Raw genomic sequence first — 55,727 nt, 5'->3', positions numbered from 1 at the left:
GAGGCCCTGCCCGCTACATGCGCGTGGCCGAGACCGGCGGCACGATCGGGTTCATCACCCCGCTGAGCCATAATTTCTGCGAAAGCTGCAATCGGGTGCGCCTGACCTGCACCGGCCAGCTCTACATGTGCCTGGGTCAGGATGATCGCGTCGATCTGCGGCGGGCCCTGCGCGAAGGCGGCGTTACGGCGCTCGATGCGGCGCTCGACGCGGCGATGATCGCCAAGCCCAAGGGCCATGACTTCGTGGTGGATCGTCAGGCGCTGGCGCCGGCCGTGGCGCGGCACATGTCGGTGACCGGCGGCTGACCGGACCTATTTCTCGTCGACCAGCGCGTATTCGAGCGGCAGGGCCGTGGTGTACTTGATCTGCTCCATGGCGAACGACGAGCTCACATCGGTGAGCGCGATTCGCGAGATCAGCTTTTTGTAAAAGACATCATAGGCCTGGATCGAGGGCACCACGACGCGCAGGAGGTAATCGACCTCCCCGCTCATGCGATAGAACTCGACCACTTCGGTGAATTCCTCGACCGCGGCAGCGAATTTGCGGAGCCACGCATCGTTGTGCTCATTGGTGCGCACAGCGACGAAAACGGTGACGCCGGCATTGACCTTGGCGGGATCGAGAACCGCAACACGGCGCTTGATGATCCCCTCTTCTTCCATTTTCTGGATTCGGCGCCAACAGGGCGTGGTCGACAGCCCCACCTTCCGGCCGATCTCCGCCACCGGCATGGTGGCATCCTTCTGCAACAGCTGGAGTATCTTGCGATCGAGCTTGTCGAGCGCCATGCTTGGCCCCTTGAAATAGTATTTCCATGTGCGGTCTGATTTACGCGCCCATTGGAAAATTGTCCGCCTCGGAGCCGTATTTGATTGTCAGGCCGGGCCGATGTCAAGACGATCGCGCAAAATGGGCACGCTTCGCATTTGAAGCAAATCCGTTCGGCGACGGGCCGAGGGCATGTTTTGCCCGACCGCCCGTGCAACCGCCTGTTAACCACAAAGCCGCTAGCGTTGAGCCGGGTCGAAGGACTGCGCGTACCCCTGCAGTCCAGTTGAGTATCGTAGTAGCGTATCGAGTAGAGTAATGGCAGCCAGCCCGGCGAGTGATCGTCATCAGGCCAGTCGAGGCGTGCACGAGCCACGCAGGAACATGTCGCGCACGCTGCGCGATGCACGCCAGCGCCTGACGTCGAGCTCCGGCACCCGGGTGGATTTCGACTACGACCTTCTCGACGACTATGCCGGGGCCCGGCTGAGCGGGTTCCTGCCCATGCTCCTGGTCGTGGGGACACTCGCCTTTTTCGCCACGCTCTGGGTTCCGGTGCAATTCGCCGCCGGCTGGGCTGGGGTCGTCCTGCTGGCCAATGGCTCGGTGGCCCTCGTTTGCCGGCAGTTCCGCCGCACGGCGGCCAGCAATTTCAATGCGCGCCGGTGGACCGCGACGTTCGTGGCGGGCGAAACCATACACGGGCTCGCCTGGGCCATGCTCCCGGTCCTCAGCCTCGTGAGCAATTCCCCCGATATCCTCGTCATCATCTTTGCCATGCTTCTGGTCGGCATGGCGGCCAATGCCGTGGCCACCCGCACCCTGCCCCGGACAACGCTGTTTGCGAACCTGCCCGCCTGCCTTTCGGTCTCGATCACGCTGGGGGTGACTGGGGGCACGCTCAACTATGCGATGGCGGCGGTCGCGATCGGGGCTTTCTTCTTTTTCCTGTTTCTTGCGCACCAGTTGCACACCTCCCAGCTCGGCAATCTCGAGCACCAGCTCGAGAAGGACGGACTGATCCTCGAGCTCGAGGAGGCCCGCAACATGTCCGACGAAGCGCGCCGGCATGCCGAGCAGGCCAACATCGCCAAGTCGCGCTTTCTGGCGACCATGAGCCACGAGCTGCGCACGCCGCTCAACGCCATCATCGGCTTTTCCGAGGTGCTGAAATCTGAACTGCTCGGCCCGCACACGGTGCCTCAATACAAGGAATATGCAGGGGACATTCACGCCAGCGGGCAGCACCTTTTGACCCTGATAAACGAATTGCTCGACCTCTCGCGCATCGAAGCGGGCAAGTATGATCTGAGCGAGGACGCGGTGAACCTCGAGGACATCGCCGGCGACTGCAAGCGCATGCTCGACATCCGGGCGCGGGCCAAGAGCATCGAGTTCGTGTTTGCCATTGAATCCGGCCCGCTGCCCAAGCTCTGGGGCGACGAACGGGCGATCCGGCAGGTGGTGCTGAACCTTCTGTCCAACGCCATCAAGTTCACGCCCCAGTCGGGCAAGGTCACGCTCAAGGTCGGCCGGAACCGGGAGGGCGGTCAGTTCATCTCGGTGACCGACAATGGCCCGGGAATCCCCGAGAACGAGATCGAGACCGTGTTGTCCTCGTTCGGACAGGGCTCTCTGGCGCAAAAGACCGCCGAACAGGGTGCCGGGCTTGGCCTGCCCATCGTCCAGAAGATCATGGACCTGCATCAGGGACGGTTCGACCTCTTCTCCAAGCTGCGCTTCGGCACCGAAGCGATCGCGACCTTCCCGCGCGCACGCGTCATGGAGGGCATTGCTCCGATCAGGGAAGCCGAGCGTCTCCAGATCTATTCGGAAGCCGGCTAGAACAGGCTCCGCCGCGTCCGTCAGACGGCCCGCAGATCCTCGATCAGCGTTCCCACTTCGGGGATTTCCGCGTCATGGGGTTCGTCGCGGATCGTTTCCGCCACGCCCTCGGCATACCATTGTTGCATGGCCGGATGCCCGAGCAGACGGCTGGCGTAATCCATGGCGGCGCGGCCGAGCTCCAGCCCATAGGTCTGGAGGCGGAAAACAACGGGCGCAAAGAACGCGTCGGCAACCGAAAAGGTCGGGCCGGCCAGCCAAGGGCCGTTGAACTGGTGGAGCCCATCGCTCCAGAGTTCGTCGAGCCGGTCGAGGTCACGCTGCACGGCGTCCGAGACCGTGTGGAGCAGCACGCGGACACCCACATTCATGCCGCAGACCGACCGCAGCGCGCCAAAGCCCGAATGCATCTCGGCGCTGGCAGAGCGTGCCCAGGCCCTTGCCGCACGGTCTGCGGGCCAGACCTGGGGGTGATCCTCGGCGACATATTCGCAGATGGCCAGGGAGTCCCAGACGGTGGTCGATCCGTCCACGAGGCAGGGCACCAGCCCGGTGGGCGAGAACTGGCGGAACGTCTCGTAGCTCGAGCCTTCCAGGAAGGGCACGAACTTTTCCTCGAACGCGATGTCGTGGGCCCGCAGCAGAACCCAGGGCCGCAGCGACCAGGACGAGTAATTCTTGTTGGCGATATAAAGGTCGTACATGGCGCCTCAGCTCCTGTTCGATACGCGGGCCTGGTCGAATGTGGACATGTTGGCATGGACGTGAACCGCCGTCTTGCACAGGACCGCGGCCAGCGCCGCGCCGGTCCCCTCCCCCAGCCGCATGCCCAGATCGAGCAGCGCGGGCCGCTCCATGGCCGCCAGGGCCCTCTTATGGCCGGTCTCGGCCGAGACATGGCCAAACAGGCAATGGTCGATGGCGTTGGGCGATACCGCCTGGGCGATGGCCGCAGCGCTGGTGGCGACGAAGCCGTCGATGATGACGGGGATTTTCTGGTGGCGCGTGGCGATGATGGCGCCGACCATGGCTGCGATCTCGCGCCCACCCAGATTGGCGAGAATATCGAACGGGTCCGAGATGCGGCCCGCATGGCGGGCGAGCGCCCGGTCCACCGCCCCGGCCTTGCGGCCGAGCCCTTCGGCATCCACCCCGGTGCCCGGGCCGACCCAGTCGGCGCCCGTGCCGCCAAAGAGCGCGGCATAGATGGCGGCGGCCACCGTGGTGTTGCCGATGCCCATCTCGCCGATGCACAGCAGGTCGGGCTCGCCCGCGATCGCTTCCATGCCATAGGCGATGGTTGCCGCGCAGGTGCGCTCGTCCATGGCGGGCACGACGGTGATATCCCCGGTCGGGACCTCCAGCGCCAGCTCGAACACCCGCAGATTGAGCTCGTGCTGGGCGCAGATCTGGGAGATGGCGGCACCGCCTGAGGTGAAATTGGACACCATCTGGCGGGTCACCTCGCGGGGGAAGGCCGAGACGTTCTGATCGGTGACCCCGTGATTGGCGGCAAAAATCGCAACCATCGGATTGGTGATCGCGGGCTCGGCTTTTCCCTGCCAGCGGGCGATGAACGCAACCAGCTCCTCCATCCGCCCCAGCGACCCGGCAGGCTTGGTCAACTGGGCGTCACGCGCGCGAACGGCGGCAACCGCGGCCTCGTCCCCCTCGGGTCCCAACATAAGGAGATCGCGAAAATCGGCAAAGGCTTGGGCAGACATGGCGGCTCCGGAACGGGGGTGCTAGAACAGGGCACACTTGTCCGCGATTCAAGAGGCCAGCGCAATGCGGGAGGAGATGGGAGGGCCACCGCCCCCCCACAATGAGAACCGGCCGGTCCGCGGCGGGCTGGTGGCCGATATGGTCATGGCCATCCGCTTCTATTCCCGGCTGCCCATCCCCGGGGGCAACCACGAGGCCCCGGACCTTTCGCGCATCGGCATGGCCGTGCCCTTTGCGGGACTGGTTATCGGTGCCGGCCCTGCTCTGCTGCTGCTGGCGGGCGGGCTCGCGGGCCTGCCGTCGCTCTTTGTCGCGCTCGCTGCCCTGGTTGCCTGGGTCATGGTCACGGGCGCCATGAGCGAGGACGCGCTGGCCGACGCGGCGGACGGGTTGTTCGGCGGTTCGACGCCCGAGCGACGGCTGGAAATCCTCAAGGACAGCCGGCACGGCACCTATGGCGTGCTGGCGCTCGTCCTCGCCGTGGGGCTCAAGGCGGCTGCGCTCGCGCACATGGCCACGGTCTCCCCGCTCGCGGCAGCGCTGGCCTGGCTGGCCGCATCGACCATCGCGCGCGCCGCATCGCTCTATCTGGCGCTGGCGCTCAGGCCGGCGCGCGCGCAGGGAGCTGCGGCGACGGCCGGGCGCATTTCGCGGAACGCTTTTCTGGTGGGGATCGTTTTTGCCTGCGCGATCGGCTTTCTGCTGGTCGCTCCTTTCGTTGGCGTCCTCGGCGTCGTGTTGTCCTACGGCCTTGCCGCGCTTGTGGTGGTGTGGTGGACACGGCTTTGTGACCGCCTGGTGGCCGGGATGACCGGTGATTTGATTGGCGCGCTCCAGGGGCTGGTTGAAATTGTGCTGCTGGCTTCCCTAATGGGACTGGTCACGCCATAGACGAGGATGACGGGATGCTGTTCGTTGCCTTTGCCATGCTTATCGCTGTCGGAATCGGCCTTGCGATCAGTGCCGACGCTGGCACCGTGGTGGGGCTGACGCAGGCAGAAACCGCGCGTCTGATACCGCTGCTGCTCATTTTGACGCTTGTCGCCAGCGCGGTGATCGGGCGGCGGCACAGGCTGGGCGAAATCCTGAGCAATTTCACGATCTGGATCGCGATCGGCGCGGTGCTGATGGTGGGCTATACCTATCGCGACGAGTTGGCGGGCGTCGGCCAGCGGGTGATGGGCGAGCTCAATCCGGGCGCGGCGATCATCAACGAGCAGACCGGCAATGTGCGCATCAACCGCGGCATGGCGGGCAATTTCCGGGTCGAGACTGCCGTGAACGGCGCGCGTATCCCCATGATCTTCGATACCGGAGCCTCTGCGGTCGTGCTGACCAATGCGGACGCGCGCGCGGCGGGGATCGACACCTCGGTGCTGGGTTATTCCGTGCCTGTCCAGACCGCCAACGGCACCGGGTATGCGGCCGCGACGACGCTCTCGCGGCTGGAAGTTGGCAATATCGCTCGCGATAATGTCCGGGCGTTCGTCGTCCAGGAAGGAGCGCTCGAGACCAGCCTTCTGGGCATGACCTTCCTTGAGACCCTGACCCGGTTCTCGGTGACGCGCAACGCGCTGGAAATGACCGACTAGGGCATATGCTGTTCTGATTGAATCAGAACAGGAGCGCTAAGTCTTTGATGTGTCGCGTTTCCGAACCGGAAAAGTTCTTCCACTTTTCCTGAAAACGCTCTGGAGCAGAGACCGGGTGCGCTTCGCCTAGCCGGCCAGCGCCATCTGCGTGTCGAGGACCGCGAAGGCCTCTGCGATGACTTCGGGCCCGGCGCCCGGGCGACACGCTTCCACGCTCAGAATCTGCCTGAATTTGCGCGCCCCCGGGAGCCCGTTGGCCAGCCCCAGCATGTGCCGGGTGATCCGGTTGACGCGGATCTCGCCGCTGGCCATCTGCCCCTCGGCATAAACGATCATGGCGTCCCGAACCTGATCGAGCGTAGGCCCGTCCCGGTCGTCCCCGTAAAGGCGGCGGTCGATCCGGGCCAAGAGCATGGGATCGTGATAGGCGGCCCGCCCCAGCATGACGCCGTCGAGAACCGCGAGGTGGTCCTCGCACGCCTCGAGCGTTTCGATCCCGCCATTGATCGAGACCGGGAACGCCCCCAGACGCGCCTTGAGCCTGTGGACCCGGTCGTAGTCGAGCGGAGGGCGGGTCCGGTTCTCCTTCGGCGAGAGCCCCTGGAGCCAGGCCTTGCGGGCGTGGACGTAAAGGTGGTCCATACCCGCGGGCAGGACCGTGTCCACGAAGCGGTCCAGCCCGGTCTCGGGATCCTGGTCGTCGATGCCGATGCGGCATTTCACGGTGACCGGGCGGTCGGTGGCGTCGCGCATGGCGCGCACGCACTCGGCGACAAGCTCGGGCTCGGCCATCAGGCATGCGCCGAACCGGCCCGCCTTCACGCGGTCCGAAGGGCAGCCGACGTTGAGGTTGATCTCGTCATAGTCAAAGGGCTCCGCCACGCGCACCGCCTCGGCCAACTCCCGGGGATCGGAGCCCCCGAGCTGCAGCGCGACCGGATGCTCGGTATCGCCATAGGCGAGAAGCTGCCCGGGATCACCATGCACGAGCGCGGCGCTGGTCACCATTTCGGTGAAGAGCAGGGCCCGGCGCGACAACAGCCTGTGCAGATACCGGCAATGGGTATCGGTCCAGTCCATCATGGGCGCCACGGCGAAGCGGCGGGAGGAATTCAAGTCTTGCATCGTCTCATCGAACATTGGCAGCGGTCGGCGGTTTGTGCGCCGGGATCAGCGCCCTATACACCCATCGGCGCTAAGGGGCAAAATCGGGGCTTTTACCGCGCGGCGAGCGCTGCCGCTGCGTCCAGCAGCAGGCGGACGAAGCCCGGGTCGGCAAATCGGATGCTGCCATCGGGAAGCCCGAGGATGCGGTCTGCGGCAAAGCCCTGTGCGACCAGCCGCTGTTCGGCTTTGACCGCTGCAGCCTCGGCCTCGGGGGTTCCGGCGGCGGCGAGCAATGCCGCAAGCGGTTCGTAGCTCGCCGTGCCCACCGCGAACATGATCTCGGCGGTCGTCTCGGCATCTCCAACGATCATGAACGTGCCGTCCTCGGCACCCTCGGCGATGACCTGGGCGAAGGCGGGGGCAATCCGCTCTCCGATCGCCCTGTTGATCCGGCTGTACAAGGCGAGGTTTTCCGGAGCGAACAGCGGCCCGAACACGCCGATGATGTCGGGCAGCGTTTCGGCCCGGGCCTGCCGCATGGTGGTCAGCATGTCGTTGAGCCGCTCATAGGGCGAAAGCACTTCGGATTTCAGGATCGGCTCGATCTCCTCGAGCAGCGATTCCGCCAGTTCCACGCAGAACGCCTCGAGCGCGTCCTCCTTGGTGGCGAAGTGGTGGTAAAAGCCACCCTTGGACACCCCGGCCCGCGCGAGGATGTCGCTCACGGTCGTGGCTTCATAGCCCTTTTCGAGGAACAGCGCCGACGCCGCGCCGATGATCGCATCGCGCCGGGCCCCCGGATCACGCCTCTGCCTTGGAACAAACATCACGCACTTTCTTTCCGACCGACTGGCGGTCGGAACCTCCGCCATCACGACCATTCTGTCAACGGCGTGATGACCGGCAGGTGCGTTCGCTGCGCGCGCACCCGTCAGGAGACCAGCCGGTAAGTCCCGAACCCGGCAAGAGCCATTCCCAGCACGACAAAGGTCCAACGCGGTCCGCTCCCGCCACCCAGTTCGGCGAACCGGGCGTCGAGCCAGTCCACCCATCTCGCGATCGCGCCCACGCGGCCGGCCTTGAGCGGGGCAAGGACCAGCGCCGGGGCCACCATGGCGAGGCTGTAGACGGCCATTGTCGCGGTGCGCGCCGAGTTTCCCATATCCGCGGCCCCGATGAGGGCAATCGCGCCCAGGTAGGGAAGCATCGTCGCGAACTCGAGCGTGACTGTGGTAACGGCCAGCGCTGCGAGACCGCGCGCGCCCCCCGGACCTCCGGCCCGCTCGCGCCACGCGGCTTTCCGCCGCTGCCGGACACAGAAGCCGAAGGCCATCAGCAACATCCCTGCCCCGACCATCGCCCAGCTCGCAGCCCGGCTCGCTATCGCCCCGCCAAGCACATCCACCAGAGATTCCGCGCCAGCCAGAACCGCCAGCCCGACCGCGAAGTAGCAGGCCGCCACGCAGGCGAGATAGAACAGCACGCCCCGGGTCGCGACGCCGCGAGCCATCAGCCAGATGGGGATATAGAGCGTCCCGATGGACGTACTGTCGAGGGCCGCGAGGCCTAAAAGGGCGAACACGAGGCCTGGTGACATGCCTACCGGACGCTCCTGTATCCGCCGGGCACGCCATTGGGCGAATAGACGACCTGCCAGAGATGGACCCACCGCGCCCGGAAGGCCGCCGCGCAGCACAGGAGGTAGTAGCGCCACATGCGATGGAAGCGCGCGCCATACCGGTCTGCGATCTCGGGCCAGGCCGCTTCGAAGCGCGCGTGCCAGGCCATCAGCGTGCGGTCGTAATCGGCGCCGAAATTGTGCCAGTCCTCCATGACCAGCCGGCGCTCGGCGGCCCGGGTCAACTGTCGGGGCGAGGGCAGCATGCCATTGGGGAAAATGTATTTCTCGATCCAGGGTTCGCCGCTCCTGCGGCTGAGGGATCCGCCGATGGTGTGCAGCAGGAACAGCCCGTCCGGCGAGAGCAGCGAGCGGATTTTTGCGAGATAACGGCGATAATTCTTGTAGCCCACATGCTCGAACATGCCGATCGAGACGATCTGGTCGAATGAACCGTCGAGATCCATGTAATCCATCAGCCGGGTCTCGATGGGCAGATCGCCGCGCGTGTCGTTGGCGTAGGCGTATTGCTCTTTCGACACCGTGATGCCGATGCCTCTGGCGCCGTATTTCTCGGCCGCGAATTTGAGAAAGCCGCCCCAGCCCGAGCCGACGTCGAGAACGGTCTGGCCCTCCCTGAGCCCGATCTTGCGGCAGATGAGGTCGAGCTTGGCTTCCTGCGCGGCATCGAGCGTGTCGGCTTCCCGCCAATACGCGCAGGAATAGATCATGCGTGTGTCGAGCATGCGCCGGTAGAGATCGTTTCCGATGTCGTAGTGCTTTTCGCCGACTTCGGTCGCGCGCCAGCGCTGGGTGTTCAGCACCATGCCTTTGAGCGTCGCAGCCGCGAGCGCGAAGTCGAACCGGATGCGCGAGCCGATATCGGCGGTCATCAGCCGATAGAGGAACTGGTCCACAGCCTCGGCGTCCCACCAGCCGTCCATATAGGCCTCGCCCAGCCCAAGCGAGCCCTGGGTCATCACACGGCCATAGAGCCTCTCGTCATGGACCTGGACGTCCCACGGCCGACTGCCCCCGACCACGACGTCGCACTCGGCCAGAAGGTCAGTTATAAAGCGCTTGAACCTCGCTGACATGTCGAAGCATCCGCAATTGCAGAGTCAAATTCCGAACTCAACATGTCCATTGAATTGAACTTTTCCTTCTTTGTCCAGAAGCGGTTCGGAGCCGTTCACGGGTGCTCGTCGTCTGGCGTTTGCAGGATTTCGATCAGTCGCGCGACCCGGCCCGAGGGCATGGGTCGGCCCGCGTTGAACATGGCCTCATCGGCGTTGAGCCAAGCGAATGCTTCGGCCAGTTCCTGCTCATTGGCTCCGATCCCGGCGATTTCGGCAGCGAGCTGGTTGTCGACCGGCCCGATGATATCCTCGAGATCCTTGCGATCCATGACCCACCTCCTGGTTCATCCGTTGCCGATGAGGCCCAAACGCGCGAGTACACCCACGGTTTCACCCCTTCCCGCAGCCAGCGCGCCGGAGCATAATTTATGGGACCGATGTCGGAATACCCCAACGAGGATCGTCCTCGCCCCATAAGGAGCTCACTGATGCTGTATGCCATTCTCTGCTACAATGACGAGACCGTCGTCGGGACCTGGAGCGAGGCCGAGGACAGGAAGGTCATGGACGATCTGATGGCCGTCCAGAAGCCACTCGCCGAAGCGGGCAAGCTGGGCCCGGTCGCGCGTCTGCTGCCGACCACCGCGGCCACCACCCTGCGCAAGACCGCAGGCGAGCCGCTGGTGCTCGACGGCCCCTTTGCCGAAACCAAGGAACAATTCCTCGGCTTTTACGTCGTGGATTGCGAAACCCTCGATGAGGTTGTGACGATCGTTCGGGATCTGGCCAGAGCCAACCCCGGCACGGGCTCCTACGAGATTCGCCCGGTCTCGTTCTTCAACCCCGGTTCTGCCACACCATGACAGGAGACCACGACTGGATCGGCCTGGCGCTCAACGGCGCGCGTCCCCGCGCGGTCGCTGCGCTCTACCGCTATTTCCGGGATGTCGATCTGGCCGAGGAGGCGTTCCAGGAGGCCTGCCTGCGAGCGCTCCGCACATGGCCGGACAAGGGTCCGCCGCGCGATCCGGTCGCATGGCTGATCCTGGTGGGCCGGAACACCGGGGTCGATACCCTGCGCAAGCGCTCGCGCCTGGTTCCGCTGCCCTCCGAGGATCTGCTTTCCGATACCGAGGACGCCGAGACCGATGTGGTCGAACGGCTCGACACCAGCCATTTCCGGGACGATATCCTGCGGCTGCTGTTCACCTGCTGCCACCCCGACCTGCCCGCCACCCAGCAGATCGCGGTGGCGCTTCGGGTCGTCTCGGGGCTGAGCGTGCCCCAGATCGCGCGTGCGTTTCTGGTCAGCGAAGCGGCACTCGAGCAGCGGATCACCCGCGCCAAGGCCAGAATCGCGAAATCGGGCGCTTCGTTCGAGCCCCCCGACGCGATCGAGCGCGCCGAACGACTGGGCGCGGTGATGGTAATGATCTACCTGGTGTTCAATGAAGGCTATTCCGCCGGCCAGCGGGCCCATGGCGCGGCGCTCTGCGTCGAGGCGATCCGGCTCGGACGGCTGCTGCTGGGTCTGTTTCCGTCCGAGCCCGAGCTCATGGGCCTTCTGGCGCTGATGGTCCTCCAGCATTCTCGCCGCGATGCCCGGTTCGACGCCGAGGGCGCCCCGGTGCTGCTTGACGATCAGGATCGCAAACTCTGGGACAGGGTGGCGATTGCCGAAGGGCTGGCGATGATGGACAAGGCCATGCGCCACGGGCGGCCCGGCCCCTATCAGGTTCAGGCCGCGATCGCCGCACTCCACGCGCGCGCCGGCGCACCGGAGGCCACCGACTGGGGGCAGATCGACCTGCTCTATGGCACGCTCGAGCGCATGCAGCCCTCCCCGGTCGTCACCCTCAACCGCGCGGTCGCCGTGTCCAAGACCCGAGGCGCCATCGCCGCGCTCGAGCTGATCGAGCCGCTTGCCGGGCCGCTCGCCAATTATTTCTACTTCCACGGGCTGCGCGGACTTCTGCTCACGGAAACCGACCGTCGCGACGAGGCGCGCGAGGCGCTGGGCCGCGCGATCGCCCTTGCGGGCACGCCGGCCGAGGCGGCCCATATCCGCAAGCACCTCGACGCGCTCGATGCCGAGGCGCGCTCGCGCCGATTTCGCTATCCGTGATTGTTTTATCGCTCCCTGATGTCGGATGCCCCCCATCCCCGCCCGTCATTGTTTCATAGCAACACCAAGAGAGACCCCGAGATGCACCGTCAGCCAGAACACAGCCTTTCGATCACACGGCTCATCCCTGTTCCCCGCCCCGTGCTCTACCGGGCCTGGACCGAGCATCTGGGCGAGTGGTGGGCGCCCCGGCCCTACACCACGCCCGAAGTCGAGCTGGACCTGCGTCCCGGCGGCGTTTTCCGCACCCAGATGGTCGACGGCGATGGCAATTTGCATCCGGAAGGCGATCCCGGCGTCGTGCTCGAGGCGATCCCCAATGAGCGCATCGCGTTCACGGACGCCTTCCTGCCGGGCTGGGTGCCGTCCGCGGCGCCGTTCATGGTCGGTGTCTTCACCTTCGCGGACGAGGATGGCGGCACCCGCTACACCGCGTCGGCCTGGCACTGGAAGGTCGAGGATCGCAAGGCCCATGAGGAGATGGGGTTCGAGGTCGGCTGGGGCATCGCTGCCGACCAGCTCGAAGAAGTCGCCAAACGCATTGCGAGCTGACTTCACGTCCTGATTCCGCGACTTGCCGGATTGAATCCGGGTGTAGCGGCAACCGACTGATGTCTCATTGTTTCTTCAGGGAGAGAAAGAAATGAAGATCATTCCCTATCTGTCTTTTTCCGGCGATTGCCGCGAGGCCTTTGCCTTTTACGAGCGGGTGCTGGACGGCACCATTCTGGACATGATCACCCATGGCGACACGCCCGAGGGAGAAGGGGCCGGCGCGCATTGGTCCGACAAGATCATGAATGCTCATATGCGAGCGGGCGAGTATGAGCTTATGGGCGCCGATACGCCTCCCGAATATGCCCAGCCCGGTGGCGGGTTCTCGCTTTCGCTCCATTTCGAGGATCCGGCCAGGGCCCGGTCAGTCTATGACGCCCTGTCAGAGGGCGGAGAGCAGACCATGCCGTTCGCGTCGACGTCATGGTCCCCCGGCTTTGGCATGACGAGAGACCGGTTCGGCGTCCATTGGATGGTCAACGTCGTGCCTCAGGCCTGACAGAAATCGCCCGGCGGACCGATGGCCCGCCGGGGCATTTCTGAAGCGCTGGTATTGTGGGGCTCACACGTCGAACTGATAGGTCGCCGGCACGTAGCGGAAGCCGTCGCCGAATTCTTCGACATAGCCCAGCGCCGGGAACGGCATGTGATAGCCGATAAAGGGGATGCGATCGGCTGCGATCATGCCGAACACTTGCCGGCGGGTTTGCGCCGCCGCTTCCTTGTCGGCGTCGAAGGCCACATGCCAGTCGGGGCGCTGCAGCGAGGCGACGTAATGGTTGGCGGTGTCGGCGGTCAGGGCCAGGCGCTCGCCATCGCTCTCGATGTGGAAGATCATGTGGCCAGGCGTGTGACCGAACGCGGCCATGCCGGTGATGCCGGACACCACGTCCTCCCCATCGCCGATAAAGCGGGTGCGCTCGGCGAGCGGGCCAACGGCGTTCATGACGTTCTCGGCACCCTCGGCGGACCAGTGATCGTACTCGGCCTGCCCGATCACGTAGTCGGCCTCGGGGAACGCCGGCTCCTCGCCTTCCCACAGCCCGCCGATATGGTCCGGATGAAGGTGGGTGAGCACGACAGTATCGATGCTGTCAGGTGCATAGCCTGCCTGCTCGAGGAGACCGCGCAGCCGGCCCATGCCATTGGCGCGGCCATTCGCACCCATGCCGGTGTCGAAAAGGATCACCTCATTGCCAGTGTCGATCAGCGTCGGGGTGAATCCGTTTACGAACCGGGTCTCGGGCAGGAAGTTCTCGGCCATCAGCTCCGCGACAGCTTCCGGGTCCTGATCTTCCCCGAAGGTGGGGTGCGGGCCATCTCCCGGGCGCATGCCGTCCGATACGGTCAGGATGGTGAAGCCGCCAAGCCCGATGCGGCGGACGAGCCCCTGATCGGGCATATCGCTCGCCTCGGCTTCCTGGGCGCTGGCGGTCGCCATGGTGGAGGCGGGCAGCACGAGCGAGCTGGCGGCGAGCCCGGCGCCGGCGAAAAAGCCGCGACGGCTGGTGGTGAATCTGGACATGCTGAGGGTCTCCCTGGAGCTGTTGCAGGTATCCTGCTACGCCTCGGGGACCCCTCCGGTTCCTCTGCCCGCGCTCACCAAACCGTGAACGTCAGCCGCCGTCCTTCCAGCGCACGCGATAGAGGTCGAACCGCCGATCGCGCAGATTGCGCACGGCGCCCTGGGACCGCGCCCATTGCAGGGTCGAGACGTTGAGGTCGGCGACCACCACCATTTCCACGTTCTCGCTGGCCTCCGCCGCGATGCCGTCGCGGGCGAACGGCATGTCCGAGGGGGTCAGGATCGCGGAATGGGCGTAGTTGATGTCGAGGTTGTCGACATTGGCGAGATTGCCCGTGATCCCCGAGGTGACGACGTAGCACTGGTTCTCGATGGTGCGCGCCTGGCTGCAGTAGCGCACCCGCAGGTGCCCCTGGCGGGTGTCGGTGCAGTAGGGCACGAACATGATGCGGGCGCCCTGGTCGGCGAGGCGCCGGGCGACTTCGGGGAATTCGCTGTCATAGCAGATCATCACCCCGATCGGCCCGCAATCGGTGTCGATGACGTCCACGGTGTCGCCGCCCACGATGCCCCAGTAGTCGCGCTCGTCGGGCGTGGGGTGCATCTTTTCCTGGGCGTGGACGGTGCCGTCGCGCAGGAACACGTAGCACACGTTCTGGATGTCCTCGTCTTCAGTGATGGTGGGATGGCTGCCCCCGATGATGTTGATGTTCCAGCCCAGCGCCATCTTCTGCATGCGGTCGATGAATTCGGGCGTGAACTCGGTCATGCGCACGATTGCCTCATGGGGCGGCCGCTCGGGCTCGCTCGAGAGCAGGATGAGCGTGAAGAGCTCGGGGAACACCACGAAATCCGAGCCGTAATCAGCCGCGACTTCCACGAAATACTGGACCTGCTCGAAGAATTCCTCGGCGCTGGAAACCTTCTTGGCTTCCATCTGCACTGTTGTGACGCGCACGGTCTCGCGGCTGCGCCGATGGGCCGGGCGCTGCTCGTCTTCCGGGTCGTAACGCGGATTGCGCCAGACCATGAGCGCGGCGTGCCCGCCCGAGGCGTTGTCCTCGGGGTGGTAGTTACGCAGGAGCATTTCGGGCTCGAAGCCGAGCTTCATCTGGAAGGAGGCGACCGGATCGCGCACCTCGCGCTCCTTGACCGCATTGAAATAGTCGCGGATGCGGGGATAGTCCTTCTTGTTGCGCCGATAGCCCGGCAGGCGGCCGCCGAAGGCGATGCCCTTGAGCCAGAGTTCCTCGCACAGCCGCTGGCGCGCTTCGTAGAGCCGCTTGCCGATCCGTGCCCGGCGCCGGCCAGGGTCGACGCAAACTTCCACGCCGTAGAGCCACTCGCCCTTGGCGCTGTGCCGGCTGCCATACCCCGCGCCGGTTATCGCCTCCCAGGTGTGCTGGCGAAACACCTGCTGCTCGCCGAGCTGGAGCGTGGCGGCATAGCCCACGATCTCGCCGTCGAACACGGCGACGAACTGGCCTTCGGGGAAGGCGTTGATCTGGCCGCGGATCGTGCCCGACTGGTAGGGCCCTTCTTCGGGATAGACGCGTGCTGCCAGCTTGATGATGTCGGGGACATCGGCAACGGTGGCGTTGCGCACTTCAAGAATGGGCTTTGAGGCAAGCTTGGCCAACTCGGTCCCTCGCGATCTGTGAGATGAATGGACGGTGTCCGGGGGATGCCGGTCCGCTCAGGCCGGGGTAAACGGAATCGAAGCCGAAAGGCAATAGCCCTGCGCTCTTTCGACGTCGATCTTACCGGACCACTTGCTCTCGATCAGCGCCACCATCAGCCTGCTGCCAAAGCCGCGCCGGGGGATGGAGGGGTCGGGCTCGGTGTTGATGGGGTCCCGCCAGGTCAGCGTGAAGGTCGCGAGTTCGGACCCTGACCGCTCCACATTCCAGTTCAGCTCGACCCGGCCATCATCGCCGGCCAGGGACCCGTACCGAGACGAATTGGCGGCCAGTTCATGGGCGATGAGCCCGAGGTCGAAGCACAGGTCGGGCGGCAGCAGCACGTCCCTGCCCTGCATCGAGATACGGTCGGCGAAGGGTTTGAGCGTGTCGCCGAAAAGCGTCCGCACGCGCGTCGAGGTCCAGCCCCCATGGGCGACGATGTAATTGGCGCGCGACAGAGAGCCCAGGCGCTCTGAAAACGAGCTGTGCGCTTCCTCGGGGCTGCGCGCGCTCGAGAAGGTCTGGCTGGCAATGGTCGAGACCAGTTGTAGCATGTTGCCCGCCCGGTGGGACATCTCGCGCACCAGAAGCTGTCGATGGTCGAGTGCCTCGCGATTGCGCGCCGCATTGGCCACGATGGTGGCCAGCGAAAGCAGGAACTCGGCATCCGTGTCGGCGAATTGGCGCAACCGCGTGTCATGAATGCCGAAAACCCCGAAAGGGCGCGTGGACGACCCCGGGATCAACACGCTGATCCCCGACCGCACGCCGTGCTCGTGAAGGAGTTCGGGGCCCGAGAACCGGGTCTCGGTGCGCAGATCCTCGACGATCACCGGCGATTTGGCGACCAGAGTATAGCCGGCCTGGGATTGAAGTTCGGTGCCCACTGTGGCGTTGCCCACGAGGCCATCGTGCCAGCCGCGACCGGATGCCAGACGGAGATGATCGGCAGTGCCGGCAAAAAGCAATATCTTGGTGAGCGGCACGTCAAGCACGTCTGCTGCAACATCGACCGCGCGGTCGAGCACTTTCTGGATGCGGCCTTCTCCGAATGCAAAGGTGCCGAAATCGGCGATCGCCTTCTGCTGGGCGAGGCGGGTTTCCAGCTCCCGCTCTGCCGCGCGCCGGGCGGTGACGTCCATGCAAACGCCGGTCAGGTAGCGCACGCCTTCGGGGTCGGTCACGATCGAGCCGGAGGCCTCAATCCACACCGGATCCGTACTCAGGGAGGGATTGGTCCGGTACACCGAGGTGTAAGGATCGCCGGTCTCGAGCGTGGACTGAATGGCCTGCCAGACGTCGCTGGTATCGCTGGGGTGGATATCATTGCGGAAGCTCGAAAGCGTACCGTCGAAGGTCCCGGCTTCGAGTCCGTGCAGGGATTCGAGGTTCTCGCTCCACTCCAGCTGGTCGGTATCGACGCGCCAGCGCCATACCCCCACCTTGCCGGCAAGCAATCCCTTGTTGAGCGTATCGGCGTCCAAGATTATTCCGCCAGTGGCATTCCGTGCCTGTTGATGCATTGACTTTCCTTGGGCTGAACAGGCTGCCTGTTTCAGGCACTCCGCTTCCAGCCGCATCCATGAACGCGCGAACCTGAGTGTTCGATCCGCTCAGGGGATCACATGATTGTCACTTTCGATCGCGACCAGATCGCGGGCCCGTTCAAGCAGCTCACGACCGTCCAGACCCTGCGCGCCGGCCTCTTGGACCCAACGGTCGATGGTGGCCTCTGCGGCCTGGCGCCAGCGCGCTGTTTCTGCTTCATCGAGCCGGACGATCGTGTTGCCGCGGTCGAGTGCCGACTGGCGCGCCACGAGATCGTCCGCGTCATTGGCAGCCCCGAACCGGCCGGCCCACTCCACGCCCGAATTGGCATCGATCACCGCCCTGAGATCCTCGGGGAGGCGCTCATAGCTCTGCCGATTCATCACGAAGGCAAAGGTCTGGGTGTAGAGTCCGCGCGGCCCGGCGAACTCGGTGTGGCTGGACACGATCTCGCTTGTGCGCAGGGCCAGTGTCACCTGCCAGGGTATCGTCGCCCCATCGATCACGCCGCCCACGAGCGCGACCGGCACGTCGGGCACCGGCATGCTCACCGCATCGGCGCCCAGATCGTCGAGCATCGCGCTGATCACCCGCGAGCCGCCCCTGATGCTCATGCCGTCGAGACCTTCAAGAGCGGCCACGGGCGTCCGGGTGTGCAGAATGCCCGGACCATGGGTGTGGACGGCAATCAGCTTGACGTCACGAAATTCGTCCTCGGCGTATTCCTCGACGAATGCCTGGAAGGCGCGCGAGGTGGCTTCCGCGTTCGAGACCATGAACGGCATCTCGAAGACTTCGGACTTCGGGAAGCGGCCGGGCGTGTAACCCAGCACCGTCCAGACGAGGTCGACAACACCATCACGCGCCTGATCGAACAGCGAGGCGGGCGAGCCACCCAGTTGCATGGACGGATAATATTCGACCTTGATCCGACCGCCCGATTGCCGCTCGACCGTTTCGGCCCAGGGAATCAGCCCCTCGCGGGGCACGCTGTCGGTCATGGGAAGAAACTGGTGCAGCCGCAGCACATGGTCCTGCGCCTTTGCCGCATGAAAAGGGGCCACGCTCATGAGCGCAGCCACCAAAACGGTCTTGAGTAACATGGCGATCCCCCGCCCTGCGCGGAACCAGCAAGGATGCCTCTCATCCTGTGCGAGTTCGATTCCGCTCCGGAGCGCGGTATCGCCCCGGGTGCCGGTTCCCCCGGCACCCGACGGTTCTAGCTAAGGGTCAGTCTGCACTCAACCGCAGAATCTGGCCCTCGAAGTCATCGACCAGCAGATACAGCGCTCCGTCGGGCCCTTCGGTCACATCACGAATGCGCATCTGGAAATCGTCTCCGAAGAGGAATTCGTCGCCCTGCACATCCTCACCGTCCAGATCGACCCGGATCAGATTGGTGCCGGCAAGCGCGCCCATGAACGCATCTCCCTGCCAATCGGGGAACATGTCGCCCGAATAAAAGGCCAGTCCCGAGGGCGCGGGCGAAGGCACCCAGGTCCGCTCGGCTTCCACGAGGTCCTCGGGCAGCTCTTCGGGCGGATCGATGGGATCGCCCGAATACTCGGTGCCGTCGGTCAGCAGCGGCCAGCCGAAGTTTCCGCCTTCCTGGATGCGATTGAGCTCGTCACCGCCGCGGGGACCGTGCTCGGCCACCCAGAGCTCGCCGGTCTCGGGATGCAGGTCTGCGCCCTGCATGTTCCGGTGGCCATAGCTCCAGATTTCGTCGAGCGCGTCCTCGTCATCGACGAACGGATTGTCCTCGGGCACCGAGCCATCGGCATTGATTCGGATAACCTTGCCCAGGTGGGAGTCGAGATCCTGGGCCTGGTCGCGGAACTCCGCGTCCGAGCGCTCGCCGGTGGTGATGAAGAGATAGCCGTCTTCATCGAAGGTCACCCGCGAACCATAGTGGAGCGTGGAGGGCAGCTTGGGCTGCTGGGAGAAGATCACTTCGACGTCCGAAAGCTCGGAGCGGTCGTCCGAAAGGGCGCCACGAGCAACCGCGGTCGAGTTGGTCTCGTCCTCGCCGGGCTCGGCGAAGCTGAAATAGACCATGCGGTTGGACTCGAAGTCCGGGTCGAGCGTCACGTCGAGCAGACCGCCCTGACCGCGGGAATCCACTTCCGGGATGCCCGCAATGGGATCGGATAATTCGCCGTTCTCGTCGATATAGCGCAGCGTCCCCTCACGTTCGGTCACCAGCATCCCGCCATCGGGCAGGAACACCATGCCCCACGGGAACTCTACGCCCTCGACATAGGTTTCGAGGTGGACCGAGCCAGCCTCGGTCTCGAACGTCTGGTCCACGGCCATTGCGGGCATTGCAAGAGCGCTGGCGCAAAGGGCGATGGAAAGCGTGCGAAGGGACATGAAGGGTCTCCATTGGTTGTGGTACTCCCCAACCCAATGGCCTCACTTCACCGACGTTCCTCCGCTCGCGCGGTAAACAGGCAAACGCAGTGTTCACCATTCAGCAACACAGGGCTCAATAGCCCGAGCCACCGCCGGTTCCGAACCATTTCGGATAGTCGGACACGAGAAGGTGAACAGGATCCTCGTTCTCCTCGATGTCAGAGAACCGCCCGATGGGCTCGAGAAAGGTGTTGTCGGTCCGGTCATCGTTTACGGTCGAGACCTCGCCGATCAGCACATCGCCACCCTCGCCCCAGAACTTGTGCCAGTTCCCCGGCAGCAGGGTAACGCTCTCGCCCGGTTCGAGCTCGAGGATTCCGCCCGCCGGCAGCACGCGCCTTATGCCATCGGTGTGGACGACGACGTCCGACGTCTCATCGATACTCTCATTGGTCCCATCATCATTGTAGAGCTGGAGCGCGAGCTTCGCCCCGCCCCGGTTGATGATATCCTCGGCCTTGATGGTATGGCGATGCATGGGCGATATCTGGTCGTGCCGCGAGATCATGATCTTTTCGGCATAGAGCATGCCCCGCCCCTTATCGAGATCGGCGGCGTCCCCGTTGCGGACCGTGAACAGGAACAGGCCGAGCTTTTCGAAGTCTCCCTGACCGTAATCGGTGACGTCCCAGCCCATGCCCGACCGGATGATGTTGCCGATATCGGCCTTCCGGTCTTTCATCTGGGATGGAGACCAGTAGGCAAAGGGGGGCATGACATAGCCGAACGAGCGAATGAACGCGTCGGCCTGTCTGATGATCTCGTTGACCTGGGACCGTTTCATGGTCGACTTCCTCCCGAAGTGATTCAAGGCAAGGGCACAACCCCATGATCGGGAATCGCTTTGCGCCGCTCACCCATGGCCTGAACACGTTCATATCCCGATTCATGTCCGGGCGGCACGGGGGTCGTGTCGATCTCCATACGATCCTTGTGGTATTGCCAAAAGTTCTGGATTTTCGCCTACCGCCTGTTGCAGATTTCCCGGAAAGGGAGGAGCGCCCAATGAGCACTAGCCGGTCCGGAGATACCCCCGGCATCGCGGTCCTGCCGCCGATTTACCCCGCAGTGGCGCTGATTGCGGCGATCGCTCTGGAGCGGGTCTTGCCGCTCGCCTTCCTGCCCGTCCCGCACATCGCGAGCTGGCCGAGTTGGCTCGGCGTGGTGATGGTGCTGACGGGCCTTGCCTTCGCGCTATCCGCCGTTTCGGCCTTCAACGATGCCGGAACCCCGCCCGAGCCCCACAAGATGTCCGTCGCGCTGGTGACCGCGCCGCCCTTCACCATGACGCGCAATCCGATCTATCTGGGCTTCATTCTGATGGTGGCCGGGATTTCCCTCGCCTTTGCTCTCGAATGGGGGCTGATCAGCATTCCCCTTCTCTGGCTGGCGCTCGACCGGTTCGTGGTGGCCCGGGAGGAAGTTTATCTGCGCGGCCGGTTCGGCGAGGCCTATGAGGCCTATTGCAAGAGCACCCGGCGCTGGCTCTGACGCAACTTCTATTGCGCGGCCTCGTCCTCGAGGTCCAGAAAGCCGCCTGACTGGCGCTCCCACAAGCGGGCATAGTGACCGTCCCGCGCCAGAAGCTCGCCATGGGTGCCTGCTTCCACGATCCGCCCCCGATCCATGACCACGAGCCGGTCCATGGCGGCGATGGTGGAGAGCCGATGGGCGATCGCGATCACCGTCTTGCCCGCCATCAGGCCTTCGAGCTGGCTCTGGATGGCGGCTTCCACTTCCGAATCCAGCGCCGACGTGGCTTCGTCGAGCACCAGGATCGGCGCGTTCTTGAGCAGCACCCGCGCGATCGCCACCCGCTGGCGCTGGCCACCCGAGAGCTTGACCCCGCGCTCGCCCACATGAGCGTCATAGCCCGTGCGCCGGCGCTGGTCCTCGAGCTCGAGGATGAAATCGTGGGCCTCGGCGCGCCGGGCTGCGGCGATCAGCTCGTCTTCGGTGGCATCGGCCTTGCCGAACATGATGTTGTCGCGGACCGAGCGATGGAGCAGCGCCGTGTCCTGGCTCACCACTCCGATATTGGCGCGCAGGGATTCCTGGGTGACCTTCGAAACGTCCTGCCCGTCGATCAGGATCCGCCCGCTTTCGAGGTCGTAGAACCGAAGCAGGAGGTTGACCAGCGTGGTCTTGCCGGCCCCCGAATGGCCCACCAGCCCCACCTTTTCGCCCGGCGCGATCTCAAGCGTCAGGTCCTCGATCACGCCGCTCTCGCGGCCATAGTGGAACCGCACGGTCTCGAACCGGACGCCGGCCTTGGCGACCTCGAGCGGCCGCGCATCGGGCGCGTCGGTCAATTCGAGCGGTCTGGCGATGGTCTCCATGGCGTTCTGGATCACGCCGAACTGGCGCATGAGCATGTTGAGCTGCCCCATCAGGCGTCCCAGCATCATGTTAAGCCGGAGCACCAGTCCCAGCGCGAAGGCCACCGCACCCACGCTGATAGCGCCGATGCCCCAAAGATGGATCGAGAGCGCGCCGAAGGCGATGATCATGACGGCCGAAAGGAGCCCCAGCGACGTCCTTACCCCCGTGAGCATGCGGGCCAGGAGCGTCGAGGAGATCAGATAGCGCTCATAGCCCTCGCGGACGTAGGAATCATTGTCGTCCACCCCTGAGAACATGCGCAGCGTCTGGATATTGGAGAAGCTGTCGGTCACCCGACCGTTGAGCACGGATGCCGCCTCGGCGTTGACGGAGGCGCGCTGGCGCATGCGGGGCACGAAGTACCACGCCAGGAGCGCGAACACCGCCACCCAGACGAGGATCAGCACCACCATGCGCCAGTCGAGCTGGGCAAACAGCAGGATCGTGGTGCCCGTGTAGATCAGCAGGAACCACACGATCTGCAGCACGCCGGAGATGAAATCGTTGAGGGCGTTGGAGACCTGGGACACCTTGGTGACCAGGCGCCCCGAGAAATCGCTGGCGAAAAAGCCCACCGATTGGCGCGAGATGTGAGCATAGGCCTGCCAGCCGACCATCATGGTGAAGCCGCGCCCGATGGTCTGGCTCTCTACCAGCGCATTGATGGCCGGCACGGCGAACCGCCCCAGAACGACGACCGCGACCATCAGCGAGAGCTCGGGACCATGCTGGGCCATGACGCCGGCCCAGCCCTCATCGACCGCGCCCTGATCGAGCATGTCGATCAATCGGCCCATATAGTAGAAAAACAGGGCCTCAAAGAGCGCAACCAGCCCACCCGTCACCATCAGCGCGGCATAAGGGAGCTTGGCCTGGCCCATGTAATGCCAGACGAACCGCCAGATGGTATCTGGCGGCTGGAAATCCTCCCGCGCCCGGAAGGGATCGATCCAAGTCTCGAACACTCGACTGATCCAGAGAACCGGACCGATACGCTCCTTGGTCATGGATGCAAAATGGTGCTGGCCGGCCCGATTGGCAAGTGGTCCATCAGGCCGGCACGCCTTCGGCCTCGGTATCGATGAAGCCTCCGGACTGGCGCGCCCAGAGCCTTGCATAGGTCCCGCCCGACGCGACCAGCTCAGCATGGGTGCCCTGCTCCACGATCCGGCCCTCGTCGAGCACGATCAGCCGGTCCATCGCCGCGATGGTGGACAACCGATGGGCGATGGCGATCACGGTCTTGCCCTCCATGAGCGTATCGAGCTGGCCCTGGATCGCCGCCTCGACTTCAGAATCCAGCGCCGAGGTCGCCTCGTCGAGAACGAGGATCGGGGCGTCCTTGAGCAGAACGCGGGCAATGGCGATGCGCTGGCGCTGGCCGCCCGAGAGCTTGACGCCCCGCTCGCCCACGTGGGCGGCATAGCCCGCCTGTCCCTTGGCATCGACCAGGGTCTCGATGAATTCATGGGCCTCGGCCTGCCGGGCCGCTGCGATCATCTGCTCGTCGCTGGCGTCGGGGCGGCCATACTTGATGTTTTCGGCCACCGAGCGGTGCAGCAGCGAGGTGTCCTGGGTGACGACCCCGATATTGGCGCGCAGGGAGTCCTGGGCCACCGAGGCGATATCGGTGCCGTCCACGAGGATATGCCCGCTCTGGCGGTCATAGAACCGCAGCAGAAGGTTGACGATGGTGGACTTGCCAGCCCCCGAACGGCCCACCAGCCCGATCCGCTCGCCCGGCCTGATATGCAGGTTAAGCCCCTCGATCACCCTCGTGCTCGTATCGTCGCCCTTCCTGCCGTAGTTGAAAGCCACGTCCCGGAACTCGATTTCCCCCGCGACCCGGCCGAGCCGCGGCGCGTCGGGCTCGTCGGCGACCATGCGCGGCAGCGAGATCGAATTGATCCCGTCGCGCACCGTGCCGATGTTCTCGAACAGGGCCGACATCTCCCACATGATCCACTGGCTCATGCCCTCGAAGCGCAGCACCAGCCCGATCGCGATCGCCACGGCGCCCGCCGTCAGCGAGCCGCCCAGCCAGAGCCAGATCCCCACCGCCCCCACGGTGAAAAGCAGGAGCGCATTGAGCGTGGTGATCGAGACGTTGAGGATCGTCACCAGCCGCATCTGCTGGTGGACGGTGCCCAGGAACCCGTCCATGGCTTCTCGCATATAGGCTTCTTCGCGCCGGGAATGGGAGAAGAGCTTGACCGTGGCGATGTTGGTGTAGCTGTCCACGATCCGGCCGGTCATGTTGGCGCGCGCATTGGCCTGATGTTCCGAAATCTTGCCCATCCTCGGCACGAAATAGCGCAGGATCGAGCCGTAAACGAGCACCCACACGATAAAAGGCACGGCCAGCCGCCAGTCGTTCATCGCCGCAAGAATCACCGCGCCGATGAAATAGATGACCACGTAGTTGAGCACGTCGAGCAGCTTCATCACCGTCTCGCGCACCGCCAGCGCGGTCTGCATGACCTTGGTCGCGATCCGGCCGGCGAACTCGTCCTGGAAATAGGTCATGGACTGGCGGATCAAATAGCGATGGGCCATCCAGCGCACGCGCTGGGGGAAATTGCCCAGCAGTGTCTGATGGATGATCAGCGTACTGAACAGGGTCAGCGTGGGGATGACGAGCAGGATGAATCCCCCCATCAGCGCCAGCCTTCCCCCCTCCTGCGCGAGGAAGGCCTCCCGGTCCACCGAGGAGAGCCAATCGACCACATTGCCCAGAAAGCTGAACAGGATGATCTCGGAAATCGCAGTCGCCGCGCTGAGCAGTGCCATCAGCCCGAGCGGCAGCTTGGCGCCCTGCACGTAATGCATGCAGAATGCGAACAACCCTTTGGGCGGCTGCTCGGGGTCGCGGGGCGGATAGGGATTGAGCCGGGTTTCGAACCAGCGGAACATGGGAGTCACCAGAGCCTTGGCCGGGCGTGCGGGCGCGGATGCGTCCGGGCGGCCGGCAGAAAACCAAGGCGACGGTTGGTAGATGATCCTCGGCTCCAGCGCAATGCGTTGCTGAAGACGCGACCGCCCCGTCGCCCGGCCCGGACCTTGCCACGGGCCTGCGACGACACGACGAACGCCAGCGCGCAACCCCGACATCGAGGAACAATTTTTCTTCTCGTTAAGTGACTCTCCGGACTCGCGAATTTCGAGGGCGCCATGCGGATCGATAAAAAGGCTCTGGACAAGAGTCATGCCGTTGATTCAAGCTCTTATCATCAGATTTTCATCGGGGGCATGCGCCGTCAGGCGGGTGTGGGCAAGCATGGGTTCGGCGGATCAATCCGGCGTCGGGTCGAACGGATTCGGCGCTTCGATACACAGCACGCGGACAAACACGGCGCCTGCGGCAAAGGCACTCCCCTTCGGGATGTCCGCGTCCGTGGCCCTGAGCGCGGCGGCGGTCGTGGTGGCGATCCTTTTTGTTGCCCAGGACGCTTATCGCACCTTCGCCGAGACCCAGGAACGCACCATCATGGCGGCCGCGCTGGCCGCCGCAGAGATGGCGCCGCGTGAACTCGACGCCCCCCGCATGGGCGCCCTGACGCTCTCGGCCGCGGTTTCGGACGAAGCGGTCATGATCGTCTCGGCTCCGGACGGAGAAATTCTTTCCAGCACTGCCGAAGACATCGATCCCGGCGACATCCTCGGCCCCGACGCGCTGGCTTCCGGCTATGTCACGGGGCAGGCGGCGATTGCGGGCGAATACGGCCATGTAACGATCGCGGTCGGGCATGGGGCGATTGCCATGGAACTGGCCCAGCGGGCCGGCATCGCGTTCGGCGGCGCCTTCGCCATGGTGCTGCTGGCCTTCGGCGGCGGGCTCACCCGCCGGGAAACCGGGCCCGATCCTCTGGCCGAGGCCGTCCAGGCCGCACCCTATGGCCTTGCGCACTGGAGCGCGGACGGCACGCTTTTGTGCGCCAACAAGGCCTTCTACCGCCTGCTGCGGGCGGCCGAGAGCGAGATCAGGATCGGCGCCCCCTATTCCGCCGTATCCCGGACCATCTCTGGCAAGATCGCCAGCCGCCCCGTGGTCGATGGCGAGCGCCAGCGCATGATCGAGGTCGAGCGCGAGGATGGCTCGGTAATCGTTCTTGATGAACGCCCCAGCCCTTCGGGCGGCTTCGTCTCCGTCGTCAGCGACGTCACCGATCGCAAGGCCGCCGACCGCATGCTGAGCGCTGCACGCGAGGAGCAGCGCCAGCTCGCCCGCCGCTATCACGAGGAAAAGGTCCGCGCCGAGGCCGCCAGCCGGGCCAAGACCTGCTTTCTCGCCCACCTTTCCCACGACATCCGCACCCCGCTCAACCACATCATCGGATTTGCCGATCTCATGCGGCTCGAGACCTATGGGCCGCTGGGTGACGGCAAGTACATGACCTATCTCGAGGACATCAAGGCGGCGGGCGAAAAGCTGATGGACTCCTTTGCCGAGATTCTCGAATACGCCGAGCTGGAGGGCGGCCAGAAGGCGCTGTCGCCCGAGCCGCTGACCGTCGAAGAGATGATCAAGACCGTGGCCGGACGCTTCGGGCCCCGCGCGACCCAGGCCGGCCTGCGGCTGCGCACCGGCGCGCTCACCGCGGCCATCGTCCACGCGGACCGCCTTTGTGTGGAGCGGATGCTGGACAATCTGCTCGACAATGCCGTCCGGTTCACCCCCCGGGGCGGTGAGGTCAGGCTTGCCGCCTGGGCGGCCGAAGATGGGGTGGTGCTCGAGATCACCGATACGGGGATCGGCATGGGCGAGGACCAGCTTTCCCGGCTGTCCCACCCCTTCGCCCTTTCGGACGCCGCCTTCACCAAATCCCATGACGGTATCGGGCTGGGCATCGCCATCGCACGCGCCATCGCGGAAGCCAGCGGCGGCCGGCTCGCGATCGACTCGGCGGTCGGGCACGGCACGACGGTCGTCATCTCCCTGCCCACCTCCAGCGCTTTCGCCAAGCCGCCACTGGTGATGGAGGCGGTGACGGCCGAGGCCGCCTGAGCCCTTAAACCGCCCGCATGGCCTCGAAGAACTGCCCAGAGAGGCTCGCGACCTCTTCGCGCATGGCCTTTATGTCGGTCTCGAGCATGGCAAAGCTGGGGTAATTGGTCCTCCGGGCCAGCAATTCCCGGAAAGCCGCCGTCCACCCCTCGTCGTTGAGCGGCTCCGACAGGCATGCGCTCATCAGCTCGAGCACCCCCGAATAGATGTGATGGATCTCGGCCAGCCTTTCCCCTTCGGCGAGAATTCCGGTTTCGGTCAGGCGCCGAAGCACCCGGGCAGGCGACGCCTGCGGGCAGTCGAGCACCTGACCCTCGAGAAGCTGTGCCGTTTGCGCGATGAATTCGAGATCGACCAGCCCGCCGGAGTGCAGCTTGAGGTCGAACGCATGGCGCGGCGGGCGCTCCCGAGCCATCAGCGCCCGCATGTCGAGCGTTTCCTCGACGATCTTGCTGCGGTCCCGCGGCAGCGCCAGCACGCGCGCGATCTCGGCGTCAACATCGGCGGCCAGCGATGGCTCGGCGCACACGCACCGTGCCCGGGTCAACGCCAGGTGCTCCCAGGTCCAGGCCTCGTCGCGCTGATAGGTGCGGAACCGCTTCAGGCTCGTGGCCAGCGGCCCGGCATTGCCCGAGGGGCGCAGCCGCATGTCCGCCTCATAGAGCACGCCTTCGGCCGTGGGAGCCGAGACCGCCGTCACCAGCCGCTGGGTCAGGCGCGCGAAATAGGTGGGCGGATCGAGGGGCCGGTCGCCATCCGAGCCGTCAGAGCCCTCCGGAACGTCATAGAGCAGGATGAAATCGAGATCGGAGGTCGCGGTCATCTCGCGGCTGGCCATCTTGCCGAAGGCCAGCAGACCCACCCGGGCACCCTCGACTTCTCCGTGACGCGCCACGAACTGATCGGTGACCGCATCAAAGAGACGCCCGAGCAGGGTTTCGGCCAGCGCCGTGAACTGGCGCCCGGCCTGTTCGGCGCTGAGCGCACCGCCCACGAGGCCGGCGGCGATGAGGAATTTCTGCTCCTGGCCGATGATGCGGGCCCGGTCGATCAGGTCCTCATAGGACCGCGCATCGGCAAGAAACGCGTCCACGCTCGCGATCAGCGTCTCGTGGTCGCCCACTTCCCCGGCGAAGGCCGGATCGATCAGCCCGTCCACCACATGCGCCCGGTGAATCACCGCTTCGGCCAGCCTCGGGGCGGACGCCATGAAGTCGATCAGAAGGTCGCGCAGCGTGGCGTGATTGCGCAACAGCGCGAACATCTGCACCCCGGCAGGCAGGCGCGAGAGGAAATCGTCGAACCGCGTGAAGGCCGCATCGGCATTGCCCGTGCCCGCGATCGAGCGCAGGAGGGCCGGCATCAGTTCGGTCAGGTGCTCGCGCGCCTTGGAGGCGCGGGTCGCGGCATAGCCGCCATAATGCCATTTGCGGATCGTCGCCGACACCCGGACCGGGTCCGTGAACCCGAGATCGGAGAGGGTTTCGAGCGTGCCGGGATCGTCATCGCTGCCGGTGAACACCAGATTGCCCAGGTCGCCCGCCAGCGATTCTCCCTCGGCGAAAAGCTCGGAATAGTGCGCGACGACATCGGCAAGCGCACGGCGGTAATCGTCCTCGAACCCGGCCCGATCATTGCCCATCAGCGCCGCGATCTCTGCGATGGCCGCGTCGGTTTCGGGCAGCACGTGGGTCTGCTCGTCGCGCAGCATCTGGAGCCGGTTTTCAACCGATCGCAAGAACCAGTACGTCTCGGTGAGATGGGATGCGGTATCGCGCTCGATCCAGCGGCCCGCCACCAGCGCCTCGAGAGCCTCGGAGGTCGGACGCACCCGCAGGTGCGGGTCGCGCCCCCCCGCGATCAATTGCTGGGTCTGAACGAAGAACTCGATCTCGCGGATCCCCCCGCGCCCCAGCTTGACGTTATGGCCGGCCACCCGCTGCTCGCCCACCTTGCGATGGATATTGATCTGGCGCTTCATGGCCTGGATATCGGCGATGGTCGCGAAATCCAGGTGCTTGCGCCAGATGAAGGGGGCGAGTTCCTTGAGGAACTGCTCGCCCACAGCCCGATCGCCCGCGCAGGGCCGCGCCTTGATCCAGGCCGCGCGCTCCCAGTTCTGCCCCCGCGATTCGTAATAGCTCATCGCCGCATCCACCGAGATGGCGATGGGGGTGGAGCCGGGGTCGGGCCTCAGGCGCACATCGGTGCGAAAGACGTAGCCGTGCTCGGTCCGGTCCTGCATCAGCGAAACCAGCCTGCGCATGATCCGCACATAAAAGCGGTTGTGGTCGGCATCCTCGGGCAGAACCGCCAGGCTGGGATCGTAAAAGGCGACGATGTCGATATCGGAGGAATAGTTCAGCTCCTGCCCGCCATGCTTGCCGAGAGCAAAGATCGCCAGCCCCGAGGCCGAAGCCGAAGCGCGCGAAGCCGGCATGGCGAGCTGGCCATTGGCCGCCGCCTCGCGCATCAGGAAATCGAGACCCGCCTCGAGCGCGTAATCGGCCAGGTCGGACATGGCGCGGGTCGTCTTGTCGGGACCCCATGCGCCGCCCAGTTCGGCAACCGCAGAGAGCAGGGCCCCGCGCGCCTTGGCCACGCGCAGCGCCTTGCTCAGGTCCTTTTCCTCGCTGGCCTGGCGCCCGCTGGCCGCCATGCCGGCCAGGAGGGTTGCCATCGCCCCGCTCGCCTCGACCTCCAGCGCACCGGCCAGCCACCGGGCATGCCGCTCAGCCAGCTCGCGCAGGTAGGGCGCGGCGGCGAAGGCCGGACCCAGGGTTCCCGCAACGCGTTCGAGCGTCGCCCTGCCCTCGCCGGCGGCGGCCAGAACCTCCTCGAGCGCATCCGCGCTCCCGTCGTGTTCGGGGAGCGGGCGGAGATCGTCGACGAGGTTTGACACGTAAAAGTACTCGCTAGTTTTCCCGCGGCGCCGCTGGGAAGGAAATGATGGCCTTGGCCCCCGGATCGTTGTCAGCGAAGCGGACGGTGCCATCATGGGCCCGCACCACCGCGGCCACCAGGGCGAGCCCCAATCCCGCGCCGGCGTCGGTCCGGCTGCCTTCGAGCCGCACGAAGCGGTCGAACACCCGGCTGCGGGACTCCTCGGGAATACCGGGGCCCCTGTCCGCCACCTCGATCACGATCCAGTCGTCCTGCCTGCGGGCGGACACCGAGATATCCCCGGCCCCTCCCTGGGCTGGCTTGCCGTACTTTATGGCATTTTCGACAAGATTCACAAGGGCTTGCCCTACTAACTCCCGGTTTCCGGTCATCATGAGGCCCGGCTCGACCTCGGTGGAGACCGTCAGTCCCTCGTCCTCGGCCACCGGGGTGTAGAGGTCCACCACGTCCTCGACGACCTCGGAGGCATCGATTCGGCTGAGCGCGCCGGTCGGCATCCCCGCCTCGGCCCGGGCGATAAGCAAGAGGGCGCTGAAGATGCGGATCAGATGGTCCGATTCGGTGATGGTCGCCTCGAGCGCGGCGATCTGGACATCGCGATCGGCGCCGGGCCGCAGCGCGGCCTCGGCCTTGTTGCGCATGCGGGTAAGCGGGGTCTTGAGGTCGTGGGCGACGTTGTCGGTCACCTGCTTGAGACCGGCCATCAATTGCTCGATCCGGTCCAGCATGGCGTTGAGATTGGTGGCCACGCGGTCGAACTCGTCATCGCTGCCCGTCAGCGGCACGCGCTCGGAGAGATTGCCCGACATGATCTTGTTGGAGGTGTCGGTGATCGCATCGATCCGCCGCAGCACGTAGCGCGCGGTCAGGCCGCCGGCCACCACCGAGAGAATCACGATGGCCAGCGCGCCCCACCAGAAGGTCGACAGAATAATCGCGGTAAATCCGCGCCGCTCTCCGACGTCGCGCCCCACAACCAGCCGCAGCCCGTTGGGCAGTTCGCCCGACTGGACGATCGCCACCCCCTGCATGCGCGGGGTGTCCTCGACCTCTCCATAGATCTCGAGCCCGCGCTCATAGCTCAACTCGTACCGTCCCGGCTCCGAGAGAATCGCGGCAGGCAGGCTCGAGACATTGCCCGCAATCATCGTGCCGGTCGGGTCACCGAGATAATAGATGCCCGGCCCGGGCCGGTCGGCGAGGCGCTGGACGGCAAAGGCCACCGTGCGCACGCTGGCGCGCAGGGAAAGCAGGTTGATGTGATCGACCTCGCGTTCGATGGCCCGGGTCTGCTGCTGCTGGATGCGGACCGAGGTCTGGTAAGCCAGAACGGCCAGCAGCACGACCGCAAAGCCCACGAAGATGGCGATGAACATGGCGGTCAGCCGCACCGTGGTGGTGCGCCAGACCCGCCCCATACGTGCCCGGCCCAGTCCGACCTTACTCACGTATGATGTACCCCGCGCCCCGGACTGTCTGCAGAAGCTGCACCTCGTGGCCCTTGTCGATCTTGCCGCGCAGGCGGGACATGTGGACGTCGATAACGTTGGTCTGGGGGTCGAAATGATAGTCCCAGACGTTTTCGAGCAGCATGGTGCGGGTGACCACGCGCCCGGCATTTTTCATCAGATATTCGAGCAGCCTGAACTCGCGCGGCTGCAGGTTCACCAGGTCCCCGCCGCGCGTCACCTTGCGCGAGAGCCTGTCGAGCAGGAGGTCGGCCACCTGATAATGGGTCTGGGCCTCGGCCGGGGAATTGCGCCGGGCCAGAACCTCGATCCGCGCCAGCAGTTCGGTGAAAGCATAGGGCTTGACCAGATAATCGTCGCCGCCGGCCCGCAATCCGGTCACGCGATCGTCAACCTCCCCGAGCGCGGAGAGAATGATCACCGGCGTCGCATCGCCCTGGGCGCGCAAGGCCTCGACGATCGAGAGCCCGTCGCGGCGCGGCAGCATCCGGTCGACCACGAGCACGTCGTAGTCCATGCCCTCGGCCATGGCATACCCCGTCTCGCCGTCCGCGGCGTGATGGGCGACATGCCCGGCCTCATCGAGCGCCTGCATGAGATAGGACGCAGCGTCCCGGTCGTCCTCGATCACCAGTATCTTCATGGCCCCGCCCGATAAGCAAACGGCCCCGACCAGGTCGGGGCCGTTCCATGGTTCCCTATCCGCGCTTATTCCTCAAGCGGGATACCGAGGAAGCGGACCACGCCGCTGCGCTCGATCTTGAGCGGCACGGCGGACCGGCCACTGTCAACCACGCCCTGTAGCGCCGTTTCGAAGTCCGAGACCGTTCCGAGGACGGTGCCATCGACCTCGAGGATCACGTCACCCGAGGACAGGCCACGGGTTGCCGCGGCACTGGAAGGATCGACGGCCTCGACGACCAGACCTTCGCCCTCGTCATTGGGGGCAAGGGTGACGCCGATGCTCTCTATCTCGGTGTTCTCGGGCTCGGGCTCTTCAACCGGTTCGGGCGGCGTGGGCTCGCTGGTCTCGTCTTCGGGCAGCCTGTCAAGGGTCACGTCGACGGTGATTTCCTCGCCATCGCGAATGATGCCCAGATCCACCGTGGTGCCCGGCGCAAGCTGGGAAATCACGCGGGAGAGTTCGCGGCCGGTCTGGACGGCATCGCCGTCGACCGAGACGATGACGTCACCGGACTGCACGCCTGCCGCTGCAGCCGGAGCATCCTCGATCGGCTGGGTCACCAGAGCACCATCGGTGCTCGGCAGGCCGAGACCGGCGGCAAGATCGTCGTTGAGATCCTGCAGGGACACACCGAGGAAGCCGCGGGTCACGACGCCGTCTTCACGGAGCTGGGTGATGACCTGCTCTGCTACCGCAGCGGGGATGGCGAACGCGATGCCCACATTGCCGCCCGAGGGCGAGAAGATGGCGGTGTTCACCCCGATCACGCGACCGTTGAGGTCGAACGACGGACCACCCGAATTGCCGCGGTTGACCGCCGCGTCGATCTGGAGGAAGTCGTCATACATCGAGGCGTTGATGTCGCGGCCACGGGCCGAGACGATACCCGCCGTCACAGTGCCGCCGAGGCCGAACGGGTTGCCCACGGCCACCACCCAGTCGCCCACACGGGCTTCATCGCTGGCGAATTCGACGAACGGCAGATCGGAGCGCTCTTCGCGGACCTTGAGCAGGGCGAGGTCCGTGCGCGGGTCGAGCCCCACGATATCGGCTGCCAGCTCGGTGTCGTCCTGGAGCACGACCAGCACCTCGTCGGCGTCTTCCACGACGTGGTTGTTGGTCACGATGTAACCGTCATCGGAGATCAGGAAGCCCGAACCCACGGCCTGCATGAACTGACGCGGACGCTCGGGAGCGCCCTCCTCGGGGGTGCCGAAGGGCTCTTCGAACTGCTCGAAGAAGCGGCGCAGCGGGTGATCCTCGGGCAGGTCGGGGAACTCGAACTCGAAGTTCGGGCCGCGACGCTGAACCATGCGATCGGGGACTTCACCGCTCACCTGGATCGAGACGACCGCCGGGCTCACGGCCTCGACGAGATCGGCAAAGCTCGCGGGCGCCCCGGTCTGGACGCCGATCTGAGCGGTGGCCGACTGCATGGGAATGACGTTGGTCGCGATGGCGCCGCCGGCAACGACGACGGCCAGCGCGGACGCGGCGATCAGTTTGCGGGAGGGGGTTGAAAGCAATGTGCGCATGGATTTCCTCTTTGGCTCGGATAGGGGAGCTCGCGGTTTTATCTAGGGTGTTACGCCTTTCCGCACAGTGTCGTTCACATTAAATCTTGGTAAGGGCCGGTTTCAGGGCCAGGCATGCGCCCGCAACGCCTGGGATTTCAGCCCCAGATCGACTGGCGCAAAAGCCCGAGTGCGATCACCGTCAGCATGATCTTGAGCCCGATCCGGAACGCCGCTTCGGGCATGCGGTGGAGGAACCGGGTGCCGGCCCAGGTGCCGACAAAGCCGGCAGCGACCATCGCGATCATCAGGGGCACGAAGGCGGCGAACGCGAACCCCAGCGCGGTGAATGTCACCACCTTGGCCAGGTGGGACACGGTGACGATCGCCGCATGCGTGGCCACCAGCTCCCGGCGATCGCCCAGAAAACGCAGGAAATTGGCCAGCAGCGGGCCGACCGCACCGAAGATCATCCCCAGTGCCGCGATCACCGTGCCGGCAATGAAGTTGGCGACGGGCCCGCGTGCGGAGACCTTGGGCTGCGGCCCCCATGCGCTGTAGAGGATGAAGGCCGCGATGGCGCCCCGGAACAGGGCTTCGGGCATGCTCACGGCCAGCGAGCCCCCGATGATGGTGCCCAGAATTGACCCCAGGCATATCCAGAAGATCACGTTCCACTGGATGAAGTGACGAAGAAGGAAAGCGCGCGAGGTGTTGGAGCCGAGCTGGATGCCCCCATGAAGCGGCACCACGACTGCGGGATTGAAGACTATGGCCAGCACCGCGAGGAGCAGCATGCCACCGCCCAGCCCGAAGGCCCCCGTGATAGCGGAGGTCATGAAGCTGACCAGAACGAGGCTGAGCGCGAGCCAGGGCCCCACGCCATCGGGCAGATACTGCGCAAACTCGACCATCGGGGACCCTCCGGGAGTTCGCGTAGCCACGCGCGGCCAGTTTGTGAAGTCTGATACCGCGAGGGCCCGTTCTGTATGCGAGAAGCCCCCGCTCCGGCTCTGATCCAATCAGAACCGGGCATGCGCTGGCGCGATTACTGGCCGGAGAGCTTATCGAGCGCCTTGCGCTCGTCGCGGGAGAGCCCCCGGGGCCTTGTGCCAGCCCCTGCATCCTGCCGCCTTCGCCGCACGCCAATGAAGACGGCGACAAGCCCGATCACCAGGATCACGGGCGCTGCGGCCCACAGCACGATGGTGTGCAGGGCCATCACCGGCTGGAGCAGCACGAACTCGCCGTATCGTGCCACAATGTAGTCGATCACCTCGGTGTCGGTATCGCCCGCCACCAGCCGCTCGCGCACCAGAAGGCGCAGATCGCGCGCCAGCTCGGCGTCGGAATCGTCGATGGACTGGTTCTGGCACACCATGCAGCGCAGATTGGCCGAAATTGCCCGGGCGCGGGTCTCGAGAACGGGATCCTCCAGCAACTCGTCGGGCGAGACGGCCGGGGCCGCCGTCGCCGAGACCAGCAGCACGAGCGCCATGCAAAAGGCACGAAACAGCGCTCTCATGCCGAGGCCCCCCGCTGCTCACCGCGGGCGGTGCGCGGTGCACCGATGCGGATGCGGCGGTCTGTCAGAGAGACGAACGCCCCCACCGCCATGATCAGCGCACCCAGCCAGATCAGGACCACATTGGGCTTGTGCCAGAGCCGCACGACCCGCCCGCCTTCGGCAAAACGCTCGCCGAACTGGACGTAAACCTGGGTGAACCCGTACGTCAGAATGCCCGCCTCGGTGGTTGGGGTCTGGGAAACCACATAGACCCGTCTTTCAGAGGTGACCGTGCGCGTGGGCCAGAACCAGGGGGCGTCGACCACGAACTCGCCCTGGTCGGCGGCGTAGTTGGGGCCTTCGATGGCACGCTCGCCCGAATAGGTGACCGTATACCCGGCGACCTCGAATTGGTCCCCGGCCTGCATGGAGGTGACGATTTCGGTCTCGAACGCGGTCGCGCAAACCACGCCCACTACCATCACCCCCACACCGAAATGGGCCATGGCCGTCGACCAGACCGTACGCGGCATGCCCCTGACGCGCCGCCAGCTTTCGCCCGGCGCAACGCGCCCGAGATTGGCCCGGTCCGCCACCTCGGCCACCGCGCCGACCATCACCCAGATGCCGATCGCCAGCCCGAGCGGGGCGAGGGTCATGGGAAAGCCCATGAATGCGAAAACGAGGATGGAGATGATCGCCGTGGCGATCAGCGCCCCGGTGAGCCTCTGGACCACGCACACGAGGTCGGCACGCTTCCAGGCAAGGAAAGGTCCGAAGGGAATCAGGAGCAGCAAGGGCACCATCAGTGCTCCGAAGGTCAGATCGAAGAACGGCGCGCCCACCGTGATCCGGGCGCCGGTCAGGCTCTCGAGAACCAGCGGATAGAGCGTGCCCACCAGCACCCCGGCCGTTGCGGTCGAGAGGAAAAGGTTGTTGAGGATCAGCGCGCCTTCCCGGCTGACCGGAGCGAACAGCCCGCCGCTGCGCAGCGCCGAGGCGCGCAGGGCGAAAAGCGCGAACGCCGAACCGATCAGCACGGCGAGCATGGCGAGGATCACGGTGCCCCGAGTCGGGTCGGACGCGAACGAGTGCACCGAGGTCAGAATGCCCGAGCGCACGAGGAAGGTGCCCAGAAGGCTCAGCGAGAACGTGATGATGGCGAGAAAGATCGTCCAGATCTTGAGCGCATTGCGCTTTTCCATGACGATCGCGGAATGGAGAAGCGCGGTGCCCGACAGCCAGGGCAGGAAGCTGGCGTTTTCCACCGGATCCCAGAACCACCAGCCGCCCCAGCCCAGCTCGTAATAGGCCCAGTACGATCCCATGGCGATGCCGAGCGTCAGGAACGCCCAGCTCGCCAGCGTCCAGGGGCGCACCCAGCGCGCCCATGCGCCATCGATCCGGCCCGAGATCAGGGCTGCGATGGCAAACGAAAAGCAGATCGAGAAGCCGACATAGCCGAGATAGAGCATCGGGGGGTGGATCGCCAGCCCGATATCCTGGAGCACCGGGTTGAGCTCGGTGCCGTCCCGGGGCGCAGGATCGAGACGCCAGAAAGGGTTGGAGGTGAACAGCACGAAAGCCGAGAAGGCGGCGACCATCAAGCCCTGGCACGAGAGCACCAGCGTGCGCAGATCGTGCGGGAGCGATCGGCCCCGGCTGGCCACTGCGGCGCCGAACAGCACGAGGATCAAAACGAACAACAGCATGGAGCCTTCGTGATTGCCCCAGACACTGGTGAATTTATAGAGTGCCGGCTGAAGCGAATGGGAGTGCTCGACCGCGAGCTGGACCGAGAAATCCGAAACCATGAAGGCGTGCACCAGCGCGGCGAAGGCGAGGCCCACCAGCAGAAACTGCATGACCGCCGCATGACTGACAAAGCGCGCCGTCGCGCCGCCATCGCGCCAGTAGACGAACCCGACAGCGGCCTGCGCCAGCGCCAGAACGCAGGCGAGAACCAGCGCGAAATGTCCCAGTTCGACGATCAAGGCTGGCTCCCCCCATCCGGACCATAGCCGACGCTTTCACCGTCACCCTCGCCTTGCCAGACGCCCTGGGTCCGCAGCGTATCGGCGACCTCGCGGGGCAGGTAATTCTCGTCATGCTTGGCCAGGACGTTGGACGCCAGGAAGCTGCCATCGGGCAGGAGCGCCCCTTCGGCGACCACGCCCTGCCCTTCGCGGAACAGGTCGGGGAGAATGCCCTCATAGCGCGCAGGGATTGCCGTCTGGCCGTCCGTTACGGTGAAGGCGTTGACCTCCCCGTCCAGCGACCAGGAGCCGTCGGCGACCAGTCCGCCGATCCGGATGGCCACGCCCGGCTCCACGCCCTGCTCTGCGATCTCGCTGGGTGAATAAAAGAACACCACCTGATCGCGGAGCGCGGTCAGCACCAGCGTCGCGGAAAGCGCCAGAACGACGGCCAGCCCCCCGATCACCGAAAGCCGCTTCTGCTTGCGTGTCATTGCCACATCACTGCTCCACGTCCAGCCCGAGTTCGCGGGCAAAGTCGGAAAGGGCCTGCCCCTCGCCCGCATCGAGTTCATCAAGGCCGCGCTCGAGATCGGCAAGCGCCGCCTCGGGGCCATCGAGCGTCTGGCGCGACCTGATGAGCTGCATCCACTCATCGAGCGACCCGCCCTCCTGGGCGATCCGGGCGGCGAGCCCTTCTACCATGCCCCGGATCATGATGTCTCTCGTCGCATCGGGCGTAGGCTGGTCCAGCGTTTCGGCCGAAGCGCCGGCCTCGGCTGCAGCCAGCCCGGCCTGCGCCGTCGCCACCCAGGGTTCGTCGCCCGTCGCGATCGCCAGCAGTTCGCGCCAGAGCCCGACCGCCTCGTCGAAGTGTTCCAGCCGGGTCAATTCCCCGGCCAGGTAGAACCGCGAGCGCACATGGGCCGCGTCGCGCTCGGCCGCCGAGCGCAGCAGCGCCACCGCTTCGTCGGTGACCTCGCCGTCACTGCTCATGATCAGCGCCTCGGCCAGATCGGTCTCGACATCCGCCGTGGGATCGGAGAGCGCCATCACGCGCCGGTAGGCGTTGGCCGCCTCTCCGTAGCGCTCGGTTTCCATATAGATCGGCCCCAGCGCCATCCAGCCCCGCACATCGTCGGGGTTCTGCTCCAACCGCGCCTCGACCTGAGCGACCGCCGCGGCCAGATCGATCTGGCCGGTTTGGGCTTCGGCCACCTCGGTCCGCCCATCGAGCGGCTGACCGGGCAGATCCCCGCGTCCCGTGGCAAGGTAAAGCGCAAGGCTGGCCACCGCCACAAGACCGATCACGCCGATCATCACGGGCCGGGGTGGCGAACTGGGGTTGGCGCTGCGGAACTCCGCCTCGGCCTTGATGTATTCGCGCGCAAGCTCGGCGCGCGCCGCCTCTGCCTCCTCGTCCGAGAGCCGCCCGCCGGTGCGATCGGTATCGATTCCCTCGAGCTGGCTGCGGTAGAACGCGCGCGTCGTCTCGAATCCGGTTTCGCCTCCGCTCGCACCGCCCTGGCGCACGGCCCACAGCAGCACGGCGCAGCACGCCACGACAATAAAGGCTGCGAACAACCAGAGCACCCGGTCACCGTCCTCTTGAAAAGCACCTCGTTACGGTTTCTATAGGCGAAACAAGGAAAAATTGCAGCGGTTGGAGCCGGACGCTTTGCCGCACCACGCCGCGTCGGGATTGCCTGATCTTGTCTAACCCATCGCAATCAGAGCCAATTGCCCTTCTCGGATCGACCCCGTTTGCCGTGTTTCTTGCGGGGCTTCTGGCGTCCGAACACCGGCGCCGGGTCACCCTTTTTGCGCCCGAGCTCGGCCGAAAGCGATTGCCGCGCACCGTATCGTTTTCCCTTGGCCCCGTCACCCGGCCCGAAACGCTCAGGCTGGTGGCCGACAACCGGGCCCATGTCCTTGCCCGGCTCGGGGAGTTCGGCCCCGGACTCATGGAGACCGACGCCCTGCGGATCGCGGCGGAGGCGCCCGGAACCGCGCTGGGGTTGAGCCATATGCGCCACGGCGCGGCAGGGTTCGGCCTGCCCGCACGGCCCGAGCCCTCCCACCAAGCGGTGGCCGGGGAGATTTGCGTCTTTGACGATTGCTGGCAGATCAACTCCAGCATCATGGACGTCCGGGCCCGTGAATGGCTGGAAAAACAGGGCGTTACCGTAGTCAGCGAGGAAAGCCGTTTCGCGCTGAAGGGCGATGGCATCGTGCGGCGCGACGGCGAAGCGGTCGGGCCGGCACTCCTTGTCGACGACGCCCTGATCGCCGCGCATGCGGGGGCCAGGTCGCTCTCCCGGATCGCGACCCCGCGGTCCATGGTCACCTTCCTGTGCCGCGCTGACCGGGGCATAGCCAGGGCCGCGTTCATCCATCTCGATCACGGGGTCACCGTGACCCGCGCGGGCACCGGCCTCGTCCAGGTCCATGCCCCCGACGACGACGGGCGGGCCACCGAACGCGTCACCACTGCGCTCGGGGATGCGGAAGGGCTGCGGCTTGTCGGTCGCCGCAAATATACCGACCTCGTGACCCATGACGGCGCGCCCGCCATCGGAGGCCTGCCTTCGAGCCGGCTCAGCGCGATTACCGGCCTTGGTCCGCTCGATGTGGCCCTCGCCCCGACCATCGCCAGGCACCTTGCAGGCTCGGCCAGCGCGCGCGAGGATGAGTGGGCCCGCGCCCGTCAGGCCCGCCGTCCGAAAGGCGCGCCCGCGATCGACGATCTGCGTCCCGGGCCGGCACGGGAGGAGGCGCGATGACCGAACCCAATCGGCTCACCGGCGATCTCGGCCGCGAGTTGGCCTACCCGCTCGTGGACAGATCCATGCCGATCACGCTGACGGTCGACGGAACAAGGCTCTCTGCGCTTGCCGGGGACACCGTGCTGTCGGCACTTCTGGCCAACGGGATCGATACCCTGGGCACCCATCGCGGTCACCGGCTGGCGCTCGACGACACCACCGCGCCCGAAATCGCGCTCGCGGGCAACGCCGCCCGGGCCGACCTCGCGATGCCTGCTGCCCTCTGCCCTGCCGTCGACGGGCTCGACTACGTGACCATCGGCAAGCAGCGGAGCCCAGGCCCATTGCGGGCGATCAGCCGGCTGATGGGCGGGGGCAGGCGGTCGCTCGACCACGACATCGCCGAGGGGCTCGAGCTTCCCGGGCGCTGGATCGACGAGCCGGCGGCGCGGACCATCGAGGTCGATCTGGCTGTGATCGGCGGCGGGATTTCGGGCATGTCCGCCGCGCTCGCGGCGGCGCAGCGCGGCCTGCGCGTTGCGCTGTTGGAGAGGGACATGGCGCTGGGCGGGCTGTCACGGCTCTTTGGCCGAACCGAAGGCCAGCCGCCGCCCGAAGAGGCCATCCCCAGGGCCATTGCCGAGGTCTCGCGCTCCCGGCACGTCCAGGTGTTCACCGGCACCGAGGCCTTCGACATCCGCGACGGCACCATCCAGGCGATCCGGGTGCCGATCAAGGATGGCGTTCCCCGGCCCGAGCGGGTTGCGGTGCGCGCAAAGCACATCGTCCTGGCCACCGGACTTTCGGACACGGTGCCGGTTTTCCCCGGGAATCGCCTGCCCGGCGTTCTCTCCCCGGGCTTTGCCTGGCGCATGGCGGCCCATTACAGCATCTGGATCGGCCAGAGCGCCCATCTGCACACCGCCACCAATGCCGCATACCGGCTGGCGCTGCTCGGACTCGAACAGGGCAAGACCATCGTTCGGGCCAGCGACCCCCGCATCAATCCCCAAACCCGGTTCATCGAGTTCTGCAAGGCCTATGGCTTCCGGCACAGCTGGGGGGTGCAGATCGCCGAGATCACCCGTTCGGGGCGGGCCCATCCCACGCTGACGGCCCGGCTGCTCGATGCCCAGTTCGGCGCGGTCAACCTGGACGAGATCGTCAGCCAGTGCCTTCTCGTTTCGGGCGGCTGGCAGCCCAATCTGGATCTCTGGGTCCGGGCCGGGGGATCGGCACGGTTCGCCGAAAGCACCGGCAAACTCGTGATCACCGGCAGGCCCGAACTCGGGGCCGCGGGCTCGCTGGCCGGATATAGCAGTCTGTCTGGGTGCCGGGACAGCGGCGAGGCGGTCATCGAGACGCTGCTGGACGGCACCACCCGCGCCGTCGAGGACCCCCAGATCGATCCGGTCTATGAAACCCCGGACGACAAGGCCTATATCAGTCCCGCAAAGCGCAGCGGCCTTGCCCCGGCCTATCTGGGCAAGGGCCCGGGCCTGACGGCTCTCCATGAAGGGACCCGACGTTCCGTGTTCGGGGACAAGCGGCAGTCCGCCCACGACGAATCCGTCCTGCTCTCGAGCGTCCTCGCTCCCTCGGAAATCGCCGGGGCCATCGTCGCCGGCCTGCTGTCGCCCTCCGATACCGAAGTGATCGTCGACGAGCGTTGCGTGCTGCCGCGCCGGTTCGAGGCTCCAGGCGCCGGACTGGCCCTGCCGACCGAGCCGTCCGGTGAGGCGCCCTACCCTCCGTTCCTCAAGGATCGATATGGTCCCGATCAGGCCGTCTTCGCACTGGTCGCCGATGCAAGCCGCCGGATCGAGCCGGGGAGCCTGGTCTTTGCCAACACCGACGACAGGGATCCCACGCGTTCGGTGGGCGTGGTCATGGGCCCGGCCGGGGCTTATGGTGCGGCCATACTGACCGGATGGTCCGAGGGCCAGACCGTCTATGTGCGTGATGGGCACGCCTGTATCACGGCAGGCATCGGAGCGCGGATCGAGCCCGGCTCTGTGGGCAGGTCCGACAAAGCTACACCTGCGGCCTGACGGGGACGCAGATCAGCCCTTGCGGACCGCCTGTTCCATGCCCCGTCGCAGGATCTCGGCGTATTCGGGGTTGAAGCGGATCTCGGCCATCTTGATCCCCGCCAGCAGCCGTTCGCGCGCGATATCGTGGCCCGGATCGGCGCGGAATGCCTCGGCGGCCCGCTTGACCAGCACCTCGAGCGTATAGCCCGTGTCCGACCAGGCCTGCTCGAGCAGAGTGTTGAGCGCCAGGGACTCGCGACTGTCACGCACTGTGGCGAGCAGATAGAGGCTGTTGAGCGCCCCGAGTATCGCATCGGGGTCCAGCCTGTCCTCACCTTCGCGCGGGCGTCGCAAGGCTGCGGAAACCGTGGAATTGACCTCGCGCAACGGGCTCGCGATCCGCTCGGACATCTTGGCTGTGAGATCGGATACGATTCTGCCCCATGCGGTCTTGCCATCGATATCGAGATGATAGTGCAGTGCCCGAATCAGCCGGTGGAAGCGATCGATCGCGCGGCAGGCGAGGTCGAGATCGGCGAACACCCCCCGTCCTGCGGCCAACAGCGCGATCTGGTTGCTGGCGTGGCAGAGAACCGCTTCGACGAGCGGTCCATATCCGCCCTGCACGATCCGCGTGGGTTGCCCGCCCCCGCACAGTCGTGCCACCACCATCATCACCCGCCCCGGATTGCTCACATGTCCGACCATGGCATTCATCCACATCGCGCGGGAGACCGGGTTGGCCAGCGTGATGGTCTGGAGGGCGGAGCCGAGGGTAACCTCGTCGGGGACCTGCCCCAGCGCCGAGCCGAATTCCATCGCCTGATCGAGCATCCGGCGCTTGCGCATGGCCATGATCAGATAGGGCAGGACGGCGCGTTCCTCGGACCCGCCCATCTGCACGGTGTGGCGGCGCTTGAGGTCCGGGTCGTCCCCTTCGGCGGCCACGGCTTGCTTGAGGATCTCGAGCACATCGTCGGCTTCCCGGTCGAAGGCAGCCGTGGGGTCAACTCCTGAGGCGAGGGCCTTTTCCATTCTGTCGGCGGCGGGACGGGCAAGATCGCGCGCAATCCACTTCCAGATCGCCATTGCCTTGTCCCGGCTGATGGCTCCGACAAAGCCGGGAAATCCCGGTCCCTCGACGAGCACCGGCGCCATGGCGGCTATAAACCCGGCCCTGCCGGGCACGGCATCGCCGGCAGAAGCGTCTCGCCCGGGCCGGGTCCGGGGCTCTCGAAGGGATGGACTGGTTCTGGACATGGACTATCCGGTACTGGCGGTGCGTCCCGTTCTTTGTCTGATCGGACTCCTCGAGAGACGATACGCAAAGAGGGTAAACAAAAGCTGGAGCCGGCCGGAAACGACGAACGCCGGGGCCACGGCCCCGGCGTTCGGTAAAGACACAGAGATTGCCCGGATCAGGCGTCAGCGACATTCCAGCCGCCATCGCTTTCGCGGCATGCGGTACCCGAACGGCTGAAGGATTCGCCCTCGACTGTCACTCGGTGGGTGAATTCGCGGCAATCGAGATTGTTGACCCGCACATAGGGGCCCACAGAGACCGAGCCGGACGCTCCCCCAGAGTTCCAGGTACGCGGCGCGCCTGGACGACCGAACTGCAGTGCATAGAACTGCGCATCGGTGGCTGCCGTGCGAGCTCCCGAGCTCAGCCGAGGCAGTGCCGCGCCGTCGATATAGCGGAACCCGCTCGAATCAAGCCGCGCCTGCTGAATGTTGGCGCTCTCGCCGCTCGGCTCGGGCGAGGGCAGCGAATCGGCCGTATCCACGGGCAGACTTGCATTGGTGGGTGCGGGCCGCGGCTGGGGCTGCTCGTAAACGGTCGCGGTCCGCACGCAGCCAGCCAGTGCAAGAGCCATCACGACCAGCGCAACAGATTTAACAATCCTCATCGTCCAAAACCTTTCCGGAGGGGCTCTCGCCCCTTAAGTCTTTTTTGTTTCCCGACCCGTTGGCTCACACCGTGCCCGCGCGAATCCCCCGCGCTGCCGGCAGGCGCAATGTGGCCCTGAGACCGCCCATCGTAGACCGCGACAGTTCCAGATCGCCGCCGTAAACATCCACGAGTTCCTTGACGATATCGAGTCCCAGCCCGCTGCCGGGAGTCTTTTCGTCGAGCCTGACACCGCGGCGCAACACTTTGTCGGCTTCCTCGGCACTCAGTCCCGGTCCGTCGTCTTCAACGTGGATCGCGAGGTATCGGTTCCCCTCCACCACCATCTCGCCCGACATGAGGCGGACACTGCGCCGCGCCCATTTGCAGGCGTTGTCCAGAAGGTTGCCGGCCATGTCCTCGAGATCGCCTTCATCGCCCCGGAACCAGGGCGTGTCGGGGGCGATGTCCACCGCCACGTCATGTCCGGGGTTGAGCTTGCCCATCACGCGCCCTAGCCGCTCGAGCACCAAACCGCTGTCGGTCCGCTTGCCGACGAGGGAAGACCGGGCCGCCAGCCGCGCCTTGTCGAGATAGGTCGAGACGATTCGCGTCATATTCTCGGTCTCGCTCTTGACGGTTTCCCCGAGCGGGGTCGTGTCCCTTGCCGCCTCGTTGCGGAGCACGGCGAGCGGGGTCTTGAGTCCGTGGGCCAGATTGCCCACCTGGTTGCGCGCGCGCTCGATGATCTGGGTGTTGGACCGGAGCAATTCGTTGACCTCGTCGGCGAGCGGTGAGAGCTCGCGGGGGAACGTGCCTTCCACCGCCTGGCGCTCCCCTTCCCGGACCGCTTCCACAGCCTCGCGCAGCCGCTCGATCGGGCGCAACGCAATCCGCGCGATCATTGCGCTCATGGCGGCAAGAATCAGCCCCACCACCGCCAGCACGATCACCGCCTGCTCGCGGAAGGCGATGACACGCTCCTCGACTTCCGAAAGACTGCCCGTCACGAGAATGGAGATCCGGCCCGGCTCGCCCAGCCCGATGATGCGCTCGACCGCGCGCAGCCGCTCGCCCGTCGCATCCTCGATCACCCCGATGCGCGTGTTGGTGGGGCCGAACGGAGTGTCCATTTGCGGCAGCACAGTGCCCACCAGCGAGTCCGAAAACGCGAGCGGCGCTCCACCGTCGGTTTCGCTGATCAGCCAGTACCAGCCAGAGGTGGGCCGGGTATAGCGCGGGTCGGCGACCCCGATATCGTCCGATTGCGGGCTGCCCGCCTCCAGCGTGCTGCCCACCAGCGAGGAGATATGGAATTCGAGGCTTTCGGTGAGATCGCGGTCCAGCGCCTGGGAATAGAGTTCGGTGAGCAGCAGCGCGGTCGCGACCAGCGCGACGATCAGCCAGCCCGCCGAAAGCCAGAACAGCCGGAACGCTATCGAGCCGCGCTTCATCAATCCGTGACGATCTGGTAGCCGAGCCCGCGAATGGTCTGGATGAGGTCTTCGGGCAGCTTCTTGCGCAGCCGGCCCACGAACACTTCGATCGTATTGGAATCGCGATCGAAATCCTGATCGTAGAGGTGCTCGGTCAGCTCGGTGCGCGAGATCACCTTGCCCTTGTGCATCATGAGGTAGGACAGCAGGCGGAATTCGTGGGAGGTGAGCTTGATCGCCTGACCCTCCACCGTCACCCTCCCGGCCTTGACGTCGAGCCGGACCGGACCCGCCGTGATCTCGTTGGAGGCATGGCCGGCGGCGCGGCGCACGAGCGCCCGCAGGCGTGCGAGCACTTCTTCCATGTGGAAGGGCTTGGCCACGTAGTCGTCGGCGCCCGCGTCGATGCCCTGCACCTTGTCGCTCCAGCGGTCCCGGGCCGTGAGCAGCAGCACGGGCATCATCCGGCCCGAGCGGCGCCAGGCTTCCAGAACGCTGATCCCGTCCATGTGCGGCAGGCCGATGTCGAGGACCACCGCGTCATAGGGCTCGGTGTCGCCCAGGAAATGACCGTCCTCCCCGTCCGAGGCCGAATCGACCACATAGCCGGCATCGGCGATCGCTTCGCAAAGCTGGCGGTTGAGTGCGGCGTCGTCTTCGACAACCAGGATGCGCATGCCCGTCCCCCGTGATCGGCTTATCGTGCGTTGAGCGTAAGATTACGCGCCTGCCCGTCCGCTTCAAGGACCGCGACCACATAGACGATCGAGCCGCCCTGATCGCAGACCTTGACGCTGAGCACTTCGGTCGAACCGGGAATGCCCTCGCGGGAGAGAACGGAGGCCACGGGCTGGATCTCGCCGCTGGCCACCGCCGACTGAATCGCGGAATTGTCCCAGCACCCCTGCTGCGCCGATGCGATGCCCGGGCCGAGGGGGAACATGAGGGCCGCGGCCAGGACCAGCGCTGCGCGGTGAGTGTGGGGTGCTTTTTTCATGCCCGATCAATAGCGCGAATTGGCTGAACTGCAAATGAACGCGGCGCCCTTCCCGCGGGGGATACGCCTAGGCGCGACCGAGATCGGTCTTGATGCCCTTGCGCAAGAAGATGATCGCCAGCGCTTCCATCACGAGCTGGCTTCCAGAATAGCCGCCCAGGGCCGGCACGTCGACCCCCAGGACCTGGGCGAGCCCGACGGCCAGCATCAGGGCACCGACCACATAGGTCTTGTATCCATCCAGAAAATTCATGGTCTCGGGATCCTTTTGGGGTTCAGGTTGAAAAGAGAGGCCGGCATCCGCCAGAGCGGCGGCACGCACGGCCTCGACCCGGCTGGTCCAGCCGCGGCCAAAGCTCGCCCAGTGGGTGAGCCGCTGGAGAAAGCCCATGCGATGGTCACACAGCGCCTCGATCAGCGCGCGCGTGTCGCGCTGGGCCACCGCGCCCAGCGTAATCGGGCCCACGAATCCGTCCCGCACCACCCCGACCAGCGCCTGCAGCGCCTTGATCGCGCGGTCCGGGCCGGAATTGACCGCAAAATCAAAGAGCGCGAGATCCAGCCCGGCGGGAAGCGAGCCGGCCCGGCACCGGTCCCAGTACCGGGCCTTGTAGATCGACCCGGCCTCGGCCTTGGACAGATCGCGCACCTCGGACTTCGCCAGCGCCCACCAGGGCGCGACGCCCCGCCAGCGCGCCAGCGTCTTGCGGGTGATGCCCCTGTTGGTCGCCCCGCCCGGATCGGACGGATGATCGACATAGCCGCCCTCATGAGCGAGCACATGCGCAAGACAGATGCTCCAGCGGGTCGCGGGCATCGGCACCTCCATCGGTGATATGAGATCAGGTGTTGGTGGAATGGCTCAGCTCGAGCCAGTCGGCCCCGTGCCGGACGAGCACCAGCGTGTCGAAGGGCCCCGCGAGCACTCTGTCGGCCCCGAGCCTCAAATTGCCTGTGCCGGCACGAAACGTCAGGGTCATGCCCGCCGACCCGCAGCACACGAGCAATGCCCCATCCGCCCCGCCCGAGATCGTGTCGATGTCGTCGGCGCTCCCTGCCTCGGGCTGCGGCGTTGTCCGGCTGGTCGCCACCGCCAGCACACCGCCCGCAACCATGGGCGCGCTCTGGGCGAGCCCCATCATCTGTCCGAAACGGACGAACCCGTCTGGCGCGACGCCAAGCGCGGTCGTGAACGGCGCGCCATCGGTGCTCACGCGCAGCGCGAACTCCGCGCTCCCGAACTGGCCCAGTTGCACGCCCGTCTGCCAACCGGTCTGGAAGTCGAGCCCGGCTTCGTGGCCCGTTCCTTCGCGATTGAGCACGAGCCTGATATCCCCGCTCCCGCCTTCCCCGCTCTCGAGCGCCGCAAACAGCGCCGCCGGGGTGCGTGCCGCAAACAGGTTGACCGGATCGGGCGCGGTGCCCACGCCCAGCCCGGGCACTTCGAGGCGCGGGATGCGCCATTGCCCGTCGAGAAAGGTCAACCGGCGCGCCTCCGCCCGGTCCCAAGCGCTCCAGCCCTCGCCGGGAGAAGCGAACCGCCAGCCCCCTTGCGTCCGGATTGCGATCATCTCGCCATGGCCGGCCCAGTCTCCGGTCGGCTCCTCGCCCGTGAAATAGGCCGCGCCCTCGGCCGAGTCGGCCGGAGGCTCGGGCGTCCCGATCCCATCGAGAACGAGATGGACCAGCCCGTCGAGGACGAGGATCGCCTCATTGTGGGTCACGTGCTTTTGTGCCTGCTCGGGCGCGATCAGCGGCAGGGTGAGCCGCGCGGTCTCGGTCATGGGAACACTCCGTGTGCGGGATGGCCCGGCCCGAGCACCGGGCTCATCTGCCGGACCGTGAACTGGAACCCCGGGGCCAGCGCCCCGAAATCGGCGATCTGCGCACCTGCGTCGTAAACCGCATGGGGCGTCGTCACCTCGAAACTGCGCACCTCGATCTCCCCATCGAGGATGGCCACCCGATAGGCCTCGGGCTGGACGTCGAGCGGCACGTCGCCGAACGACCACACATCCCCGCCGACCCGCGTCCGGCGGATCCAGGAGAATGCCACGGCCCCTGTTTCGCTGTCCCGGCGCGCCTGGAGATGCACCGGCGCCAGCGGCAGAGCGGGCGCGGGGTCCAGCACCGTCTCGAGATCGGTCCCCTCCGCATCGCCCGGGCCTGCGAACGCGCGCAGCCGCCGCATTGCGCCGAGCGCCGACACCGGAACCGACAGCCGGGCGACCCGACCATCGAGCACCATTGCCATAGCGCCCTCGTGCGCCGTCACCGGCGCGGTTCCGTCGAGCCCGCGCAGAAGGCGGGACAGGCGATACCGCCCCGGCCCGATGAGCTCGGCCCGCGCAAAGCCCAGTTTCTCCCAGCGCCCGTCGGCGCCTTCGAGCGCGACGACATTGCCACCCGCGAGCGCCGCGCCATCGCCGATCGAAGCGGGGTGCCCGTCGAGCATGGTGAGCACCAGCGCCTCGCCCTCGGACCACACGCCCACCGGCCCGGGCCCGAACGGCTCCTCGACCACCCCCATATACGCGCCTTCGGCTAGCGTCAGCACATCGGCATCGGTGCCCAGATCGCGCAGCGTCACCGCTCCCGGCCAGGGCTGGGCGAAGGCGCCGGCCACCTCTTCGCTGCCCCCCGCCCCGTCGGGCAGATGCGCGACCACGATCACCGGGTCGGCCCCGACCGAGGGCACCGACACCGAGATCCGCCTGGGCGGCGGGGCGATGCTGGACACCGTCATGCTGCCATGACCTCCGGCGCGTATGGTGCGCACAAGCCCCTCGCGCACCTCCTCGACCGCTAACGGGCCTTCCCCCTGCCCGGCAACGGAAAAAAGGTCGCCCGGCTCGAGCGCGAGCAGCGAGGGCGGCAGCCGCACCTCCAGCGTATCGGCGGCCCGCAGCGCCTTGACCAGCGCACCTTCAGCCACCAGCCGTGCCGCGCCCGCCCCTAGGACGAGCCCGGTCGGCACCGCCATGGCGTTTTCCCCGCGATGGGCCACGGCGGTCACGGAGGCCGACTGGTAGTCGCGCTCCCGGTCGATATAGGCGATCGACATCCGCCCCACCGATTCCGCGGCATCGCCCTTGCGGCGGGAGACCAGAGCCCCCTCGTCCCGTGCAAGCCCGAGAGGATCGAGCGCGAGCACCGCGCGCGGATCGGGCCGCATCCAGCCCAGCCCATTGTTTCCGGCCACGATTGTCAGCTCGCCAGCATCGACCAGAGCCTCTCCGGCCTCGCGCATCGTGGCCAGCCCGTCCACCACCATGCCCTCGACCAGTGGCTGGCGCACGTCGATCCGACCTGCCGGCACCCCGTATTCCTCGGCCAGCGCCCCCAGATATTCGGCGATGCTGGCCGCACCCAACCGGCCATTGAGCCAATGACCGGTCTCGTAATTGGACGCATCGGCCCAGACGTCGGCCAGCCCGGGAAAGGCGGGAAACGGACGCGCATCCCAGCACCAGAGATAGATTCGCTCGGGATCGACCATCGGCCCGCCATAGACACCCGATTCCGGATTGCCCGGCTCGCCCGCGCTCCAATACGCGAGACATGCGCGCAGCATCTGGCGCTGGATCAGCGGGTCGGGCTCTCCGGAAGAGAAGGGCGGGCGCGCGTCCTCGGAGCTCTTTTCGTCCCCGAAGGCGTTGGGAGCGTTCGGCCCCTTGTCCACCGCCCCGCAGCCCAGTTCGGTCATCCAGATCGGCTTGGAGCCCGGCACCCATGGGGTCGGGGTTGGCGAGCGCACGCCGCCCACCCGGTTGTGGTGCGGCAGGCCCCACCAGCTCACCATGTCCTTGAGCCGGTAGACCCAGGGCTCCCCATGGGCGCCATCGGTGATCGGCGTGCGGAGCCCCGCGACCCGATCCGCGCCGCTGGCATAGAACCAGTCAAACCCCTCCCCCCCGGCGATATTGGCCCTGAGATAGTCGAGATCATGGATCGCACCGGCACGCTCGGCGTCCGCATGCCCGGGCCCGTCCCGCCAGTCGGCCAGCGGCATGTAATTGTCGATCCCCACCGCGTCGATCGCCGGATCGGCCCAGAGCGGGTCGAGGTGAAAGATCTTGTCGCCCGGCGCGTCGGCGGGCTGCAGCCCGGAATATTCCGACCAGTCCGCCGCGTAGGTGATCCTGGTCCCTGCCCGGACGATGGATCGCACTTCGCCCGCCAGCGCCCGCAGCGCATCGACAAAGGGGAAGCTGTCGGGCCCCGAACGGACGGATGTAAGCCCCGCCATTTCCGAACCAACGAGGATCGCATCGACCCCGCCCGCCGCCTCGGCCAGCGCTGCATAGTGCAGAACCATCTGCCGGTAGCCATTGGCCATGAACGCCGCGACCTGCCCGGCCGCCGCCGGGGTGCCATCGGGCGTGCCCACGACTCCGGGCGCCGGATCGCAGGTGATCCGCCCGCGCCAGGGATAGGCCGGCTGGTTTCCTCCATGGCCGTAAGGATCGGAGAGGCCATTGCCATTGGGAATATCCATCATCACGAACGGATAAAGCGTCACCGCCACCCCGCGCGCCTTGAGATCGGAGATCGCGGCGCGCACGGCACTGTCCGAAGGCGTGCCTCCATAGGCCGCCCCGCCCCCATGGCTCGAGACGATGGTCGCCGCCGAGCGCGAGATCCCCGCCACCGACCAGGTCGCGCCCTTGATCTCGCGCGGACGTCCCTCCACGCACGGTTCGACCCGGCACTGGGCGCACCGGAGGTCGGTGCCGAACCAGGAAACCACGAGCCCCACATGCGAGAGGTTCGGGCACAGCGCCACCAACTCGTCGATCGAGATGTCCCAATCCGAACGCCGCCCGCTCGCATGGGTGTTTTCCGGCGCGGTCCGGCCCCGGCCCAGCACCTGCACCCTCGGGGTGGGATCGTATCCGAACTCGGTAGCCCCGGGGATCACGCACACCGCGCGGATCGCCGGCTCGAGCGTGCCCACCGGACGGCATACCTCCACCGAGAGATTGGGCAGCCTGTTGCCGAACTGGCTGAGGGGCAATTGGTCGAACACCAGATAAGCCAGCCCGCGATAGCCGGGCACAGCCCCTTCGCCCTGCGCCGCTTCCATCACCCCGTCTGGCACCTGTTCGGCTCCGCCCGTATGGATCGCGATGTCCAGCCCGTCGGTTTCGAGCAGCTTGCCGTCGGCCCAGATCCGGCCCACATGGGCGATCGTGCCTTCGCACAGCGCCAGCGCGAAGGTCGCGACGATCTCCTCATGCCTCGGCTCGCTGGACTGGCGCTGGCCGCCGCCCTTGCCGCCGGAGCTACGCGCCGCGATCCGGCGCAACCGGGTCGCCCAGATGATGTTGCCCGAGATCCGCGCCCAGCCATAGACGCGCGGGATCGGGACACCCTCGCTCGACCCGGTAACCCTGATGTCGGCGCCCGCGGCGCTTGTCCGCCCCGCGTTCCGGTCGGAAAACAGCGCGCTGTCGACCGCGCTGCCCGCCAGCGCGCCGACCGCCCGGCCGATGGTCGCCCCGATCGGGCCGCCGATCACCCCGCCCACCACCTGGCCGGCCAGCGATAGTGCCAATGTCGCCATGACTTCTCTCTCTCGGATTGCCGACGCATGCGCGCCGATTCAGCAGGCTCTCAGCGGCGCGGTGGAAACGCGAAGACGCCGGCCAGCCGCGCTCGCCAGCGCGCGTCCAGCCGCGCCTGCACCACCCCCACCTGCTCCTGGGCATGGACGAAAACGTCCTGCCCGCTCATCACCCCGCAATGGCGCACGTCGAGCCGGCGCGAGAGCCGGAACAGCACCACATGCCCCGCCTCGGGACCGCCTTCGACGGGCTGGAGATGCCGGAACGCCGCCGCCTCGAGCGATATGCCCTCATCGCCCCGGCGCCAGTCCGGACTGTAGGGCGGGATCGGCTCGGCCTCCCGGCCGTAAAGATCGCGCCAGATGCCGCGCACCAGCCCCAGGCAATCGCAGCCCGCCCCCCGGGCAGCCCCCTGATGTCGGTAGGGCGTGCCGATCCAGCCCTTCGCCAGCCCGGCCACATCTGCTGCCCCCGTCATCGCACCAGCACCCCGCCATCGAGCCGGTCGCTGTCGGTGGGATAGCGCAGGATGAAGTCATTGCCCGGAATGTGCGGAAAGCCCTGGAAGTTGACGCCATTGCCGAATTTGGTGCGGCAGGTCGCGAACTGCTTGTCGCAGCCGGCAAAGACCTCCAGCCCGTCGCCCGGGACCAGCCATTCGCCCACGGGGCGCGAGAACCCGAGCGTCGCGCCCGCGTGGCGCAGCACCCCGTCCTCGATCCCGTCGCGCCTTCCACCGGCCCAGCGCACATGGCCCAGAGCGAACCAGCCATCGTCAAATTCTTCCAGACCGGCCACCTCTGCCGTGAACGGATCGGTGACCGCCACCACACTCGCCTCCGCCGTCCAGGCCGGCGCCGAGAGATCGATGCCACACCGCCCGTCGCCCAGCCGCGCATCGCACAGATGATGATAGAGTCGCCCCTTGCGCCGGTTGAGCGCGTGCTGGCCCGAGCGCAATTCGGCGCGAAAGACCCCGTCCTCGCGCACGATCTCGCCGATGGTGTCGACCCCGATCAGCGCGCGCTCGTCCACCTGCCGCCAGTTCACCCGCCAGCTTTCCACCCGCGCGCCGTCATACCGGCCCAGAACGATATCGTTCTCGGTGATCGACTCGGCATGGAGCACCCCCATCACCTCGCTGGTCTGCACCTGCGCCCCGGTCCGCTCGACCGTCTCGCTGCCATCGAGCCCATGGGCGGGCGCAAACACCTCCCCCTCGAACGCCAGTGCAAGGTCGTGGTCGGTGAACCCGAGCACCACGCCATCCGCCCGCGTGATCCGCCAGCACCAGCACAGGGTCGTTGCCCCGCTTGCGATATGGGTCGCAAAGCCTTCGGAAAACTGCCTCATTGGTCCAGCACCTCCACAAGCGGAATGTCGGGCACGACCGCCGCATCGAAACCCGAAAGCTCGATATCGAGCCGGTCGGTGTCGAAACGCACCGGAACATCAAAGAGAAAGCCCGCCGTCACCGCAGCCCCGACCCCGGGCGGCTCATCGAGCGTCACGATCCCCGATAGCGCATCGACCGTGAACGCCCCCGGCGCCAGCGTCACCCCGTCCACCGCCACCACGACGCTCGCGGCCACGGGCTTGGTGATCGGGCGCAGATAGGGATCGAACCCGGCCCCGTAGCGCTTGGTGAGCGGGAAATCGCGATTGGTCCCGTCCCCCGTGCCCAGCAGTTGATCCCCCGGACCCGGCTCTCCCCCCAGGGGGTGGGACGAGAAGTCGAGCCCGTCGCGCCACAAAAACGAGTGGAACCGCCCGCGCCGCTCCTCGAAAAATGCCAGCACCGCCAGCATGTCGACCCGCGACTTGACGCCATATCCCGCGTTGTAGCGCCGCCGGGAATGGGCCCAGCGGCTGTTGCGCTCCTCGTGGCCCGAACCGAGCGTCACCACATCGGTCAGCCGCTGGGGGCCGCCGCGCGCGCCCAGCGCGATGTCGAGGGGAAAGCGGACCGGATGAAATCCCATGATCAGGTCCCCCGTCCGCCCCGGCGCACGGCCCGGGCCAGCATCGCCGAGACTTCCGCTTCCGCGGCAACGAAACTGCGCGCGTCCTGCGCCGCCACGTTGAAGGTGACGTTGACCGCCTGCCCGCCCGTGCCTGCGGCCACCCCGAGCCGCCCGTCCGGTCCGCGCCGCAGCGGCATGATCGCCTCGGGCCCGGCTTCCCCCGCCAGCCCCCAACGCCCCGGCATGGGGAAATAGCTTGGCGTCGAGATTACCCCGCCCTTGGCGAAGGGCTGGACCGGCCCGAGCGCCGGATTGAACGCGGCAAACAGGCTCTCGATGGAACCGCCCACCATCTGCCCGAGCGGCCGCAGCGCCGCCTTGAGCGCGATGTCGGCGAACGACCGGCCGATATCGGCCAGGAGCCCCCGCAACGAACGGCCTTCCATCATGGCCCCGCGCAGCGAGCGGGTCAGCGTCGATCCCACCGAATTGCCCAGATCGCGTATGCGTTCGAGCTCGATGGTGGCGTCGCCCAGCTCGCGCTCGAACGCCTCTCCGAAAATCTCGCTCATCTGATCCCCCTGTCAGGATGGCTTGCCATCAGCTTTTCCAGCCCTGCCCTGTTCAGCGCTCCAGTCCCGGCGCGTCCGGAGAGCCCGGCATGGGCGGCGGCCAGCTCGCGCGGGGTCATCGCCCAGAACTGGGCCGGGCTCAGCCGCAGGATGCCGAGCCCGAACCCCATGGCATCGGACCAGGGAAAGCCGGTCATGAGGGGCCTCCCTCCGCGCCCCCGAAGGTCGCGCGCAAGAGCCGCGCGGCGATCTCGGCAGCCCCCTTGAGCCCGTCTTCGATCGCGAGCCGGGCCAGATCGTCGTCGGTGATCGCGTGCCCGGCCCCGCGCAGGCCGGCGCCCAGGATCGATGTGAGGTCGCGGGCGGAGATCCGGCCCTCGGCGAACCGCTCGACGAGGCCGTTGAGGTCTCCTGCCTGCAGCCGCGCCTCGAGCTCGGCCAGGGCGCCGAGGGTAAGGCATAGGGTCATCGTCTCGCCGCCGATCACGGCGTCGATTTCGCCCCTTTTGGGGTTGGCCATGTCTGTGTCTCCAGTGCGCCAGTGAAAAAGCGCCAAATAGGGTTCAGTCCGCGGCAAAGGTCAGCTCGCCGGCGCTCTCGAGCGCCAGCTCGAACGTCACCTCGCCCGAATGATCGCCGGCGAACTCGAGCGCCACGACCTGGAACGGTCCCTCGACTACGCCGAAATCGGGCAGGATGAGCTGCCAGCGCCTGATCGTCCCTGCAAAGAACAGCGCCCGGATTTCGGCGTCCGACTGCCGGTCCTTGAAGATCCCCGAGCCCGAAACCGATGCGCGCCGGATTCCGCCGCCCGACAACAGCTCGCGCCAGCGCCCGGCGCTTTCCGCATCGGTGGTGTCCACGCTTGCGGCGTTGAAGGCGAGGGACTTGGTGCGCATCCCCGCCACGGTCAGAAACTCCCCCGATCCCGCCGGATCGAGCTTCAAAAGCATGTCCTTGCCGCTCTGGGCCGTCATCGGGTCACTCCTCGCTCGGTTCGGAGAAAAGCCGCAGTTGCACCGCGGCGCGGGCCCGGCCCGTGGCCAGGTCGATGGTCGTGTCGGTCCGCACGTGCCGGCGCAGCGTCAGCCGGGTGTGCGCAGGCGCAAGGGCGCCGGCGGTCGCGATCTGCTCGATGCGATAGGCGATCTCGAGCGCCGCCCGCCGGCTCGGCTCGGCGCTCCAGCAATGGACCGTCAGCCGATGTTCGAGCCCGGGGGTCTCGTCGCCGTCGCGCGGAGCCGTGTCATGGCGCAGGATCGTCACATAGGGCGGCTTTGCCCCTTTGGGCGGCGCATCGAAGATCGCGCCCTCACCCACCAGCAGGGCCAGCGGCGCGTCCGCGCGCCAGGCCGTGACCAGAGCGGTCTGGATGTCGGAAGCGGGGTCCATCTCAGCCCACCATCGCGCTTTCGACGCACTGGCAGGCGAGATAGGCCCGGCGTCCGTTGATGTCCTCGACAGAGGCGA

54 protein-coding genes (2 of these 54 cut by a window edge) are annotated in these 55,727 nt (G+C 66.3%); 12 read left to right on the top strand and 42 right to left on the bottom strand.

The window, feature by feature from the left end; genetic code table 11:
- On the top strand, positions 1-308 hold the 3' end of the coding sequence (moaA, locus tag EO136_RS17650; protein WP_127145706.1) for a GTP 3',8-cyclase MoaA. 712 nt of this gene lie to the left of the window's left edge; the window shows 308 of its 1,020 coding nt (coding positions 713-1,020); its start codon lies off the left edge, out of view; the stop codon is at positions 306-308.
- A gap of 6 nt (positions 309-314) precedes the next feature.
- Here moaA and EO136_RS17645 read toward each other — a convergent pair whose 3' ends face one another.
- The gene (locus EO136_RS17645; RefSeq protein ID WP_127145705.1) at positions 315-794 is read right to left on the bottom strand and encodes an Lrp/AsnC family transcriptional regulator; all 480 of its coding nucleotides are present in this window, start codon (positions 792-794) and stop codon (positions 315-317) included.
- Between the two features lie 364 nt (positions 795-1,158).
- Here EO136_RS17645 and EO136_RS17640 point away from each other — a divergent pair, with 364 nt between their 5' ends.
- The gene (locus tag EO136_RS17640) at positions 1,159-2,619 is read left to right on the top strand and encodes a sensor histidine kinase (RefSeq protein WP_246018437.1); all 1,461 of its coding nucleotides are present in this window, start codon (positions 1,159-1,161) and stop codon (positions 2,617-2,619) included.
- Positions 2,620-2,639: 20 nt separating this feature from the next.
- On the opposite strand, the gene EO136_RS17635 is transcribed toward EO136_RS17640, so the two are convergent.
- Complete coding sequence (locus EO136_RS17635) at positions 2,640-3,323, bottom strand: glutathione S-transferase family protein (RefSeq protein WP_127145703.1); 684 nt, start codon at positions 3,321-3,323, stop codon at positions 2,640-2,642.
- 6 nt (positions 3,324-3,329) lie between these two features.
- Positions 3,330-4,343 (bottom strand): nicotinate-nucleotide--dimethylbenzimidazole phosphoribosyltransferase, encoded by a 1,014-nt coding sequence (gene cobT, locus EO136_RS17630; RefSeq protein WP_127145702.1) that lies wholly within the window; start codon positions 4,341-4,343, stop codon positions 3,330-3,332.
- Between the two features lie 76 nt (positions 4,344-4,419).
- Here cobT and EO136_RS17625 point away from each other — a divergent pair, with 76 nt between their 5' ends.
- Both EO136_RS17625 and EO136_RS17620 read left to right on the top strand, forming a co-directional pair.
- Positions 4,420-5,235, top strand: coding sequence for an adenosylcobinamide-GDP ribazoletransferase (locus tag EO136_RS17625; RefSeq protein ID WP_164730677.1), 816 nt, complete (start codon positions 4,420-4,422; stop codon positions 5,233-5,235).
- Positions 5,236-5,249: 14 nt separating this feature from the next.
- On the top strand, positions 5,250-5,936 hold the full coding sequence (locus EO136_RS17620) for a retropepsin-like aspartic protease family protein (RefSeq protein WP_127145700.1): 687 nt from the start codon (positions 5,250-5,252) through the stop codon (positions 5,934-5,936).
- Between the two features lie 126 nt (positions 5,937-6,062).
- On the opposite strand, the gene dusA is transcribed toward EO136_RS17620, so the two are convergent.
- From dusA to EO136_RS17595, 5 genes are all read right to left on the bottom strand, one after another.
- Positions 6,063-7,052 carry a tRNA dihydrouridine(20/20a) synthase DusA gene (gene dusA, locus EO136_RS17615; protein ID WP_425466636.1) on the bottom strand — a complete coding sequence of 330 codons (990 nt, stop codon included), beginning with the start codon at positions 7,050-7,052 and terminating at the stop codon, positions 6,063-6,065.
- Positions 7,053-7,153: 101 nt separating this feature from the next.
- Positions 7,154-7,870, bottom strand: a complete 717-nt coding sequence (locus EO136_RS19015) for a TetR/AcrR family transcriptional regulator (RefSeq protein WP_164730676.1) — start codon at positions 7,868-7,870, stop codon at positions 7,154-7,156.
- A 104-nt stretch (positions 7,871-7,974) separates the two neighbouring features.
- Positions 7,975-8,640, bottom strand: a complete 666-nt coding sequence (locus EO136_RS17605) for a GAP family protein (RefSeq protein ID WP_127145697.1) — start codon at positions 8,638-8,640, stop codon at positions 7,975-7,977.
- 2 nt (positions 8,641-8,642) lie between these two features.
- Positions 8,643-9,758 (bottom strand): cyclopropane fatty acyl phospholipid synthase, encoded by a 1,116-nt coding sequence (gene cfa / locus EO136_RS17600; protein WP_127145696.1) that lies wholly within the window; start codon positions 9,756-9,758, stop codon positions 8,643-8,645.
- Positions 9,759-9,853: 95 nt separating this feature from the next.
- A complete protein-coding gene (locus tag EO136_RS17595) occupies positions 9,854-10,069 on the bottom strand; it encodes a hypothetical protein (RefSeq protein ID WP_127145695.1) in 216 nt (71 codons plus the stop codon).
- Positions 10,070-10,228: 159 nt separating this feature from the next.
- On the opposite strand from EO136_RS17595, the gene EO136_RS17590 reads away from it, so the two are divergent.
- From EO136_RS17590 to EO136_RS17575, 4 genes are all read left to right on the top strand, one after another.
- The gene (locus EO136_RS17590) at positions 10,229-10,603 is read left to right on the top strand and encodes a YciI family protein (protein WP_127145694.1); all 375 of its coding nucleotides are present in this window, start codon (positions 10,229-10,231) and stop codon (positions 10,601-10,603) included.
- Positions 10,600-11,865 (top strand): RNA polymerase sigma factor, encoded by a 1,266-nt coding sequence (locus EO136_RS17585; protein WP_127145693.1) that lies wholly within the window; start codon positions 10,600-10,602, stop codon positions 11,863-11,865. The genes EO136_RS17590 and EO136_RS17585 overlap by 4 nt, the downstream gene beginning before the upstream one ends.
- 81 nt (positions 11,866-11,946) lie before the next feature.
- Positions 11,947-12,417 (top strand): SRPBCC family protein, encoded by a 471-nt coding sequence (locus tag EO136_RS17580; RefSeq protein WP_127145692.1) that lies wholly within the window; start codon positions 11,947-11,949, stop codon positions 12,415-12,417.
- Between the two features lie 91 nt (positions 12,418-12,508).
- Positions 12,509-12,919 carry a VOC family protein gene (locus EO136_RS17575; RefSeq protein WP_127145691.1) on the top strand — a complete coding sequence of 137 codons (411 nt, stop codon included), beginning with the start codon at positions 12,509-12,511 and terminating at the stop codon, positions 12,917-12,919.
- 63 nt (positions 12,920-12,982) lie between these two features.
- Here the strand turns inward: EO136_RS17575 and EO136_RS17570 are convergent, their stop codons facing one another.
- The 6 genes from EO136_RS17570 to EO136_RS17545 all read right to left on the bottom strand — a co-directional run bounded on the left by EO136_RS17570 (position 12,983) and on the right by EO136_RS17545 (position 20,374).
- Positions 12,983-13,945, bottom strand: a complete 963-nt coding sequence (locus EO136_RS17570) for an MBL fold metallo-hydrolase (RefSeq protein WP_127145690.1) — start codon at positions 13,943-13,945, stop codon at positions 12,983-12,985.
- Positions 13,946-14,036: 91 nt separating this feature from the next.
- Entirely contained in the window at positions 14,037-15,584 is a 1,548-nt protein-coding gene (locus EO136_RS17565; protein WP_127145689.1) for a bifunctional GNAT family N-acetyltransferase/carbon-nitrogen hydrolase family protein, read from the bottom strand.
- Positions 15,585-15,641: 57 nt separating this feature from the next.
- The gene (locus EO136_RS17560) at positions 15,642-17,111 is read right to left on the bottom strand and encodes a sensor histidine kinase (RefSeq protein ID WP_164730675.1); all 1,470 of its coding nucleotides are present in this window, start codon (positions 17,109-17,111) and stop codon (positions 15,642-15,644) included.
- Between the two features lie 129 nt (positions 17,112-17,240).
- The gene (locus EO136_RS17555; RefSeq protein ID WP_127145687.1) at positions 17,241-18,278 is read right to left on the bottom strand and encodes a TRAP transporter substrate-binding protein; all 1,038 of its coding nucleotides are present in this window, start codon (positions 18,276-18,278) and stop codon (positions 17,241-17,243) included.
- Positions 18,279-18,405: 127 nt separating this feature from the next.
- The gene (locus tag EO136_RS17550) at positions 18,406-19,548 is read right to left on the bottom strand and encodes a PQQ-dependent sugar dehydrogenase (protein WP_127145686.1); all 1,143 of its coding nucleotides are present in this window, start codon (positions 19,546-19,548) and stop codon (positions 18,406-18,408) included.
- A gap of 115 nt (positions 19,549-19,663) precedes the next feature.
- Positions 19,664-20,374 carry a D-lyxose/D-mannose family sugar isomerase gene (locus tag EO136_RS17545; RefSeq protein ID WP_127145685.1) on the bottom strand — a complete coding sequence of 237 codons (711 nt, stop codon included), beginning with the start codon at positions 20,372-20,374 and terminating at the stop codon, positions 19,664-19,666.
- Between the two features lie 221 nt (positions 20,375-20,595).
- On the opposite strand from EO136_RS17545, the gene EO136_RS17540 reads away from it, so the two are divergent.
- Positions 20,596-21,081, top strand: a complete 486-nt coding sequence (locus EO136_RS17540) for a methyltransferase family protein (protein WP_164730674.1) — start codon at positions 20,596-20,598, stop codon at positions 21,079-21,081.
- Between the two features lie 8 nt (positions 21,082-21,089).
- Here the strand turns inward: EO136_RS17540 and EO136_RS17535 are convergent, their stop codons facing one another.
- Both EO136_RS17535 and EO136_RS17530 read right to left on the bottom strand, forming a co-directional pair.
- Entirely contained in the window at positions 21,090-22,979 is a 1,890-nt protein-coding gene (locus tag EO136_RS17535; RefSeq protein ID WP_127145683.1) for an ABC transporter ATP-binding protein, read from the bottom strand.
- A 43-nt stretch (positions 22,980-23,022) separates the two neighbouring features.
- Positions 23,023-24,885: an ABC transporter ATP-binding protein gene (locus tag EO136_RS17530; protein ID WP_127145682.1), complete on the bottom strand. Its 1,863-nt coding sequence runs from the start codon at positions 24,883-24,885 to the stop codon at positions 23,023-23,025.
- 469 nt (positions 24,886-25,354) lie between these two features.
- Here EO136_RS17530 and EO136_RS17525 point away from each other — a divergent pair, with 469 nt between their 5' ends.
- Positions 25,355-26,977 carry a sensor histidine kinase gene (locus EO136_RS17525; RefSeq protein ID WP_164730673.1) on the top strand — a complete coding sequence of 541 codons (1,623 nt, stop codon included), beginning with the start codon at positions 25,355-25,357 and terminating at the stop codon, positions 26,975-26,977.
- Positions 26,978-26,981: 4 nt separating this feature from the next.
- Here EO136_RS17525 and EO136_RS17520 read toward each other — a convergent pair whose 3' ends face one another.
- From EO136_RS17520 to ccmI, 9 genes are all read right to left on the bottom strand, one after another.
- A complete protein-coding gene (locus EO136_RS17520) occupies positions 26,982-29,879 on the bottom strand; it encodes a bifunctional [glutamine synthetase] adenylyltransferase/[glutamine synthetase]-adenylyl-L-tyrosine phosphorylase (protein WP_164730672.1) in 2,898 nt (965 codons plus the stop codon).
- Between the two features lie 13 nt (positions 29,880-29,892).
- Positions 29,893-31,329 carry a HAMP domain-containing sensor histidine kinase gene (locus EO136_RS17515; RefSeq protein ID WP_127145679.1) on the bottom strand — a complete coding sequence of 479 codons (1,437 nt, stop codon included), beginning with the start codon at positions 31,327-31,329 and terminating at the stop codon, positions 29,893-29,895.
- On the bottom strand, positions 31,322-31,993 hold the full coding sequence (locus EO136_RS17510) for a response regulator transcription factor (RefSeq protein ID WP_127145678.1): 672 nt from the start codon (positions 31,991-31,993) through the stop codon (positions 31,322-31,324). The genes EO136_RS17515 and EO136_RS17510 overlap by 8 nt, the downstream gene beginning before the upstream one ends.
- Before the next feature lie 65 nt (positions 31,994-32,058).
- Positions 32,059-33,570: a Do family serine endopeptidase gene (locus tag EO136_RS17505; RefSeq protein ID WP_127145677.1), complete on the bottom strand. Its 1,512-nt coding sequence runs from the start codon at positions 33,568-33,570 to the stop codon at positions 32,059-32,061.
- A 137-nt stretch (positions 33,571-33,707) separates the two neighbouring features.
- A complete protein-coding gene (locus tag EO136_RS17500; RefSeq protein WP_127145676.1) occupies positions 33,708-34,463 on the bottom strand; it encodes a sulfite exporter TauE/SafE family protein in 756 nt (251 codons plus the stop codon).
- A 134-nt stretch (positions 34,464-34,597) separates the two neighbouring features.
- Positions 34,598-35,074: a cytochrome c-type biogenesis protein gene (locus tag EO136_RS17495; protein WP_127145675.1), complete on the bottom strand. Its 477-nt coding sequence runs from the start codon at positions 35,072-35,074 to the stop codon at positions 34,598-34,600.
- Positions 35,071-37,050 carry a heme lyase CcmF/NrfE family subunit gene (locus EO136_RS17490; protein WP_127145674.1) on the bottom strand — a complete coding sequence of 660 codons (1,980 nt, stop codon included), beginning with the start codon at positions 37,048-37,050 and terminating at the stop codon, positions 35,071-35,073. The genes EO136_RS17495 and EO136_RS17490 overlap by 4 nt, the downstream gene beginning before the upstream one ends.
- A complete protein-coding gene (gene ccmE / locus EO136_RS17485) occupies positions 37,047-37,526 on the bottom strand; it encodes a cytochrome c maturation protein CcmE (protein ID WP_127145673.1) in 480 nt (159 codons plus the stop codon). The genes EO136_RS17490 and ccmE overlap by 4 nt, the downstream gene beginning before the upstream one ends.
- Positions 37,527-37,533: 7 nt before the next feature.
- Positions 37,534-38,625, bottom strand: coding sequence for a c-type cytochrome biogenesis protein CcmI (gene ccmI / locus EO136_RS17480; RefSeq protein WP_246018433.1), 1,092 nt, complete (start codon positions 38,623-38,625; stop codon positions 37,534-37,536).
- Between the two features lie 119 nt (positions 38,626-38,744).
- Between ccmI and EO136_RS17475 the strand changes: the two genes are divergently transcribed.
- Both EO136_RS17475 and EO136_RS17470 read left to right on the top strand, forming a co-directional pair.
- On the top strand, positions 38,745-39,815 hold the full coding sequence (locus tag EO136_RS17475; protein ID WP_127145672.1) for a hypothetical protein: 1,071 nt from the start codon (positions 38,745-38,747) through the stop codon (positions 39,813-39,815).
- The gene (locus EO136_RS17470) at positions 39,812-41,848 is read left to right on the top strand and encodes an FAD-dependent oxidoreductase (RefSeq protein ID WP_127145671.1); all 2,037 of its coding nucleotides are present in this window, start codon (positions 39,812-39,814) and stop codon (positions 41,846-41,848) included. The genes EO136_RS17475 and EO136_RS17470 overlap by 4 nt, the downstream gene beginning before the upstream one ends.
- A 12-nt stretch (positions 41,849-41,860) precedes the next feature.
- On the opposite strand, the gene EO136_RS17465 is transcribed toward EO136_RS17470, so the two are convergent.
- The 17 genes from EO136_RS17465 to EO136_RS17385 all read right to left on the bottom strand — a co-directional run.
- Positions 41,861-43,090: a hypothetical protein gene (locus EO136_RS17465; RefSeq protein WP_127145670.1), complete on the bottom strand. Its 1,230-nt coding sequence runs from the start codon at positions 43,088-43,090 to the stop codon at positions 41,861-41,863.
- Between the two features lie 158 nt (positions 43,091-43,248).
- Positions 43,249-43,740, bottom strand: coding sequence for a hypothetical protein (locus EO136_RS17460; protein ID WP_127145669.1), 492 nt, complete (start codon positions 43,738-43,740; stop codon positions 43,249-43,251).
- 64 nt (positions 43,741-43,804) lie between these two features.
- Positions 43,805-45,175: a sensor histidine kinase gene (locus EO136_RS17455; protein ID WP_127145668.1), complete on the bottom strand. Its 1,371-nt coding sequence runs from the start codon at positions 45,173-45,175 to the stop codon at positions 43,805-43,807.
- On the bottom strand, positions 45,175-45,834 hold the full coding sequence (locus EO136_RS17450) for a response regulator transcription factor (RefSeq protein ID WP_127145667.1): 660 nt from the start codon (positions 45,832-45,834) through the stop codon (positions 45,175-45,177). Before EO136_RS17450 ends, EO136_RS17455 begins: the two co-directional genes overlap by 1 nt.
- A gap of 20 nt (positions 45,835-45,854) precedes the next feature.
- Complete coding sequence (locus EO136_RS17445) at positions 45,855-46,154, bottom strand: hypothetical protein (protein ID WP_127145666.1); 300 nt, start codon at positions 46,152-46,154, stop codon at positions 45,855-45,857.
- Positions 46,155-46,221: 67 nt separating this feature from the next.
- Complete coding sequence (locus EO136_RS17440; RefSeq protein ID WP_127145665.1) at positions 46,222-46,971, bottom strand: glycoside hydrolase family 108 protein; 750 nt, start codon at positions 46,969-46,971, stop codon at positions 46,222-46,224.
- A gap of 25 nt (positions 46,972-46,996) precedes the next feature.
- Entirely contained in the window at positions 46,997-47,938 is a 942-nt protein-coding gene (locus EO136_RS17435; protein ID WP_127145664.1) for a DUF2793 domain-containing protein, read from the bottom strand.
- Positions 47,935-51,720 carry a baseplate multidomain protein megatron gene (locus EO136_RS17430; protein WP_127145663.1) on the bottom strand — a complete coding sequence of 1,262 codons (3,786 nt, stop codon included), beginning with the start codon at positions 51,718-51,720 and terminating at the stop codon, positions 47,935-47,937. The genes EO136_RS17435 and EO136_RS17430 overlap by 4 nt, the downstream gene beginning before the upstream one ends.
- 50 nt (positions 51,721-51,770) lie before the next feature.
- Positions 51,771-52,199 carry an NlpC/P60 family protein gene (locus EO136_RS17425; protein ID WP_127145662.1) on the bottom strand — a complete coding sequence of 143 codons (429 nt, stop codon included), beginning with the start codon at positions 52,197-52,199 and terminating at the stop codon, positions 51,771-51,773.
- Positions 52,196-53,074, bottom strand: a complete 879-nt coding sequence (locus EO136_RS17420) for a DUF2163 domain-containing protein (RefSeq protein ID WP_127145661.1) — start codon at positions 53,072-53,074, stop codon at positions 52,196-52,198. The genes EO136_RS17425 and EO136_RS17420 overlap by 4 nt, the downstream gene beginning before the upstream one ends.
- Positions 53,071-53,703, bottom strand: coding sequence for a DUF2460 domain-containing protein (locus EO136_RS17415; protein ID WP_164730671.1), 633 nt, complete (start codon positions 53,701-53,703; stop codon positions 53,071-53,073). Before EO136_RS17415 ends, EO136_RS17420 begins: the two co-directional genes overlap by 4 nt.
- Positions 53,704-53,705: 2 nt before the next feature.
- Positions 53,706-54,257, bottom strand: coding sequence for a phage tail tape measure protein (locus EO136_RS17410; protein WP_127145660.1), 552 nt, complete (start codon positions 54,255-54,257; stop codon positions 53,706-53,708).
- Positions 54,254-54,454 (bottom strand): rcc01693 family protein, encoded by a 201-nt coding sequence (locus tag EO136_RS17405; RefSeq protein ID WP_127145659.1) that lies wholly within the window; start codon positions 54,452-54,454, stop codon positions 54,254-54,256. The genes EO136_RS17410 and EO136_RS17405 overlap by 4 nt, the downstream gene beginning before the upstream one ends.
- Positions 54,451-54,777 (bottom strand): gene transfer agent family protein, encoded by a 327-nt coding sequence (locus tag EO136_RS17400; protein WP_127145658.1) that lies wholly within the window; start codon positions 54,775-54,777, stop codon positions 54,451-54,453. The genes EO136_RS17405 and EO136_RS17400 overlap by 4 nt, the downstream gene beginning before the upstream one ends.
- Positions 54,778-54,820: 43 nt before the next feature.
- Entirely contained in the window at positions 54,821-55,234 is a 414-nt protein-coding gene (locus EO136_RS17395; RefSeq protein WP_127145657.1) for a phage major tail protein, TP901-1 family, read from the bottom strand.
- A gap of 4 nt (positions 55,235-55,238) precedes the next feature.
- Complete coding sequence (locus tag EO136_RS17390; RefSeq protein ID WP_127145656.1) at positions 55,239-55,649, bottom strand: DUF3168 domain-containing protein; 411 nt, start codon at positions 55,647-55,649, stop codon at positions 55,239-55,241.
- A 1-nt stretch (position 55,650) separates the two neighbouring features.
- On the bottom strand, positions 55,651-55,727 hold the end of the coding sequence (locus tag EO136_RS17385; protein ID WP_164730670.1) for a phage head closure protein. 265 nt of this gene lie beyond the right edge of the window; the window shows 77 of its 342 coding nt (coding positions 266-342); its start codon lies off the right edge, out of view; it ends in the stop codon at positions 55,651-55,653.

This window comes from Pelagibacterium montanilacus, from assembly GCF_003992665.1.
GTDB lineage: Bacteria > Pseudomonadota > Alphaproteobacteria > Rhizobiales > Devosiaceae > Pelagibacterium > Pelagibacterium montanilacus.
This window is presented reverse-complemented; position numbering and strand designations above follow the sequence as displayed.

Excerpts from the sequence above, each read along its gene's own strand:
- EO136_RS17645 (WP_127145705.1), bottom strand. The coding sequence starts at position 794 with ATGGCGCTCGACAAGCTCGATCGCAAGATACTCCAGCTGTTGCAGAAG.
- EO136_RS17640 (WP_246018437.1), top strand. The coding sequence starts at position 1,159 with ATGTCGCGCACGCTGCGCGATGCACGCCAGCGCCTGACGTCGAGCTCC.
- EO136_RS17635 (WP_127145703.1), bottom strand. The coding sequence starts at position 3,323 with ATGTACGACCTTTATATCGCCAACAAGAATTACTCGTCCTGGTCGCTG.
- cobT (WP_127145702.1), bottom strand. The coding sequence starts at position 4,343 with ATGTCTGCCCAAGCCTTTGCCGATTTTCGCGATCTCCTTATGTTGGGA.
- EO136_RS17625 (WP_164730677.1), top strand. The coding sequence starts at position 4,420 with ATGGGAGGGCCACCGCCCCCCCACAATGAGAACCGGCCGGTCCGCGGC.
- EO136_RS17620 (WP_127145700.1), top strand. The coding sequence starts at position 5,250 with ATGCTGTTCGTTGCCTTTGCCATGCTTATCGCTGTCGGAATCGGCCTT.
- EO136_RS19015 (WP_164730676.1), bottom strand. The coding sequence starts at position 7,870 with ATGTTTGTTCCAAGGCAGAGGCGTGATCCGGGGGCCCGGCGCGATGCG.
- EO136_RS17605 (WP_127145697.1), bottom strand. The coding sequence starts at position 8,640 with ATGTCACCAGGCCTCGTGTTCGCCCTTTTAGGCCTCGCGGCCCTCGAC.
- cfa (WP_127145696.1), bottom strand. The coding sequence starts at position 9,758 with ATGTCAGCGAGGTTCAAGCGCTTTATAACTGACCTTCTGGCCGAGTGC.
- EO136_RS17595 (WP_127145695.1), bottom strand. The coding sequence starts at position 10,069 with ATGGATCGCAAGGATCTCGAGGATATCATCGGGCCGGTCGACAACCAG.
- EO136_RS17590 (WP_127145694.1), top strand. The coding sequence starts at position 10,229 with ATGCTGTATGCCATTCTCTGCTACAATGACGAGACCGTCGTCGGGACC.
- EO136_RS17585 (WP_127145693.1), top strand. The coding sequence starts at position 10,600 with ATGACAGGAGACCACGACTGGATCGGCCTGGCGCTCAACGGCGCGCGT.
- EO136_RS17580 (WP_127145692.1), top strand. The coding sequence starts at position 11,947 with ATGCACCGTCAGCCAGAACACAGCCTTTCGATCACACGGCTCATCCCT.
- EO136_RS17575 (WP_127145691.1), top strand. The coding sequence starts at position 12,509 with ATGAAGATCATTCCCTATCTGTCTTTTTCCGGCGATTGCCGCGAGGCC.
- EO136_RS17570 (WP_127145690.1), bottom strand. The coding sequence starts at position 13,945 with ATGTCCAGATTCACCACCAGCCGTCGCGGCTTTTTCGCCGGCGCCGGG.
- EO136_RS17555 (WP_127145687.1), bottom strand. The coding sequence starts at position 18,278 with ATGTTACTCAAGACCGTTTTGGTGGCTGCGCTCATGAGCGTGGCCCCT.
- EO136_RS17550 (WP_127145686.1), bottom strand. The coding sequence starts at position 19,548 with ATGTCCCTTCGCACGCTTTCCATCGCCCTTTGCGCCAGCGCTCTTGCA.
- EO136_RS17545 (WP_127145685.1), bottom strand. The coding sequence starts at position 20,374 with ATGAAACGGTCCCAGGTCAACGAGATCATCAGACAGGCCGACGCGTTC.
- EO136_RS17540 (WP_164730674.1), top strand. The coding sequence starts at position 20,596 with ATGAGCACTAGCCGGTCCGGAGATACCCCCGGCATCGCGGTCCTGCCG.
- EO136_RS17535 (WP_127145683.1), bottom strand. The coding sequence starts at position 22,979 with ATGACCAAGGAGCGTATCGGTCCGGTTCTCTGGATCAGTCGAGTGTTC.
- EO136_RS17530 (WP_127145682.1), bottom strand. The coding sequence starts at position 24,885 with ATGTTCCGCTGGTTCGAAACCCGGCTCAATCCCTATCCGCCCCGCGAC.
- EO136_RS17525 (WP_164730673.1), top strand. The coding sequence starts at position 25,355 with ATGTCCGCGTCCGTGGCCCTGAGCGCGGCGGCGGTCGTGGTGGCGATC.
- EO136_RS17510 (WP_127145678.1), bottom strand. The coding sequence starts at position 31,993 with ATGAAGATACTGGTGATCGAGGACGACCGGGACGCTGCGTCCTATCTC.
- EO136_RS17505 (WP_127145677.1), bottom strand. The coding sequence starts at position 33,570 with ATGCGCACATTGCTTTCAACCCCCTCCCGCAAACTGATCGCCGCGTCC.
- EO136_RS17500 (WP_127145676.1), bottom strand. The coding sequence starts at position 34,463 with ATGGTCGAGTTTGCGCAGTATCTGCCCGATGGCGTGGGGCCCTGGCTC.
- EO136_RS17495 (WP_127145675.1), bottom strand. The coding sequence starts at position 35,074 with ATGAGAGCGCTGTTTCGTGCCTTTTGCATGGCGCTCGTGCTGCTGGTC.
- ccmE (WP_127145673.1), bottom strand. The coding sequence starts at position 37,526 with ATGACACGCAAGCAGAAGCGGCTTTCGGTGATCGGGGGGCTGGCCGTC.
- EO136_RS17470 (WP_127145671.1), top strand. The coding sequence starts at position 39,812 with ATGACCGAACCCAATCGGCTCACCGGCGATCTCGGCCGCGAGTTGGCC.
- EO136_RS17465 (WP_127145670.1), bottom strand. The coding sequence starts at position 43,090 with ATGTCCAGAACCAGTCCATCCCTTCGAGAGCCCCGGACCCGGCCCGGG.
- EO136_RS17460 (WP_127145669.1), bottom strand. The coding sequence starts at position 43,740 with ATGAGGATTGTTAAATCTGTTGCGCTGGTCGTGATGGCTCTTGCACTG.
- EO136_RS17455 (WP_127145668.1), bottom strand. The coding sequence starts at position 45,175 with ATGAAGCGCGGCTCGATAGCGTTCCGGCTGTTCTGGCTTTCGGCGGGC.
- EO136_RS17450 (WP_127145667.1), bottom strand. The coding sequence starts at position 45,834 with ATGCGCATCCTGGTTGTCGAAGACGACGCCGCACTCAACCGCCAGCTT.
- EO136_RS17445 (WP_127145666.1), bottom strand. The coding sequence starts at position 46,154 with ATGAAAAAAGCACCCCACACTCACCGCGCAGCGCTGGTCCTGGCCGCG.
- EO136_RS17440 (WP_127145665.1), bottom strand. The coding sequence starts at position 46,971 with ATGCCCGCGACCCGCTGGAGCATCTGTCTTGCGCATGTGCTCGCTCAT.
- EO136_RS17435 (WP_127145664.1), bottom strand. The coding sequence starts at position 47,938 with ATGACCGAGACCGCGCGGCTCACCCTGCCGCTGATCGCGCCCGAGCAG.
- EO136_RS17430 (WP_127145663.1), bottom strand. The coding sequence starts at position 51,720 with ATGGCGACATTGGCACTATCGCTGGCCGGCCAGGTGGTGGGCGGGGTG.
- EO136_RS17425 (WP_127145662.1), bottom strand. The coding sequence starts at position 52,199 with ATGACGGGGGCAGCAGATGTGGCCGGGCTGGCGAAGGGCTGGATCGGC.
- EO136_RS17420 (WP_127145661.1), bottom strand. The coding sequence starts at position 53,074 with ATGAGGCAGTTTTCCGAAGGCTTTGCGACCCATATCGCAAGCGGGGCA.
- EO136_RS17415 (WP_164730671.1), bottom strand. The coding sequence starts at position 53,703 with ATGGGATTTCATCCGGTCCGCTTTCCCCTCGACATCGCGCTGGGCGCG.
- EO136_RS17410 (WP_127145660.1), bottom strand. The coding sequence starts at position 54,257 with ATGAGCGAGATTTTCGGAGAGGCGTTCGAGCGCGAGCTGGGCGACGCC.
- EO136_RS17405 (WP_127145659.1), bottom strand. The coding sequence starts at position 54,454 with ATGACCGGCTTTCCCTGGTCCGATGCCATGGGGTTCGGGCTCGGCATC.
- EO136_RS17400 (WP_127145658.1), bottom strand. The coding sequence starts at position 54,777 with ATGGCCAACCCCAAAAGGGGCGAAATCGACGCCGTGATCGGCGGCGAG.
- EO136_RS17395 (WP_127145657.1), bottom strand. The coding sequence starts at position 55,234 with ATGACGGCCCAGAGCGGCAAGGACATGCTTTTGAAGCTCGATCCGGCG.
- EO136_RS17390 (WP_127145656.1), bottom strand. The coding sequence starts at position 55,649 with ATGGACCCCGCTTCCGACATCCAGACCGCTCTGGTCACGGCCTGGCGC.